The organism is Actinoallomurus spadix, assembly GCF_024055725.1.
Classification (GTDB): domain Bacteria; phylum Actinomycetota; class Actinomycetes; order Streptosporangiales; family Streptosporangiaceae; genus Actinoallomurus; species Actinoallomurus spadix.
In genome coordinates this window covers 171,883-229,171 of sequence record NZ_JAMXMX010000001.1, presented here as the reverse complement: position 1 = coordinate 229,171, position 57,289 = coordinate 171,883, and the positions used below count along the sequence as shown (strand labels likewise).

The 57,289-nt window shown below is 73.1% G+C and carries 51 protein-coding genes and 1 riboswitch (2 of these 52 running past the window's edge); of the genes, 27 read left to right on the top strand and 24 right to left on the bottom strand.

Going from position 1 to position 57,289, the window contains the following annotated elements; translation table 11 throughout:
• Positions 1–680: the 5' portion of a WD40/YVTN/BNR-like repeat-containing protein gene (locus NE235_RS00960; protein ID WP_252798713.1), read on the bottom strand. Its footprint begins 436 nt before the window's first position; only the first 680 of its 1,116 coding nucleotides appear in the window; the start codon lies at positions 678–680; its stop codon lies beyond the left edge, outside the window.
• A 214-nt stretch (positions 681–894) separates the two neighbouring features.
• Between NE235_RS00960 and NE235_RS00955 the strand changes: the two genes are divergently transcribed.
• Positions 895–1,971, top strand: a complete 1,077-nt coding sequence (locus NE235_RS00955) for a glutamate--cysteine ligase 2 (protein WP_252798712.1) — start codon at positions 895–897, stop codon at positions 1,969–1,971.
• A 78-nt stretch (positions 1,972–2,049) separates the two neighbouring features.
• Here NE235_RS00955 and gcvP read toward each other — a convergent pair whose 3' ends face one another.
• Positions 2,050–4,887: an aminomethyl-transferring glycine dehydrogenase gene (gene gcvP / locus NE235_RS00950; RefSeq protein WP_252798711.1), complete on the bottom strand. Its 2,838-nt coding sequence runs from the start codon at positions 4,885–4,887 to the stop codon at positions 2,050–2,052.
• Positions 4,888–5,049: 162 nt separating this feature from the next.
• A riboswitch (glycine riboswitch) is annotated at positions 5,050–5,147 on the bottom strand.
• A 118-nt stretch (positions 5,148–5,265) separates the two neighbouring features.
• On the opposite strand from gcvP, the gene NE235_RS00945 reads away from it, so the two are divergent.
• Together NE235_RS00945 and NE235_RS00940 are read left to right on the top strand one after the other, a co-directional pair.
• Entirely contained in the window at positions 5,266–6,117 is an 852-nt protein-coding gene (locus NE235_RS00945) for an SCO6745 family protein (RefSeq protein WP_252798710.1), read from the top strand.
• Positions 6,118–6,192: 75 nt separating this feature from the next.
• Complete coding sequence (locus tag NE235_RS00940; RefSeq protein ID WP_252798709.1) at positions 6,193–8,754, top strand: lysylphosphatidylglycerol synthase transmembrane domain-containing protein; 2,562 nt, start codon at positions 6,193–6,195, stop codon at positions 8,752–8,754.
• 52 nt (positions 8,755–8,806) lie between these two features.
• Here NE235_RS00940 and NE235_RS00935 read toward each other — a convergent pair whose 3' ends face one another.
• The 8 genes from NE235_RS00935 to NE235_RS00900 form a co-directional block, all read right to left on the bottom strand.
• Entirely contained in the window at positions 8,807–9,808 is a 1,002-nt protein-coding gene (locus tag NE235_RS00935) for a glutathione S-transferase family protein (RefSeq protein ID WP_252798708.1), read from the bottom strand.
• A gap of 59 nt (positions 9,809–9,867) precedes the next feature.
• Positions 9,868–10,461, bottom strand: coding sequence for a MerR family transcriptional regulator (locus NE235_RS00930; RefSeq protein ID WP_252798707.1), 594 nt, complete (start codon positions 10,459–10,461; stop codon positions 9,868–9,870).
• Between the two features lie 390 nt (positions 10,462–10,851).
• Positions 10,852–11,322 (bottom strand): bifunctional nuclease family protein, encoded by a 471-nt coding sequence (locus NE235_RS00925; RefSeq protein ID WP_252781406.1) that lies wholly within the window; start codon positions 11,320–11,322, stop codon positions 10,852–10,854.
• 99 nt (positions 11,323–11,421) lie between these two features.
• The gene (gene ftsR / locus NE235_RS00920) at positions 11,422–12,132 is read right to left on the bottom strand and encodes a transcriptional regulator FtsR (RefSeq protein WP_252798706.1); all 711 of its coding nucleotides are present in this window, start codon (positions 12,130–12,132) and stop codon (positions 11,422–11,424) included.
• Positions 12,133–12,352: 220 nt separating this feature from the next.
• Complete coding sequence (locus NE235_RS00915) at positions 12,353–12,916, bottom strand: FHA domain-containing protein (protein WP_252798705.1); 564 nt, start codon at positions 12,914–12,916, stop codon at positions 12,353–12,355.
• A gap of 319 nt (positions 12,917–13,235) precedes the next feature.
• Positions 13,236–13,934 (bottom strand): DUF881 domain-containing protein, encoded by a 699-nt coding sequence (locus NE235_RS00910; RefSeq protein WP_252798704.1) that lies wholly within the window; start codon positions 13,932–13,934, stop codon positions 13,236–13,238.
• On the bottom strand, positions 13,931–14,263 hold the full coding sequence (locus NE235_RS00905) for a small basic family protein (protein ID WP_252798703.1): 333 nt from the start codon (positions 14,261–14,263) through the stop codon (positions 13,931–13,933). Before NE235_RS00905 ends, NE235_RS00910 begins: the two co-directional genes overlap by 4 nt.
• The gene (locus NE235_RS00900; RefSeq protein WP_252798702.1) at positions 14,260–15,102 is read right to left on the bottom strand and encodes a DUF881 domain-containing protein; all 843 of its coding nucleotides are present in this window, start codon (positions 15,100–15,102) and stop codon (positions 14,260–14,262) included. The genes NE235_RS00905 and NE235_RS00900 overlap by 4 nt, the downstream gene beginning before the upstream one ends.
• Positions 15,103–15,228: 126 nt before the next feature.
• Here NE235_RS00900 and NE235_RS00895 point away from each other — a divergent pair, with 126 nt between their 5' ends.
• The gene (locus tag NE235_RS00895) at positions 15,229–15,663 is read left to right on the top strand and encodes a hypothetical protein (protein WP_252798701.1); all 435 of its coding nucleotides are present in this window, start codon (positions 15,229–15,231) and stop codon (positions 15,661–15,663) included.
• A gap of 160 nt (positions 15,664–15,823) precedes the next feature.
• Here NE235_RS00895 and NE235_RS00890 read toward each other — a convergent pair whose 3' ends face one another.
• The 6 genes from NE235_RS00890 to NE235_RS00865 form a co-directional block, all read right to left on the bottom strand.
• The gene (locus NE235_RS00890) at positions 15,824–16,852 is read right to left on the bottom strand and encodes an alpha/beta fold hydrolase (RefSeq protein ID WP_252798700.1); all 1,029 of its coding nucleotides are present in this window, start codon (positions 16,850–16,852) and stop codon (positions 15,824–15,826) included.
• Positions 16,849–19,347: a sugar phosphate nucleotidyltransferase gene (locus tag NE235_RS00885; protein WP_252798699.1), complete on the bottom strand. Its 2,499-nt coding sequence runs from the start codon at positions 19,345–19,347 to the stop codon at positions 16,849–16,851. Before NE235_RS00885 ends, NE235_RS00890 begins: the two co-directional genes overlap by 4 nt.
• 28 nt (positions 19,348–19,375) lie before the next feature.
• Positions 19,376–19,969: a CDP-alcohol phosphatidyltransferase family protein gene (locus tag NE235_RS00880; RefSeq protein WP_308206000.1), complete on the bottom strand. Its 594-nt coding sequence runs from the start codon at positions 19,967–19,969 to the stop codon at positions 19,376–19,378.
• Positions 19,970–20,244: 275 nt separating this feature from the next.
• Positions 20,245–20,424: a DUF397 domain-containing protein gene (locus tag NE235_RS00875; RefSeq protein ID WP_252798697.1), complete on the bottom strand. Its 180-nt coding sequence runs from the start codon at positions 20,422–20,424 to the stop codon at positions 20,245–20,247.
• A 181-nt stretch (positions 20,425–20,605) separates the two neighbouring features.
• Positions 20,606–21,583: an aldo/keto reductase gene (locus NE235_RS00870; protein WP_252798696.1), complete on the bottom strand. Its 978-nt coding sequence runs from the start codon at positions 21,581–21,583 to the stop codon at positions 20,606–20,608.
• Between the two features lie 389 nt (positions 21,584–21,972).
• On the bottom strand, positions 21,973–22,860 hold the full coding sequence (locus NE235_RS00865; RefSeq protein WP_252798695.1) for an aminoglycoside phosphotransferase family protein: 888 nt from the start codon (positions 22,858–22,860) through the stop codon (positions 21,973–21,975).
• A 136-nt stretch (positions 22,861–22,996) separates the two neighbouring features.
• Between NE235_RS00865 and NE235_RS00860 the strand changes: the two genes are divergently transcribed.
• The 4 genes from NE235_RS00860 to NE235_RS00845 all read left to right on the top strand — a co-directional run bounded on the left by NE235_RS00860 (position 22,997) and on the right by NE235_RS00845 (position 29,101).
• Positions 22,997–25,657, top strand: coding sequence for a methyltransferase domain-containing protein (locus tag NE235_RS00860; protein ID WP_252798694.1), 2,661 nt, complete (start codon positions 22,997–22,999; stop codon positions 25,655–25,657).
• The gene (locus NE235_RS00855) at positions 25,657–27,237 is read left to right on the top strand and encodes an ArnT family glycosyltransferase (protein ID WP_252798693.1); all 1,581 of its coding nucleotides are present in this window, start codon (positions 25,657–25,659) and stop codon (positions 27,235–27,237) included. Before NE235_RS00860 ends, NE235_RS00855 begins: the two co-directional genes overlap by 1 nt.
• A gap of 124 nt (positions 27,238–27,361) precedes the next feature.
• A complete protein-coding gene (locus tag NE235_RS00850; protein ID WP_252798692.1) occupies positions 27,362–27,796 on the top strand; it encodes a hypothetical protein in 435 nt (144 codons plus the stop codon).
• Positions 27,797–27,880: 84 nt separating this feature from the next.
• The gene (locus NE235_RS00845; protein WP_252798691.1) at positions 27,881–29,101 is read left to right on the top strand and encodes a dipeptidase; all 1,221 of its coding nucleotides are present in this window, start codon (positions 27,881–27,883) and stop codon (positions 29,099–29,101) included.
• A 13-nt stretch (positions 29,102–29,114) separates the two neighbouring features.
• Here NE235_RS00845 and NE235_RS00840 read toward each other — a convergent pair whose 3' ends face one another.
• Complete coding sequence (locus NE235_RS00840; RefSeq protein WP_252798690.1) at positions 29,115–29,993, bottom strand: PaaX family transcriptional regulator; 879 nt, start codon at positions 29,991–29,993, stop codon at positions 29,115–29,117.
• A gap of 135 nt (positions 29,994–30,128) precedes the next feature.
• Here NE235_RS00840 and NE235_RS00835 point away from each other — a divergent pair, with 135 nt between their 5' ends.
• The 8 genes from NE235_RS00835 to NE235_RS38020 all read left to right on the top strand — a co-directional run bounded on the left by NE235_RS00835 (position 30,129) and on the right by NE235_RS38020 (position 37,245).
• On the top strand, positions 30,129–31,031 hold the full coding sequence (locus NE235_RS00835) for an SDR family oxidoreductase (RefSeq protein ID WP_289847993.1): 903 nt from the start codon (positions 30,129–30,131) through the stop codon (positions 31,029–31,031).
• A gap of 17 nt (positions 31,032–31,048) precedes the next feature.
• Positions 31,049–31,921, top strand: a complete 873-nt coding sequence (locus NE235_RS00830) for an amidohydrolase family protein (protein WP_252798689.1) — start codon at positions 31,049–31,051, stop codon at positions 31,919–31,921.
• 56 nt (positions 31,922–31,977) lie between these two features.
• Positions 31,978–33,522, top strand: coding sequence for an acyl-CoA synthetase (locus NE235_RS00825; RefSeq protein WP_252798688.1), 1,545 nt, complete (start codon positions 31,978–31,980; stop codon positions 33,520–33,522).
• Between the two features lie 34 nt (positions 33,523–33,556).
• Positions 33,557–34,015 carry a MaoC family dehydratase gene (locus NE235_RS00820; RefSeq protein WP_252798687.1) on the top strand — a complete coding sequence of 153 codons (459 nt, stop codon included), beginning with the start codon at positions 33,557–33,559 and terminating at the stop codon, positions 34,013–34,015.
• 13 nt (positions 34,016–34,028) lie between these two features.
• Positions 34,029–34,901, top strand: a complete 873-nt coding sequence (locus NE235_RS00815) for an IclR family transcriptional regulator (protein ID WP_252798686.1) — start codon at positions 34,029–34,031, stop codon at positions 34,899–34,901.
• Between the two features lie 71 nt (positions 34,902–34,972).
• Positions 34,973–36,028, top strand: coding sequence for an aromatic ring-hydroxylating dioxygenase subunit alpha (locus tag NE235_RS00810; protein ID WP_252798685.1), 1,056 nt, complete (start codon positions 34,973–34,975; stop codon positions 36,026–36,028).
• Complete coding sequence (locus tag NE235_RS00805) at positions 36,025–36,219, top strand: hypothetical protein (protein ID WP_252798684.1); 195 nt, start codon at positions 36,025–36,027, stop codon at positions 36,217–36,219. The genes NE235_RS00810 and NE235_RS00805 overlap by 4 nt, the downstream gene beginning before the upstream one ends.
• A 78-nt stretch (positions 36,220–36,297) precedes the next feature.
• Positions 36,298–37,245 (top strand): PDR/VanB family oxidoreductase, encoded by a 948-nt coding sequence (locus NE235_RS38020; RefSeq protein WP_252798683.1) that lies wholly within the window; start codon positions 36,298–36,300, stop codon positions 37,243–37,245.
• 3 nt (positions 37,246–37,248) lie between these two features.
• Here the strand turns inward: NE235_RS38020 and NE235_RS00795 are convergent, their stop codons facing one another.
• The gene (locus tag NE235_RS00795) at positions 37,249–38,535 is read right to left on the bottom strand and encodes an MFS transporter (RefSeq protein ID WP_252798682.1); all 1,287 of its coding nucleotides are present in this window, start codon (positions 38,533–38,535) and stop codon (positions 37,249–37,251) included.
• Between the two features lie 239 nt (positions 38,536–38,774).
• On the opposite strand from NE235_RS00795, the gene NE235_RS00790 reads away from it, so the two are divergent.
• The 5 genes from NE235_RS00790 to NE235_RS00770 all read left to right on the top strand — a co-directional run bounded on the left by NE235_RS00790 (position 38,775) and on the right by NE235_RS00770 (position 45,338).
• Complete coding sequence (locus tag NE235_RS00790; protein ID WP_252798681.1) at positions 38,775–40,139, top strand: hypothetical protein; 1,365 nt, start codon at positions 38,775–38,777, stop codon at positions 40,137–40,139.
• A gap of 34 nt (positions 40,140–40,173) precedes the next feature.
• On the top strand, positions 40,174–41,757 hold the full coding sequence (locus tag NE235_RS00785) for an MFS transporter (protein ID WP_252798680.1): 1,584 nt from the start codon (positions 40,174–40,176) through the stop codon (positions 41,755–41,757).
• A gap of 285 nt (positions 41,758–42,042) precedes the next feature.
• Positions 42,043–42,885 (top strand): nitrilase-related carbon-nitrogen hydrolase, encoded by an 843-nt coding sequence (locus tag NE235_RS00780; RefSeq protein WP_252798679.1) that lies wholly within the window; start codon positions 42,043–42,045, stop codon positions 42,883–42,885.
• A 12-nt stretch (positions 42,886–42,897) separates the two neighbouring features.
• A complete protein-coding gene (hydA, locus tag NE235_RS00775) occupies positions 42,898–44,304 on the top strand; it encodes a dihydropyrimidinase (protein ID WP_252798678.1) in 1,407 nt (468 codons plus the stop codon).
• Positions 44,305–44,318: 14 nt separating this feature from the next.
• On the top strand, positions 44,319–45,338 hold the full coding sequence (locus NE235_RS00770; protein WP_252798677.1) for a TIGR03842 family LLM class F420-dependent oxidoreductase: 1,020 nt from the start codon (positions 44,319–44,321) through the stop codon (positions 45,336–45,338).
• On the opposite strand, the gene NE235_RS00765 is transcribed toward NE235_RS00770, so the two are convergent.
• Positions 45,316–47,007 (bottom strand): PucR family transcriptional regulator, encoded by a 1,692-nt coding sequence (locus NE235_RS00765; protein WP_252798676.1) that lies wholly within the window; start codon positions 47,005–47,007, stop codon positions 45,316–45,318. The genes NE235_RS00770 and NE235_RS00765 overlap by 23 nt on opposite strands.
• A 116-nt stretch (positions 47,008–47,123) precedes the next feature.
• On the opposite strand from NE235_RS00765, the gene NE235_RS00760 reads away from it, so the two are divergent.
• The gene (locus NE235_RS00760; RefSeq protein WP_252798675.1) at positions 47,124–47,981 is read left to right on the top strand and encodes an alpha/beta hydrolase; all 858 of its coding nucleotides are present in this window, start codon (positions 47,124–47,126) and stop codon (positions 47,979–47,981) included.
• 90 nt (positions 47,982–48,071) lie between these two features.
• Entirely contained in the window at positions 48,072–49,538 is a 1,467-nt protein-coding gene (locus NE235_RS00755) for a serine/threonine-protein kinase (RefSeq protein WP_252798674.1), read from the top strand.
• A gap of 50 nt (positions 49,539–49,588) precedes the next feature.
• On the opposite strand, the gene NE235_RS00750 is transcribed toward NE235_RS00755, so the two are convergent.
• Positions 49,589–49,765, bottom strand: a complete 177-nt coding sequence (locus NE235_RS00750; RefSeq protein WP_252798673.1) for a hypothetical protein — start codon at positions 49,763–49,765, stop codon at positions 49,589–49,591.
• A gap of 124 nt (positions 49,766–49,889) precedes the next feature.
• Here NE235_RS00750 and NE235_RS00745 point away from each other — a divergent pair, with 124 nt between their 5' ends.
• Positions 49,890–50,279 (top strand): phage holin family protein, encoded by a 390-nt coding sequence (locus NE235_RS00745; protein WP_252798672.1) that lies wholly within the window; start codon positions 49,890–49,892, stop codon positions 50,277–50,279.
• 121 nt (positions 50,280–50,400) lie between these two features.
• Here the strand turns inward: NE235_RS00745 and NE235_RS00740 are convergent, their stop codons facing one another.
• From NE235_RS00740 to NE235_RS00725, 4 genes are all read right to left on the bottom strand, one after another.
• A complete protein-coding gene (locus tag NE235_RS00740; protein ID WP_252798671.1) occupies positions 50,401–50,895 on the bottom strand; it encodes a beta-class carbonic anhydrase in 495 nt (164 codons plus the stop codon).
• A gap of 131 nt (positions 50,896–51,026) precedes the next feature.
• A complete protein-coding gene (locus tag NE235_RS00735) occupies positions 51,027–51,536 on the bottom strand; it encodes a lytic polysaccharide monooxygenase auxiliary activity family 9 protein (RefSeq protein ID WP_252798670.1) in 510 nt (169 codons plus the stop codon).
• 527 nt (positions 51,537–52,063) lie between these two features.
• Positions 52,064–53,836 carry a serine/threonine-protein kinase gene (locus tag NE235_RS00730; RefSeq protein ID WP_252798669.1) on the bottom strand — a complete coding sequence of 591 codons (1,773 nt, stop codon included), beginning with the start codon at positions 53,834–53,836 and terminating at the stop codon, positions 52,064–52,066.
• 246 nt (positions 53,837–54,082) lie between these two features.
• Positions 54,083–54,442 (bottom strand): TraR/DksA family transcriptional regulator, encoded by a 360-nt coding sequence (locus NE235_RS00725; protein WP_252798668.1) that lies wholly within the window; start codon positions 54,440–54,442, stop codon positions 54,083–54,085.
• Positions 54,443–54,512: 70 nt separating this feature from the next.
• On the opposite strand from NE235_RS00725, the gene NE235_RS00720 reads away from it, so the two are divergent.
• The 3 genes from NE235_RS00720 to NE235_RS00710 all read left to right on the top strand — a co-directional run.
• Positions 54,513–55,544 (top strand): LacI family DNA-binding transcriptional regulator, encoded by a 1,032-nt coding sequence (locus tag NE235_RS00720; protein WP_425542400.1) that lies wholly within the window; start codon positions 54,513–54,515, stop codon positions 55,542–55,544.
• Positions 55,545–55,740: 196 nt separating this feature from the next.
• Positions 55,741–57,087 carry an ABC transporter substrate-binding protein gene (locus NE235_RS00715; RefSeq protein WP_252798666.1) on the top strand — a complete coding sequence of 449 codons (1,347 nt, stop codon included), beginning with the start codon at positions 55,741–55,743 and terminating at the stop codon, positions 57,085–57,087.
• A gap of 37 nt (positions 57,088–57,124) precedes the next feature.
• Positions 57,125–57,289: the start of a carbohydrate ABC transporter permease gene (locus NE235_RS00710; RefSeq protein WP_252798665.1), read on the top strand. Its footprint extends 780 nt past the window's final position; the window shows 165 of its 945 coding nt (coding positions 1–165); its start codon is at positions 57,125–57,127; its stop codon lies off the right edge, out of view.

The following is a 57,289-nucleotide window of genomic DNA, read 5'->3' as shown; positions in this document are numbered from 1 at the left end:
TGGGGGCGGGACGGGTGCATCGCGAGGCGGTGGACGCAGTGGCCGACCTCGGCGTCGGGGTCGGGGATGCCGTTGGTGAGGAGACCGCGGTTGATGGGCCGCCAGGTGTCGCCGCCGTCGTCGGTGCGGAAGGCGCCCGCGGCGGAGATCGCGACGTATATCCGCCGCGCGTCGGACGGGTCGAGGAGGATCGTGTGCAGGCACATGCCGCCCGCTCCGGGCTGCCAGGACGAGGCGGAGGCGTGGCGGCGCAGCCCGGGCAGCTCCTCCCAGGTCGCCCCGCCGTCCGTTGACCGGAACAGCGCGGCGTCCTCGACGCCGGCGTAGACGGTGTCCGGGTCGGCCGGCGAGGGCTCCAGGTGCCAGACGCGCGCGAACTCCCAGGGATGCGGCGTCCCGTCGTACCACTGGTGGGTGCCGGTGACGCCGTCATACTCGAACCGGTTGCCGACCGGCTCCCAGGTCCGGCCGCCGTCGTCGGACCGCTGGATCAGCTGGCCGAACCACCCCGTGGACTGGGCGGCGTACAGCCGGGACGGGTCGGCCGGGGAACCGGCCAGATGGTAGATCTCCCAGCCGCCGAAGAAGGGACCGCTGACGTCCCACTCCTCCCGGTGGCCGTCCGAGGCGAGGACGAACGCGCCCTTGCGCGTCCCGACCAGTACCCGCACTCCACTCATGCGCCCTCCTCCGTCGGGGGGTGTGATGTGCTGCTCGACCTGCGGGTTCGCAGGCCGCTCACGGTAGACCACCGGTACGACGAAAACTCATCGTTCACGCGCATCGGCGGGTTGCAATCGCGGAACCGATGGGGCCCGCGGGGCTCGCCGGGTGCCCGGTTCTTCCGCCCCTGGCGGGGTAGAGACGGGTTCTCTGCTAACGAGGAGGCCGTGGTTGCGAAGTTTCGGAGTGGAAGAGGAGCTGCTGCTGGTCGCACCGAGCAGCGGCATCCCGGTCGCGCTCGCCGAGTCCGTCACGCGGGGCGGGGACGACGACGGGCCAGAGCGTGAGCTGCAGCGGCAGCAGGTCGAGACGGGCACCGACCCGTGCACGACGCTCGACGAGCTGTCGCGCCAGCTGCGGGACCGCCGCGACGCCGCGTCCGAGGCCGCCCGGCGGGCCGGCTCGGAGGTGGCCGCGCTGGCGACCTCGCCGCGGGCCGTCACCCCGTCGACCACTCCGGCGGAGCGCTACCTGCGGATGGCCGAGGAGTACGCCCTCACCGCCCAGGAGCAGCTGACCTGCGGCTGCCACGTCCACGTGAGCATCGAGTCGGAGGACGAGGGCGTGGGCGTGCTGGACCGCCTCCGCCCGTGGCTGGCGCCGCTGCTGGCGATGACCGGGAACTCCCCCTTCTGGCAGGAGCGCGACAGCGGCTACGACAGCTATCGGTACCAGGTGTGGGGGCGCTGGCCGTCGGCCGGGCCAACCGAGGCGTTCGGCACGCCCAAGGTGTACCACGAGACCGTACGGTCGATGGTGGAGTCCGGGACGCTCCTGGACGAGGGGATGATCTACTTCGACGCCCGGCTGTCCCGGCACTATCCGACCGTGGAGGTCCGCGTCGCGGACGTGTGCCTGCTGGCGGACGACGCCGTCCTGCTCGCCGCGCTCGTACGGGGGCTCGTTGAGACCGCCGCGCGGGAGTGGCGGTCCGGGCAGCCGCCGGTGCCCGTCCGCACGGAGCTGCTGCGCCTCGCGTCGTGGCGGGCGAGCCGGTCCGGGCTCTCCGGCGACCTGATCCATCCGGTGACGCAGCGCCCGGCCCCGGCGGGCGTGGTCGTGCGGGCGCTGATCGAGCACGTCGCCCCGGCCCTCGTCGACGCGGGCGACCTGCGTGCCGTGACCGAGCTGGCCGAGCGGCTGCTGGAGCGGGGCAACGGCGCGGCGCTGCAGCGCCGGGTGTACGAGGAGACCCGTGACCTGTCCGCCGTGGTCAACGCCGCCGTGGCCCGCACCCTCGGCGCGTAGCGACAGGTACGCCCCGGTGCGCGACGCGGGTCACGCACCGGGGCGTGCCGGGCTCGGAAGAGCCGGGGCGTACCGGGCTCAGGACTCGAAGGCCTCCGGCGGCGGGCAGGAGCAGACCAGGTTGCGGTCGCCGTACGCCTGGTCGATGCGGCGCACCGGCGGCCAGTACTTGTTCTCCCGCAGGGACCGCAGCGGGTAGGCGGCGTCCTCCCGGCCGTAGGAGTGCTTCCAGTCCTCGGTGAGCAGGGACGCGGCGGTGTGCGGGGCGTTCTTCAGCGGGTTGTCGTCCGCGTCGTACTCCCCCGCCGTCACCCGCTCGATCTCCCGGCGGATCTGGATCATGGCGTCGCAGAAGCGGTCCAGCTCGGCGAGGTCCTCGCTCTCCGTGGGCTCGATCATCAGGGTGCCCGCGACGGGGAAGGCGAGGGTCGGCGCGTGCAGGCCGTAGTCGATGAGCCGCTTGGCGACGTCCTCCGCCGTGATCTTCGTGTCCTTGGTGATCTTGCGGAGGTCGATGATGCACTCGTGGGCGACCAGGCCGCCCCGGCCGGTGTAGAGGACCGGGTAGTGGTCCGACAGGCGCTTGGCCACATAGTTGGCGGCCAGCACCGCCGACTCCGTCGCGGCGCGCAGCCCGTCCGCGCCCATCATCGCGATGTACGTCCAGGAGATCGGCAGGATGCCCGCCGAGCCCCAGGGCGCGGCCGCGATCGGGCCGCTGCCCGTCTCCGGGCCGGCCTCGGGCCGCAGCGGGTGGTTGGGCAGGAACGGCACCAGGTGCTCGCGCACGCCCACCGGGCCGACGCCCGGGCCCCCGCCGCCGTGCGGAATGCAGAAGGTCTTGTGCAGGTTCAGGTGGGACACGTCCGCGCCGAACTCCCCAAGCCGGGCCAGGCCGACGAGGGCGTTGAGGTTGGCGCCGTCGACGTACACCTGGCCGCCGGCGTCGTGCACGCTCTTGCAGACCTCGGTGATCGTCTCCTCGTAGATGCCGTGGGTCGAGGGGTACGTCACCATGATCGCCGCGAGCCGGTCACGGTGCTTGTCGATCTTGGCGTGCAGGTCGTCGAGGTCGATGTCGCCGTGGTCGGTGCTCTTGACGACGACCACGCGCATCCCGGCCATCACCGCGCTCGCGGCGTTCGTGCCGTGCGCGGAGGACGGGATCAGGCAGACGTCGCGGTGGCTCTCGCCGCGGGACGCGTGGTAGCCGTGCACGGCGAGGAGACCGGCCAGCTCACCCTGGGAGCCGGCGTTCGGCTGCACCGATACCTTCGCGTACCCGGTGATCTCGGCCAGCCACGCCTCCAGCTCCCCGATCAGCCGCACGTAGCCGCGCGCCTGCTCCAGCGGCGCGAACGGGTGGATCTGCGCGAACTCCGGCCAGGTGATCGGCTCCATCTCGGTGGTGGCGTTGAGCTTCATCGTGCAGGAGCCCAGCGGGATCATCGAGCGGTCCAGCGCGATGTCCTTGTCCTGGAGGCGGCGCAGGTAGCGCAGCATCGCCGTCTCCGAGCGGTGCGCGTGGAAGACCGGGTGGTCCAGGTAGCCGCTCTCCCGGCGGACCGCCGCGGGCAGCGCGTCCTCCGCGCCGGCGGACGGCGCCTCCTCCCCCGTCAGGCCGAACGCCCGCCACACCGCGGTCACGTGCCCGTCGGTCGTCGTCTCGTCGCAGGCGATCCCGACGTGGTCGGCATCCACGAGGCGCAGGTTCACGCCGAGCTCGCGCGCCCGGCGTACGGTCTCCTCCGCCCGGCCCGGCACCCGGGCGAGCACGGTGTCGAAGAAAGTCTCGTGCACGATCTCGGCGCCCAGCGCCGCCAGCCCGCCCGCGAGCCGGACGGCGTGCGCGTGCACCCGCTCGGCGATGCCGCGCAGCCCCTCCGGGCCGTGGTAGACGGCGTACATGCTCGACATGACGGCCAGCAGCACCTGGGCGGTGCAGATGTTGCTCGTGGCCTTCTCGCGGCGGATGTGCTGCTCACGCGTCTGCAGCGCCAGGCGGTACGCCGGATCGCCGTCGATGTCGACGGACACGCCGACGAGGCGGCCGGGCAGCTGCCGCTGCAGCCCGTCTCGTACGGCCATGTAGCCGGCGTGCGGGCCGCCGAAGCCGTACGGCACGCCGAACCGCTGGGACGTGCCCACCGCGATGTCCGCGCCGAACTCCCCGGGCGCCTTCAGCAGGGTCAGGGCCAGCAGGTCCGCGGCCACGACCACCTGCGCGCCGCGCTCGTGCGCGGCCCCGGTCAGCGGCGCCAGGTCGCGTACGGCGCCGCTCGCCCCCGGGTACTGCAGCAGCACGCCGAAGAACTCCCCGTCCGGCAGCCCTTCGGACAGGTCGGCGACGACGACCTCGATGCCCAGCGGCACCGCGCGGGTGCGGATCACCTCGATCGTCTGCGGCAGCACGTCGGCGTCGACCAGGAAGGTGTCCCCGGCCCTGGCGGCCCGGCGCGCGAGCGTCATCGCCTCGGCCGCGGCGGTTCCCTCGTCCAAGAGGGACGCGTTCGCGACGGGCAGCCCGGTCAGGTCGCTCACGACGGTCTGGAAGTTCAGCAGCGCCTCGAGACGCCCCTGGGAGATCTCCGGCTGGTACGGCGTATAGGCGGTGTACCAGCCCGGGTTCTCCAGGACGTTGCGCAGGATCACCCCCGGGGTCACCGTGCCGTAGTAGCCGAGGCCGATCATCGAGGTCAGAACCTGGTTCTCCGCGGCCATCTCGCGCAGCCGGGCCAGCGCCTCCACCTCGCTCAGGGCCGGAGGCAGGTCGAGGGGCCGTTCGGTGCGGATCGCCGTGGGCACGGCGGCGTCGACGAGGGCCTCGACACTCGGGAAGCCGACGGTCTCGGCCATCTCGGCGCGTTCGGTGCTCGACGGCCCGATGTGCCGATCGGCGAAGCGAACCTCGGTCATTGGGGAGCCTCCTGGTGCGATGCGTGCGCAGCCACCACCGGGCAGGCCGGTGGCCGGTCTCCCCCTCTGTCAGAGGAACCTGAGAGGTTCACCGCGCCGGGGCGCGGTTTGCACCTTCGGTGAGGTCCGGCGTGGCGCGCCGGCCCTGCTTTCCAGAGGCGCCTCGTTCGTACGGTCCTTTGTGCCTGAGAGGTTCCGGGGAGGGTTGCTCCTTCGGCGCCCCGCACCACGGTGGGCGAGGTCTCTCCCGTACGAGGTCGACGGCCATTCCAGCCTACCGGAGGACAAGTCCCCGCGTTCCAGCATGATCACGTACTTCCCCCTCGCGCGGGTCACCATGCGACGATGAGCCCGCCCGGCCCGCACGGAGGAGACCCGATGGACGAGACCTGGCGGCTGATCGAGTGTTGTCACGCCTTCGTCTACTTCGTTCCCGAGACGCGGGACGCCTACGCCGAGGCCGGCCTGACCGGGTTCTGGCGGGGCTACTTCGCCTCCCGGGCCGCCGCCCTCGGCACCGCCCCGGCCGAGGTGGTGACCGCCGCGTTCCACAACTTCGCGCCGCGCATGGTGGCCCGCGCGTTCCCGGACGTCTGGCGCCGGTCCTCCCCCGAGGCGGTCCTGGCCGCCCGGACGGCCGTCGCCGACCGGGCCCTCCGCCGCCTGGCGGGCGACCTGATAGACGGGCCCGCCGTCGCCGAGGCCGCCGCCCTGGCGGGACGGGCGGTCGAGGCGTCACCCGTCGCGGGCCGCGTCCTGTTCGCGGCGCACGCGGCGCTCCCCCTGCCGGCCGAGCCGCACCTGGCGCTGTGGCACGCCGTGACCGCGCTCCGGGAGTTCCGCGGGGATGGGCACGTCGCGGCCCTGCTCACCGCGGGCGTGGACGGCTGCGAGGCGAACGTCCTGGCGGGCGCGCTCGGCCTCACCCCGCCCGAGCAGCGCGATCACCGGGGCTGGACGGAGGAGGAGTGGGCGGCCGCCGCCGGGCGGCTGCGCGCCCGCGGCCTCCTCGGCGACGACGGCGCCCCGGCCCCTGAGGGGCGCGCGGCACGGAAGGCGATCGAGGACCTCACCGACCGGCTCGCCCGCCCACCCCTCGACGCCCTCGGCCCGGACGGCGCCGCCCGGCTGACCGGCCTGCTCCGGCCGCTCGCCCAGGCGATCGTCGAGGGCGGCGGCATCCCCTTCCCCAACGCGATGGCCATGCCGCGGCCCGCCGCGCCCGCCTAGCCAGGGGGTGTCGATCGGGCGACACATCGGACACCTCCCGCGCGTCCCAGCCGATGAACTGGGAGGATGCACTCCGTGTCCGTGAACGAATCCCCCGGCGCCGACCACACGGCACCCGGAGAGTCGCCCCCGTCCCCCGCGACCGAGCCCGTGGACGCGGCGGCCCGGCCGCAGGAGGACGCCGACGGCACCCGGCCGGCCGAGGAGGCCACGTCCGGCGCCGCCCCATCCGGCGCCGCCGCGGGCGGTGGAGACGCGGGCGGCGGGGTGCGGGTCGAGGAGCCGTCGCTGCCGCGGCGGATCCGGCGTCCGTCCGACGCCATCCGCTTCCTGCTGACCGTGGGCGTGATCGGGCTCATCCTGGTGCTGGCCCACATCGCGCGGCACACGACCAGCGGGCTGGCCTCCGACATCGCCAGCGGCACCGAGCGGGCACCCCACCTCCTCCTCACCCTCGCCAACCTGGCGTCCGGCATCGGCGTCCTGGCCGTTCCGGTCGCGTTCGGGGTGACCCGCGTCATCGGCCGCGAGGGACTGCGGGTGGTCATCGGCGTCGTCGCCGCGGTGGCCGCGCTCGGCATCTCCCTCGGCCTGGACTCGTGGATGACCGCGGCGGGCATGCGCGACCTCGCCTGGTACCTGACGTGGAAGCGGCACGGCGGGTGGTTCCCCGGCCCCGCCCACATCGACCTCACCCCCGTCATCGCCTACGTCACCGCCGTCGGCCTGGGCGGCCGGACCCGCTGGCAGCTCGTCACCTGGGGCGTGATCGGCCTGGACGCCATCGCGTCGCTCACGACCGGCGCGATCACGCCGCTGGCCGTGCTGACGACCTACCTCATCGGCCGCGCCGTCGGCTACGGCACGCTGTACGCGGTCGGCGCGCCGAGCATCCGCCCGCCCGGGGACGCCGTCGTCGCCGCGCTGCGGCGCGTCGGGCTCGCGCCCGTCCATGCCGTGCGCGTCGCCGACGGCCCCGAGGACACCCGCCGCTACACGGCGGCGCTGGCGGACGGGCGGACGGTCGACGTCACGGTGCTGGACCGCGACCAGCAGACGGCCGGCCTGCTGTACCGCCTCTGGCGGCGGGCGCGGCTGCGCGGCGAGATGCCGCGCCGTACGATCCGGTCACTGCGCCGCTCGCTGGAGCAGGAGTCGCTGATGTCCTACGCCACGACGGCGGCGGGCGCGTCGACCCCCCGGCTGCTGGCCACGTCGGAGGTGGGCAGCGAGGCCGCCCTGCTCGCCTACGAGCACGTGCCCGGCCGGCTCCTCGCCGACCTGCCCGACGAGGAACTGACCGACGAGCTGCTCCGCGCCATCTGGACCGAGCTGAAACTCCTGCAGGACCGGCGCCTCGCGCACCGCCGCCTGGTGAGCGAGAGCATCCTCGTCGGCGAGGACGGCCGGCCCCACTTCATCGACCTGCGCGGTGGGGAGATCGCGGCCGGCGATCTGGTCCTTCGTGTCGACCTGGCGCAGCTGCTGACCGAACTGGCGCTGCGCGTCGGCGCCGAGCGGACCGTCCGCACGGCCGCCGCCGTGCTCGGCCCGGACACCCTCGGCGCGACCGTGCCGCTGCTGCAGAAGGTCGTCCTCGCCCGGTCGACGCGGAACGCCCTGCGCCGGGACAAGAAACTGCTGAGCCGGATCCGGGAACAGATCCGCGTGCTGCGCCCGGAGCTGGTGACGGCGGCCCAGCCGCTGCGGCTGGACCGGTTCCGGCCGCGCACGCTGGTGAGCGTGGTCGCCGGGATGGTCGGCGCGTACCTCCTGCTGTCCCAGCTCGGCAACGTGAATCTTCCGCACCTCGTGGCCCACGCCGACTGGCGGTGGTTCGCCGTCGGCGCGCTCGCCTCGGCGGCCAGCTACCTGGCCGCGGCCCTGATGCTGATGGGCTTCGTGCCGGAGCGGCTGCCGCTGGGCCGGACGATCCTGGTTCAGCTCGTCGCCTCGTTCATCAAGCTGGTCGCGCCGGCCGCGGTCGGCGGCATCGCGGTGAACACGCGCTACCTCCAGCGGGCGGGCGTGCCGGCCGGCCAGGCGGCCGCGAGCGTCGGCGCCTCCCAGTTGACGGGCATGGCCTCCCACGTCCTCATGCTGGTGCTCTTCGGCTACATCACGGGCAGCAACTACGGTCCGTCGCTGCCGCCGTCGAGGATCATCATCGTGTCGCTGCTCGGGGCTGCCGTGCTGGCGATCATCGTGCTGTCGGTCGGTCCGCTGCGGCGGCTCGTCGCCGCGCGGACGCGCTCGATGTTCTCCGGGGTGCTCCCCCGCCTGCTCGACGTGCTGCAGTCGCCGAAGAAGCTCGCGACCGGCATGGGCGGCACACTCCTGCTCACGGCCGCGTTCGTCGCCTGCCTGGACGCGTCGATCCGGGCGTTCGGCGGCTCGATGAGCCTGACGACCGTCGCGGTGGTGTTCCTGACCGGCAACGCCCTCGGCTCGGCCGCTCCCACGCCGGGCGGCCTCGGCGCCGTGGAGGGCGCGCTGTCGCTGGGCCTGACCCTCGCGGGGCTGCCGGCCGGGACCGCGACCTCGGCGGTGCTGCTGTTCCGGCTGCACACCTTCTGGCTGCCCGTCCTGCCCGGCTGGGCGTCGATGTCCTACCTGCAGCGCAAAGACGTGATCTGACCCGCGCCGGCCGGTCCTCGAAGCAGGCGCCGGCCGGCGCAGTGGGCGGGGGTCAGGACAGGCCGGGCACGCGTTCGGCGGCGGGCACCGGGCCGGGCGGGGTGCCGTCGCCGAAGGGCCGGCCGCCCAGCTCCTCCCGGCCGTGCGGCGTCAGCCAGCCGCGCGGATCCGGGCCGACCGCGACGATCCTCGTCGGGTTGATCTCGTGGTGGACGTAGTAGTAGTGGCGCTTGATGTGGTCGAAGTCCACCGTGTCGCCGAAGCCCGGGGTCTGGAAGAGGTCACGGGCGTACGCCCACAGGACCGGCAGCTCGGTCAGCTTGCTGCGGTTGCACTTAAAGTGGCCGTGATAGACGGCGTCGAAGCGGACCAGCGTGACGAAGAGCCGGATGTCGGCCTCGGTGATCGTGTCGCCGACGAGGTAACGGCGGGTCGCCAGCCGCTCGGACAGGGCGTCGAGCCGCTCGAACAGCCGCCGGACGTGCCCCTCGTACCCCTCCTGGTCCCGGGAGAAGCCGGCCATGTAGACGCCGTTGTTGACGTCCCGGAAGACCTCGGCGTTGACGGCGTCGATCTCGTCCCGCAGGCGCTCGGGGTACAGGTCCGGCGCGCCGGGCCGGTGGTGGGCGGTCCACTCGGTGGACAGGTCCAGCGTGATCCGCTGGTAGTCGTTGGTGACGAGCCGCCCGCTGGGCACGTCGACGATCGCCGGGACGCTCACGCCGCCGTCGTAGCCCGGCTCGGCCTTCTCGTACGCCTCGGACAGGAAGCGGATGCCGAGCACCGGGTCACGGTCGCCGGGGTCCAGCGTGAACCGCCAGCTGCGCTCGTCCTGGATCGGGTCGACGATGCCGACGGAGATCGCGTCCTCCAGGCCCAGGAGCCGGCGGACGATCAGCCCGCGGCTGGCCCAGGGGCAGGCGCGGCTGACCACCAGGCGGTACCGGCCGGGCTCCACCGGCCACGGCGAGGAGCCGTCGGCGGTGATGCGGTCGGTGAAGTGGCTCGGCGACCGGGTGAACTCCTCGTCGTCCTGCTGCCGGATGGGGCTCAACGCACTCGCTCTCGTGAAGTCGGGGGATCAAAGGGTCCGGCGCGACGAGGCCGGAGATCTCAGCCGGTCTTGCGCACCCGCCGGCGGCGGGCCAGCTCGTCGTGGGGGCTGTCACCGCCCGGGTGCGCGCGTTCGGCCGGCATCTCCGCGAGGCTGCCCTCGACCTCCTGCCACACCCGGCCCAGCGCGATCCCGAACACGCCCTGGCCGCCCTGCACGAGATCGACGACCTCGTCGGGAGACGTGCACTCATAGACGCTCACGCCGTCGCTCATCAAGGTGATCTGCGCCAGGTCGTGCACTCCGCGGTCGCGCAGGTGCTCCACGGCGGTGCGTATCTGCTGCAGGGAGACACCGGTGTCCAGCAACCGCTTCACGACCTTCAGCACCAGGATGTCACGGAAGCTGTACAGACGCTGGGAGCCCGAGCCATGGGCGGAGCGCACACTGGGCACCACCAGCTCCGTGCGCGCCCAGTAGTCGAGCTGGCGGTAGCTGATGCCCGCCGCGGCGCATGCCGTTGGCCCGCGGAACCCGACGTCGTCGGGCAGGGGCGACACGCTCCCGCCGAACAGGAGACCTTGCTCCCCGGCGCGTTGAGACGCATCGTGCCTTTCGCGGGCCGCCTTGCCCTCGCCGCTGCTTGCCGCCACGCGGACCTCCGGCTCTATCATCCCGCAGCGATCCACCAAGGGGGTTTGACGGAATTACGCCGCAGGTGTTCAAGCAGCACGGTAGGTCGCGGCCCCTGCAGGGTCAACGTTCGCGGTCGGCGCGTCGCAGCCAACGCAAAACGCTACGACGTCGTCTAAACCCCTTATTCATCGCTATCGGCGGCACCTACCCACGTAGTGACGCTCTTCGCGCCGTGAAGGTTCCCCGCAAGCCGTACGGAACTTTTCCCCCGGGATTACGATCCTGCTACCGGCAGCCGCCGGTGCGTACGCAGAGTGAGCGGAGACGGGCACGGCTCACCCGTGAGGGGCGCAAGAGGACTCCTCGGCACGGCGAGGAGCGGTCTCAGGGGCGAGGGGCTCCGCCGCTCAGGTGGCGCGGCCGAAGTCCTCCGGCGAGATCGTGTCGAGGAACTCGCGGAACTTCTCGACCTCGTCCTCCTGCTCGTCGGGGATCGCCACCCCCGCCTCGTCGAGGACGTCCTCACTCGCGAAGATCGACGCGCCGGTGCGCAGCGCCAGGGCGATGGAGTCCGAAGGACGGGCGCTGACCTCGGCGCCGTTGGAGAAGACCAGGTCGGCGAAGAAGATGCCCTCGCGGAGGGCGGTGATGTTCACCGTCCGCAACTGGACGTCGAACGCCTCCAGCACGTCACGGAACAGGTCGTGGGTGAGCGGCCGGGCCGGCAGCACCCCCTGCTGGGCGAAGGCGATCGCGGTGGCCTCCACCGCGCCGATCCAGATCGGCAGGTAACGGTCGCCGTCCGTCTCCTTCAGCAGCACGATGGGCTGGTTGGAGGGCATCTCGACCCGTACGCCGACGACCTCCATCTGCTTCACAGCGGCTCCCTGCTGAAGACGGCTACCCGAAACCCTTGTAGCCAACGTACACCCCAGGCGCGCCGAGCCGGGGAGCGGTGACGGGTCAGAGAGTGATCTCTAAGGATCGAGTCCTTCCCGCAATCCGGTCGAGACCAGGGCGGCGTGCAGCTTCAGCGACAGGGCCGCGATCTCACGCGCCGTCTCGGCCGCCCGGTCCCGTGCGCCCGGGCTGCGCTGCCGCATGGCCGGCGCCACCGCCGCCTCGATCAGGCCGACCTCGCGGTCCGCCGCCGCCTTGACCGCGCGCAGATGCCGGGCCTCGAACCCGAAGGCCCGCAGCGCCGCCGCCGCACGGGCGATCGTGAGCGCGTCCCGGTCGTAGTGGCCGCCGGTGCGGCGGATGAGACCGAACTCCTCCAGGTCGGTCAGCGCGTCCGCGTCGATGCCGGCCGCGTCGGCCAGCTGGCGGCGTGTCAGGCGTACCTCGGCGTTCTCCTCGGCCGTGGTGTCGGCCGCGACGAGGCCCCGCGGCGCCCGCCGGCGTCCGGCCAGCGGAGGCGGCTCCAGCCCGCGATCAGCGGCGTCGAGGTACTCCTTGATGACCCGCAGCGGCAGGTAGTGATCGCGCTGGGCGGCCAGGATGAACCTGAGCCGCTCGGTATCCGCCGGGGCGAACTTGCGGTACCCGGACGGGGTTCGCTCCGGCTCGATCAGCCCCTCCGCCTCGAGGAACCGGATCTTGGAGACCGTGATGTCCGGGAACTCGGGGGACAGCAGGCCGAGCACCTCGCCGATCGTCATGTACGCGCGGGCGGCGGACGGGCTCATCGCCACCTCCGATCCGGCGGCGCGGCGTCGGCCGGCGTCCGGGCGCCCCTCCGGTACTCGTCACCCACGGTGTGCTCCGGTGGCCGGACATCCCTCCGGCACTCGTTCCTCACGGTGGGGCCCGGCGGCCGGGCGCCCGCCCGGCGCCCGCCGCGCGCGGCGGTCACGGGCGCGCTCGCCGCGCGCCCTTCCCGTCCCGGCCCCAGCGTCTCCGGCTTCGTCACGGCCCTCCCGCCGGCCGGCCGTCGCCCCTTCCCTCGGCGGCGTACTGCGGGTTGGTGAGGAACACCAGCCGGAACTTGCCGATCTGGACCTCGTCGCCGCCGGACAGGCCGGCCTCGTCGATCCGCTCCCGGTTGACGTAGGTGCCGTTCAGGCTTCCGACGTCGCGTACGGAGAACTGCGCGCCTCTGCGGTAGAACTCGGCGTGGCGGCGGGACACGGTGACATCGTCGAGGAAGATGTCGCTCTCGGGGTGACGGCCCGCCGTGGTCCGGTCGCTGTCGAGCAGGAATCTGCTTCCGGCGTTGGGCCCGCGCTTCACCACCAGCAGCGCCGTGTCGGGCGGCAGCGCCTCGACCGCCATCTGGTCCGGGGACAGCTCCTCGCCCGGTTCGACGTCCGGGATCGCGCCGAGTGAGATCGTCGACGTCGACGTCGCGTCACCCGGGTCGCCCGGAACCGGCGGCGCCGCGCTACGGGAGAGCGGGGTTCCGCACTGCGAGCAGAAGTTGGCGTTCTCCGGATTGGCGTGACCACACTGCGTGCAGTAGACGCTCGGCATTTATCGGCTCGGCCTCCTACCTATGGCCTCGGTGTGCCTCTGGCACCGTACGGCACGGACGTCGAGCACTGATGGCACCGTCGGCACCGTACCTCCGGTCAGCCTCAGCACACGAACCCCCCTCCAAGCACCGCCGGTCATGACGCTTTCACGCCCCTCGCCCGCCACGTCGGCGGTTGCCGCAACTTACGCGGCAATGACCGAGGGGTCAACCAAGACAAGAGTTCTGTCTCATCAAGCTACCTTCGACAGTGATCGTCGGTCCACGCCGCCGCGCTGTGAAGCTCCGGCACGCGCCGGCACGGTCCGCCGCCACGGTCTACGGCGACCGTATCGCACGGATCACGATCCTCTGTTCCTGAACCACCTTCCCCCGCGCACCGTCATTGCGCAGCGTCTGCAGAACGCCGCCCGGAATGTTCAGCGCGGTGGCGAGCGTGTGCGGATCGCCGATCACGAGGAAGACGTAGGGCCGGGTCAGGAGCCGCCCGTCCGCGACGGCTCCGCCGGACGCCGCGTCGGCGAAGTAGGTGCTGACGCCGACGCGCACGTCACCGACCTGGATCACCTCGGCGCCCGCGTCGCGCAGCTCCTCCAGCGCGTCGAGGAGGTCCTCCGCCCGCAGCCGGCCGCGCGGGTCGTCGATCGTCAGCCGGATGCCGGGACCGGCCGCCGGGAGGGTTCCGGCGAGCATCCCGTACGTCGCCGCGCGCCTGCGGGCGTCCTCGACCGCGGTCTGGCCCTGGGTGTCGCGTTCGAGGCCGGCCTTGGTGCTCTCCAGGTCCCGGATGTCACCGCGCAGCCGCTCCGACCGCTGCGAGAGGTCGCCCAGGATGCCGACCAGTTCGTCCTGCCGGGCGGTCGCGAACTTCGTGCTCCGGTCGTTGGACCGGACCTCGGCGGTGACGGCGAACCCGAGCACCGCGCACAGCAGCCCGATGAGGAGCCGCCCGCCCGGACGACGCCGCCCGCTCCCCCGGCGCGCCTCGCGGCCGCCCTTCCCCTCCGGCGTGCTCATGCCTGGAAGAGCTTGCGGCGGATGGCGGCGACGTTGGAGAAGATCCGGATGCCGAGGACGACGACCACCCCCGTGGACAGCTGTGACCCCACGCCGAGCTGGTCGCCGAAGAAGACGATCAGCACGGCGATGATGGTGTTACTGAGGAACGAGACGACGAACACCTTCTCGTCGAAGACGCCGTCGAGGCGGGCGCGCAGGCCGCCGAACATGGCGTCCAGCGCCGCGACGATCGCGATGGGAAGGTACGGCTGCAGCCACAGCGGCACGTCGGGGTGGAAGAACAGGCCGAGGGCGATCCCCGCGACCAGGCCGACCAGAGCGATCACTTCGACGCCACCTCCCCCGCGTAGCGGAGCGTGGGGGCCGGTGCGGCGGGGAGTCGCACGCTGTCCTCCTGGTGGATGTCGAAGCGGATGCCGAACGCGGCTTTGAGGGTACGGAACGATCGGGCGGCCGGGGAACCGGCGAACGCCCCGTCCAGGCCGCCCGGGTCGCCGAGGGCGGTGACGGTGTACGGCCGGGACAGCGGCCGGTAGTCGACGAGGATGGCGTCGCCGGCGAAGCGGATCGCGGTCGTGGCGGCGATCCGCTGCCCGTTCACGGCGACGGCGGTCGCGCCGGCCGCCCAGAGCGCGTTGACGAGCCGTTGCATGTCCTGGTCCGTGATCCTGCCGCTCCGCAGGTCCCCGCGGGTACGCGAGTCGTCCAGGACGACGGTCAGGCCGGCGCCGTGGACGGGACCGGCCCCCGCGGCCGCGGCCAGCCGGTCCAGGTCACGGCGCGCGGCGCGGCCGGCGTCGCTGCGGGCCAGGGCGGCCCGGCGGAGGCCGTCGGTCTGAGCGCGGAGCCGGTCGGCCTGCCGTTGCAGCCCGTCGTCCTCCTCCGTCCGCTGCGTGATCTGGCCGAGGAGGGCGCGGCGCTGACGCTGGGCGACCGGCTCACCGCGGCGTACCTGCACGACGGCGACGGCTCCGAGCAGGCCGATGATGAGGGTGCCGGCGAGCAGGCGCGCCCATCGGGCGGAGCGGCGGGGCCGGGCACCGGTCGCGGCGCGGCGGGCCGCGGCCTCCTCGTAGCCGGGATCGAGGTCCTTGCCGGCCAGCAGGTCGGCGAGCAGGGACATCGAGGCGTCCGGCCGGTTCCAGCGCGCTCCCCGTTCGGTCATCCGGTCATTCTCCCAAGAGCGCGGCAGCGGCCGGACCCGGGCATCGCGCCTGATCGACGGCGTTTCACAGCGAACTCTTAGGAAACGTGCACAGCCCTCGCAGAAACGGGCGGTGAACTGGTCCTCATGCGCAGGGCAGCGGGAGCGACGGGGGAACAGGCGGCCGCGGTGCCGCTCATGCGGTTGCCGATCAGCGGGTGGGCGGTGCGGATCGGCCGCGCCGCCGCCGATCGCGCCGCGCTCGAAATGTACGAGGGCCTGCGGCTGGCCGACGTCTGCGTGGCGACCCCGGTCTCGCTGTCGGTCCTGCGCGGCGCCTGGCGCAATCCGCGCGGGGCCGCCGGATGGGCGCTGGCGTGGGGGCAACTGCCCGCGGGAGTGTCCGTGGTGACCGCGGAGTTCACGGGGTCGGGCCGCACTCCGGTCGTCAGCCGCGTGCCCGCGGTGATCATCGAGCGGACGTACTGGGTGGCGGAGGTCGCCGGGGTGTTCTCGGGCATCACCGTGCACGCCGGGCCGGCGCTGGTCTCCGGCCGGCTGCGCCGCTCGCGCGGCCGCTGACCGAGGCCCGCCGCTCCGGCCCCGGACGCGCTCCGGCGCGCGGCCACGGGCCCGGTGTCAGGGCGTACGGCGGGCGGCCCGGCCCCCGGCCACCAGGGCGTACGGCGGGCGGCCTCCCCCTCGGCATCAGGGCGTACGGCGGGCGAGCCGGTCCTCGAGGTCAGGGCGTACGGCGGGCGGCGAGGTCCTCGACGGCGCGGGCGACCTGCCGCGGCGCGGAGATCAGCGTCAGATGACGGGCCCCGGGGATCAGCGTCGGGTCCGGGGCGCCGATCCGGCGGGCGGTCTGCGCCGCGGAGTCCTTGGCGAACACGTGGTCCTCGGCGCCGTACACCACGGCCTTGGGCACACCGGCCGATCGGAGGCCGGTCAGCCGGTCGGGAGGCAGGCCGGGTACGCCGTACCGCAGCATGCCCCAGATTCCGGACTCCGCGCCGGCCACCTGGAAGGGCCGTCGCCATTCCTCGATCCCGGCGGCGTCCAGGCGGGGACAGCCCGGGCCGCACTGCGCGGAGTAGATGGTGCGGATGACCCAGTCGGAGCGCACGGCCAGCCGCAGGAGCGTCGTCCGGTACGGCGGGATGACCAGGTGGCGGACGGCGGGCGGCGGTCCGGCCCCGGTGCTGAGGGCGTCGCCGTCGAGGAACATGAGGCCGCCGACGCGGTCCGGGGAGCGCAGCGCGGCGTCCGCGACGGTCGCCGCGCCCGAGGAGTGCCCGACCAGCACGGGCCGGCGCAGGCCGAGCGCGTCGATGAAGGCGAGCAGCTGCCGGGTCTGGTGGTCCAGGTCGTACGGCGCGCGCCGCGAGGTGTACCCGGCCCCGTTGAGGTCCAGGGCGTAGACCCGGTGGTCGCGGGCGAGGACCTGGGCGACCCGCTGCCAGGTGTCGGCCGACTCGGCCGCGCCGTGGACGAGGACGATCGGTGAGCCGCCGCCGCCCCACGCGCGGTACCGGGTCAGCAGGTCGCCGGTCCGTACGTAGGTGAGCCCGGCGGGCACGCGGGCGCGGCCGGCCGTGGCCGCGTTGTAGAGGAAGGAGAAGAGCGTCGCCGCGGCGGCGAGGGCGAGCACCGTCAGGCCGAGTCGTCGCGCCCATCGCCGCCACCACGGCCGCCGTGGCCGTCCGGCGGAGAGGTCTCCGGCTTCTTCCAGCCCGTCCGGGGCCGCGCCGTCCTGCTGGTCGATCATGAACCGGCGGCCTCCACGACGCCGGCCCACGTCTCCAGGAGCGCCTGCGCGGAGTCCCGGTCGGTGCCCTCGGCCCACAGGTGGGTGACCGCCTCGGCCGGGTCCGGGAGGATGAGCACCCAGCTGGCGTCGTCCTCGATCACGCGAACGCCGTCGGTCGTGTCGATCGGGTGGTCGCCCGCCGCCTCGACGACGTGCCGCATGACGCTGCCCTTCGCCGCCCACGGGGTGGGCACCGAGCGTTTCAGCAGGTGCGCCTCGGGGATCCGCTGGTCGATCTGGGAGAGCGTCAGGCGGGTGCGCGCGACCAGGCCGAGCAGCCGGAGGAACGCCGCGACCCCGTCCACCGTGGGACTGAACTCGGGGATCACGAACCCGCCCCTGCCGTCCCCGGCGAAGATGATGTCGTCGGCCGTCGTCGCCTTGGTCAGGACGTCCTGGGAGGTGGAGGTCCACTCGACCTGCACGCCGTGGAACCGGCAGACCTGCTCGGCCACCCGCGTGGTGGTGACCGGCAGCGCGACCCGGCCGCCGCGCCGCTCGGCGGCGACGAGGTCCAGGACGACGAGCAGGCCGCGGTCGTCGCTGATCAGCTCGCCGTTCTCGTTGACGAGGCTGATGCGCTCGGCGACGGTGTCGAAGCGCACGCCGAACGCCGCCCGCGAGGAGGACACCAGGTCGCTCAGCCGCTGCAGGTCGCGCATGCGCTCGGCCAGCGTCTCGGTCGGCGACACCTCGTCGAGGCGGTTGTTGACGGTGAGGACCTCGACCCCGATGCGGCCGAGCAGCTGCGGCAGGACCAGCGAGCCGGTGCCGCCGGCGCAGTCGATGACGATCTTCAGCTCGGCCTCGCGGACCCCGCGCAGGTCGATGCGGCGCTCCAGGTCGCGAGCGTAACTCTCGAACACGCGGGCCGGGTAGGTCAGCTCGGCGATCTCGCCGGGGAACGCCCGGCGGTACTCCTGCCGGCTGAACACCCGCTCCAGCTTCCGCTGTGCCGCCTGGGACAGGTCGGCGCCGTTCTCGTCGAGGAACAGAATGTCGACGCCCTGCGGGTCGCCCGGGGTCGTACGGATGACGATGCCGCCCGAGCAGTCCTCCCGAGCGGTCTCGTAGCGCGCGACCGGGACCGGGCAGGCCTCCAGGTCGCGGACGTTGATGGCGCTGGCGGTGAGCGCGCTCTGCACCGCGCGCTTGAGCGTGCGGGCCGCCCGGGAGGCGTCGCGGGAGGCGGTCACGCCCGCGCCCTTCTTCAGCGTGGTGGCGTACGCGCTGGCCAGCCGCACCGCGAGCTCGGGGGTGATCTCGACGTTGACCAGGCCGGACACCCCGCGCGGTCCGAACAGGGTGCGCTGGCCGCGGGACTCCCAGATGACGCTGGTGTTGACGACCGCCCCGGCCTCGATCGTCTTGAACGGGTAGACCTTGACGCCGCTGGAGATGTACGCCTCGGCCTCGATCACGCACTCGTCGCCGATGATCGCGCCCTCTTCGACGCGCGCGGCGGACATGATGTCGGTGTTCTTGCCCACGACGCAGCCGCGCAGGTTGGTCAGCGGGCCGACGAAGACGTTGTCGTGGACGATGGCGCGGTGCAGGAACGCGCCCTCCTTGACGACGACGTTGCTGCCGAGCACGGTGAACTCCCGCAGCTCCGCGCCGGACTCGACCTTGGCGTAGTCGCCGATGTAGAGCGGGCCCTTGAGGATCGCCTCGGGATCGACCTCCGCGCCCTCGCCGACCCAGACGCCCGGCGACATCTCGAAGCCGTCCAGGTCCGCCTGGATCTTGCCGGACAGCATGTCGGCCTGCGCCTTGAGGTAGCTCTCGTGGGTGCCGACGTCCTCCCAGTACCCCTCGGCGACGTAGCCATACAGCGGGGCGCCCTCGGCGAGCAGCTTGGGGAAGACGTCGCCGGACCAGTCGACCGACTCGCCCGCCGCGACGTGGTCCAGCACCTCCGGCTCCATCACGTAGATGCCGGTGTTGACGGTGTCGGAGAACACCTGGCCCCAGGTGGGCTTCTCCAGGAACCGCTGGATGCGGCCGTCGTCGTCCACGATGATGATGCCGAACTCCAGGGGGTTCGGCACCCGCTTGAGGCCGATGGTGACGAGCGCGCCGTTCTCGCGGTGGAAGCGCACCATGTCGGTCAGGTCGATGTCGGTGAGGGCGTCGCCGGAGATGACCAGGAACCGGTCGTCGCGCAGCGCGTCCTGGGCGTTCTTGACGCTGCCGGCGGTGCCGAGGGGCATCTCCTCGGTCGCGTAGCTGAGCGCCATGCCGATCTCTTCACCGTCGCCGAAGTAGTTACGGACCAGCGCCGCGAGGAACTGGACGGTGACGACCGTCTCGGTGAACCCGTGCCGCTTGAGCAGGCGCAGCACGTGCTCCATGATCGGTTTGTTGACCACCGGTAGGAGCGGCTTCGGCTGGTTGGCGGTCATCGGACGCAGGCGGGTGCCCTCCCCGCCCGCCATCACCACGGCCTTCACTGGAGCCACTCCTTCGCGGATGCGCCGATCATGGTAGGGGTTCCGCTCCCTTCAGCTCGCCGGAGCCGCGGTCGGCCAGCACGAGCCGGCGGACCTGGACGGTGTAGAGGACGGCGGCCCACCAGTACAGACCCGTTCCCCAGATCGCGAACGCCCAGCCGACCACTTTCGCAACGGTCGCATAGGTCCCCGAGTGCACCCCCAGGAACAGCAACGGGAAGGCATAGAGCAGGCAGAGCGTCGCCGTCTTGCCGACGAAGTGCACCGGAAGGGCGGCGTAGTCGTGCCGCCGCAGCACGGAGAGGGGCACGGCCATGTACACCTCGCGGGCGACCAGGATCAGTGCCATCCAGAGGGGGACGACGCCCCGGACGACGAGCCCGATGAGGGTCGCGAAGATGTACAGCCGGTCGGCCGCGGGGTCGAGGAGCGTGCCGAGCTCACTTGTCTGGTCCAGCATCCGCGCGAGCTTGCCGTCGAGCCAGTCGGACAGCCCCGCGAACACCAGGATGCCCAGCGCCCACCAGTCCTCCTTGACGAGGACCAGCCACAGAAAGACGGGAACGCCGATCAGACGGGCGAAACTCAATACGTTAGGCCACGTCCACAGACGGTCGTTCAACGCCCACCTCCCGCTCCCCCACGCTGGTCATGACCTTACCTGTCGGTACCGCCGTGTGCCGTGGCCGGGCCGCGCACGCGACGCACGGCCGCCTCCGACGTGCCGCGCGGGCCGGGCACGTGATCGGCGGATTCACCCGCGACCAGGCGCGCCGGGGCCCGCGGACCCGCTCGTCCGGGTCCGGCCATCGGCCCGGTGAGGGCTGGCCCGGAGCCGGACGGCATGTTATTCCGCTTATTCCACGCCGCGTCCGCTTCGCCCGGCTGCTCCTCCGGTCAGGCCCGGCCGGTCGTCTCGCCCTCCGGGCGTTCCGGCTCGGCCCTGCGCCGGCCCGCGCCGGCGGCCGCGGGCGGCGTCGCCCGCGCGACCTCCACACAGCAGCCGCTGGGATTGCTGTACCTGCTCTTGCGCCAGCCTCGATCCGGCGACGGAACACCCGGGCCTGTCCGCAGCACTGTGACCCCCTCCACGACGCCGCCCGCGCGGATCGGCCTTCGGCGGCCCGTGGATCGGCGGAGTGATCCGCTCGAGTCTGAGGGGTGCGCGACCGGCGCCCGATGTAGGCGCATCATAACCCGGCATGTGCACGATGCACATGCCGTGAGGTCACCGGGATCGGCGGACGGAGCGGATGCCCTACCAGCGGTGGTGCACCTGCGGGCGGATCCGGCGATCGTAGAGATCGCGCACGGCGTCGAGGGTCGTCTCCGGAAGCGGCGCCAGGTCGGCCGCGGCGGCGTTGGCGCGGACCTGTTCGGGATTGCGCGCGCCCGGAATGACCGTGGTGACGCCGGGCTGCTGCGTGATCCACCGGAGCGCCGTCTGCGCGGCGGTGGCTCCCGGCGCCGCCAGTGCCGAGAACTCCGCCGCCGCCTCGACGCCGGTGTCGTAGTCCACGCCCGAGAACGTCTCGCCGACGTCGAACGCCTCGCCGTGCCGGTTGAACGTCCGGTGGTCCGCGGGACCGAACTCCGTGTCGTGGCGGTAGCGGCCCGACAGCAGGCCCGAGGCCAGCGGCACGCGCGCGATGATCCCGACGCCCGCCTCGGCGGCGGCCGGCAGCACCCGTTCGAGGGGCTTCTGCCGGAAGGCGTTCAGGATGATCTGGACGCTGGCCGTGCCCGGCCGGGCGATCGCGGTGAGCGCCTCGTCGCACGTCTCGACGCTGACGCCGTACGCGGCGATCCTGCCCTCGTCGACGAGGGTGTCCAGGGCGTCGAACACCGCGTCGCTGGAGTAGACCGGCGTCGGCGGGCAGTGCAGCTGGACGAGGTCGAGGGTGTCGACCCCGAGGTTGGCGCGTGACCGGTCGGTCCACGCGCGGAAGTTCTCCAGGGTGTACTCGGCGGGGTCGAGCGGGGCCCGGCGCCCCATCTTCGTCGCGACGAACAGACCGGGATGGTCGCGCAGGAAGCGGCCGATGATCTGCTCGCTCCGCCCGTCGCCGTAGACGTCGGCCGTGTCGAGGAACGTGACCCCGGACTCGACCGCGGCCTCGAGGACGGCGACGGCGTCCTTCTCCTCCACCTGCCCCCAGTCGGCCCCCAGCTGCCAGGTGCCGAGCCCGATGACCGACGCGTGCCGGCCGATCCTGTCGATGCGACGTTCCTCCATGACAGGCCATTATCGGGTCCGCTCCGCCACGCCCCGCGACCGGGTCCGGGCAACCGATGGGGCGCTGGACGCCGGGTCTCGTCACCCGCGGCGTCCAGCGCCCTTGTCACCGGCCCCGGATGCGCGAGAGGCCGGGCTGCGGAGAGGCTGGATCTACTGGGGCGGATCGACGTGCCTCTCCATCTCAGGCTCCGGGAACGGCGGGCTGGGCGGTGCGATTCATTTGGGAAGATCCACTAAGGATCGGCACACCCGCCTGTCACCGGAACACTTCGACGGTAACTCCGCAGGTCAGCCCAGGGGAAGACGCCCCACCTTCACAGAAAATGACAACAGATGTCCGATTCGATGGAGCGGGGAATCACGGACGCCGCCGCCACGGGCCCGCGTCATACGCTCGCCAGCGCGATGGCCGTCCAGTGCTCGAACCGGGAGTACCCGTCGGCGGCCTCCTGGGTCTCCGGAACGGGCATGTCCAGGATCATGTCGGCCGCGTCCAGGAGGTCCCAGTAGGGGTGCCGGCCGCCCGGTCCGGCGATCCGCTCGTAGACGGTGAGGAACCGCTCGGCGACCTCGACGCCGTACTCGACGGCGAGGCTGATCCCCATCCGGGCCAGGTCGACGCCGTACGGTCCCCCGCATCCGGTGGTCCAGTCGACGATCCCGGTCGGCCGGTCCCCGGTCCACAGGATCTGTCCCAGGTGGAAGTCGCGGTGGATGAACCCGGTGGGCGTCTCCGGAGCGGGGCCGGAGATCACCTCGAACACCCGCTGCCACAGCTCGGGACTGCCCGACCAGACGGGCGGGCGCCGCTCCCCGTGGACGGCGGGGTCGTGGTACGGCGCGTACGAGCGCAGGTCCGCCTCCGGTTGCACCTCGTGGATGCGCGCGAGGGCCTGGGCGATGCCGGTCAGATAGGCGTCCATGTCCCAGGGCCGGGCCGCGGGCCGGCCGGGCACTCGTGTCACGAGCAGCGCGGGGACGTCACAGAGCCGGCCGTACGGGTCGGCGGCGAGCAGGCGCGGCGCCGGCACCTCGGTGTCGTCGAGGAGTTCGAGGACGGCCGCCTCGACGGCGGGGACGTACCAGGGATCGGCCCGCAGGCGCGCGAGGTCGTGGAAGCGGCGGACCACCAGACGGCGTACCGGATCGGTCCCGGCGTCGATCGCGTGCAGGGTCGTCGCGCCGACCCCCATCGAGCGGATCGAGGTGATCCGGCCGCCCACGACGTCACGGACCCACCCCAGGACCGTCTCCGGCGGATGCGGAGATGCCATCTAGCGGGCGGAGCCGATCTGAGCCACGGTGACCACCTTAATTCCCCGTCGATTACCCCGGTGTCGCCTGCCCGACACCGTCCGTTCGCCGGGCGCGGCTAGCGTCGCTGCGCCACTTCCGACGACATGAGGCTCAATGGCTAATTCCGATCGCATCTCCGAGGTCTACAAAGGCGAGATCTGGGCCGAAAGCACGCAGCGGGTCGCACGTGATCGTATCCACTGGCTCGTCGGCCAGGCCACCGGAGACGTGCTCGACATCGGGTGCTCGCAGGGCATCGCCTCGATCCTGTGCGCGCGGCGCGGGCTGACCGTACTCGGTGTGGACGTCCAGGCCGACCGTATCGAGTACGCGAACAGAGAGCGCGACGCCGAGCCGGAGGAGGTGCGGGCGCGCCTGGAGTTCCGGCTCGCGGACGCGAGCGCCCTGGACCTGCCCGACGCCTCGTTCGACACCGTCATCATGGGCGAGATCGTCGAGCACATCCCGGACGCCTCCCCGTTCCTCAAGGAGGCCGCGCGGGTGCTGCGCCCGGACGGGGTGCTCGCGCTGACGACGCCGTTCGGCCTGAGCCGGCACCACGACCACTACGCCACCTTCTACGTGGACTCCCTGGTCCGGCTGCTCGCCCCGTACGTGTCGATCGAGAGCCTGGACATCGTCGACCGGTACCTCCGCGTCCGGGCGCATCCCGGGCCGATGGCCGACCCGGACCGGCTGATCCTCGAGTCCCAGCCGATGCTGGAACGCGCGTTCGTCGCGATCCAGGAGACGATGCAGGACGAGAAGGAGCGGATGCGGCGCTACGACATCGCGATCGCCCGCTACGAGCAGGTCAACGCCCGGATGAAGAACCTCGAGGCGCGCCTGGCCCACCAGTCGTACCGCACCGAGTACGTCACCTGGCAGCTCAAGTCCGCCAAGAACCGCAAGTGGTGGCGGCTGGGCGAGGCGCTGTGGAGCGCCAAGCGGCCCGCCGACGCGCTGAAGCTGCCCAAGACCGTCGCGAGCGCGCTGAAGACGCCGCCGCGCCTGGCCGAGCCGAAGCCCGACACGACGACGGGCTCGCCGGACCAGACCGGCCACTACTCGGCGATCGCGATCCCGGACGTCGTCGTCCCGGACGGCCCGGTCGCGCGGGACCTGAAGGTCGCGGTGATCCTCGACGTGTTCTCCGCGACCGCGTTCCGGTACGAGTGGCAGCAGATCAGGTTCGGGCCGGATGACTGGCGCGAGGTCCTGGAGCGCGAGCGGCCCGCGCTGCTGTTCGTCGAGTCGGCCTGGCACGGCAACGACGGCCGCTGGGCGACGATGATGAGCGCGGCGGGCGCGCCGAAGCAGCCCGTGCGCGACCTCGTCGCCTGGTGCCGCGCCCAGGGCATCCCGACGGTGTTCTGGAACAAGGAGGACCCGCCGAACTTCGACCGGTTCATCGAGACGGCGAAGCTCTTCGACCACGTCTTCACCGTCGACGCCGACTGCATCCCGCGCTACGTCGAGGCGCTGGGCCACGACCGGGTCGCGCTGCTGCCGTTCGGCGCGCAGCCGCGCATCCACAACCCGGTGGCCGTGCCGGGCGGTCGGAAGTACGAGGTGGCGTTCGCCGGGACGTACCACTCCAAGAAGTACCCCGAGCGCGCGGCGCAGATGGACACGATCCTCGCGCCGGCCCGCGAGTTCGACCTGCACATCTACAGCCGCATCTCCGACGACCCGGACTTCCGGTTCCCGCCGGAGTACGCCGACCACATCGTCGGGTCGCTGCCGTACGAGAAGATGCTCGCCGCGTACAAGGCGTACAAGATCTTCCTCAACGTCAACTCGGTGACGAAGTCGCCGACGATGTGCGCACGCCGTGTGTTCGAGCTGTCGGCCTGCGGCACGCCGGTCGTCTCCGGGCACTCGCGGGCCCTGGAGGAGGTCTTCGGCGACCTCGTACGCCTCTCGACCACGCCGCAGCAGACCACCGAGGCGCTGGTCGAGCTGATGAAGAGCGAGGACCTGCGGGACCGGATCGGCCACCTGGCCATGCGCGAGGTGTTCGGCAGGCACCTGTACGGGCACCGGGCGGAGACGATCCTGTCGGCGGCGGGCGTGTCCGCGCCCCGCCGGGAGCGCTCGATCTCGGTGATCCTGCCGACGAACCGGCCCGAGCAGATCGACCACGCCATCGAGCAGGTCGCCCGGCAGGTCCACCGGCCGCTGCAGCTCGTCCTCGTCACGCACGGCTTCACCTCCGACCGCGCCGCCGCCAAGGCGCGGGCCGCCGGACTGGAGAACGTCGTCGTGCTGTCCGCCGACGCCGGCCTGACGCTCGGCGCCGTGCTGAACCTCGGCATCGACGCGGCCGACGGCGCGTACCTCGCCAAGATGGACGACGACAACCTGTACGGGCCGCACTACCTGAGCGACCTGGCCTACGCCTTCGACTACACGACGGCCGGCCTCGTCGGGAAGGGCGCGCACTACTGCGAGATGCGCACGCACGGGGTCACCCTGCTGCGCTTCCCGCACCTGGAGCACACCGAGGCCGAGCTCATCCAGGGCGGCACGATCCTCGCCGACGGCGACGTCCTGCGGCGGCTGCGGTTCTCCGACCTGCCCCGTGCCGTGGACAGCGACCTGCTGCGCCGCGCTCAGGCGGAGGGCGTCGGGATCCACTCCGCGGACCGCTTCAACTTCGTCTCCGTACGCGGCGACCGTGAGGCGCACACGTGGAAGGTCAGCGACGAGGAGCTGATGCGGCACGGCCGGGTCGCGTTCCACGGACCCGCCGAGGAGCACGTCGTCTTCTGATGCTCGACACCGCCTCCGAGCCGTCCGTCGCGGCGGCGGCCCCGCGCCGCCGCCGCGGCGAGCTGCTCCTGCCCGCCGCGCTGCTGGCGGCGTACACCGTGCTGCTGCTCCTCGACCTGTCGGTACCGCAGCCGGTGGACCACAGCCGGTACATGGACGCCGCGCGGTCGTTCCCGTCCCGGCCACCGGACCCGATCTTCGAGCACCAGTACCTGCGGATCGGGCTGACCGCGCCGACCGCGCTGGCGATGAAGGTGTTCGGCTACTCCGAGGCGACGTACCACGCGTTCCCGGTCGCGGCGGCGCTGCTGCTGTTCGCCTCGGTGTACGCGATCGGGCGCCTGCTGTTCGGCCGGTTCGTCGGCGCCGTGTCGGCGGTGGTCCTCGGCTGCGTCGGAATCGTGGTCGTCGCCGGCACCGAGCTGCTGCCCGACCTGCCCGCCACCGCCCTGTTCACCGCGGCGGCCGCGCTGGCCGTCGCGCTCCGCCGGGGGCTGCTCCGCCACCGCCGGGTCTGGCTCGCCGTGATCGGCGTGCTGCTCGGGTGGAGCTACCTGGTCCGCGAGTTCATCGTCTTCGTCTGGCCGCTGATCCCCGTGCTGTTGTGGCGGCGGATCGGCCGGTGGGACGCGCTGTGGGCGCTGACACCGGTGGCGCTGGCCGGCATCGGCGAGACGGTGTTCAACGCCTGGCTCTACAACGACCCGCTGGCCCGCCTGCACGCCGGATCCGGCCTGGGCGACCTGCCCTCCCGCCCGGAGGTCGCCCGGACCTTCCACGACCTGCCGTTGTGGGTGTACCTGTGGCGGCTGCCGCAGCAGCTCGCACGTCTTCCCGAGGGCCCGGGGCTGCTGCTCCTCCTCGCCCTGACGCTCGGCGCGGGCGCGGTCTGCGCCGCCGGTCTCCTGCGGGCGTGGCGCGGCGGCGCTCCGGCGGGTCCGCCGATACGGCGCGCCGGGGTGTTCGCGCTGTGGATCGCGCTGCTGTGGGTGCCGCTCACGCTGCTCGGCGGCGTCCTGAACCCGGCCCACCCGAAGCTGCGCCTGCAGCTCCTGCGCTACTGGTACCCGGTGTTCCCGGCCTTCGCACTGGGCGGCGTCGCGGCCCTGTGGCTGCTCGGCCGCGCGGTACGGCCACGGGCGCGGGCGGCCGCTCCGGCACTCGTCTGCTGCGTCGCGCTCCTCACGACGGGACTCGCCGCGCTCGGCCGTCCCGGCGCGCCCGGCTGGGCGGGCTCGCCGCGCGTGTCGTCGGACGCGCTGCCGGAGTTCCGATCCTGGCTGGCCCGCTCGGGCGCCCGTACGGTCTGGGCGGACCCCAAGCTGTACCGCGTCCTGCCGATCTACTTCGTGACCCGGACCGGCCACCGCGTGTGGCGCGGCCACCTGCGGCCGCTGGCGAACGCGGGACAGCCGGCGGCGGGCGACTACGTCGTGGCCTACAGCGCCGGCAGCGACGCCTGCCCGCGCTGCGGCGACGCCGCGAAGGCCGCCCTGCCCGCTCTGCCCGCCGTTCCGCCGGCCTGGCACGCGGTCTTCACCAGCCACGACCACCTGCTGCACGTCTGGCGGACCGGCTGAGAGCCACCCCGCACGCCACCGGAAGCGGTCCGGCGGCCGGCCGGTCCCCCGGGCGTACACGGCGCGGCCGACTTGAGTACTTCTACTCTCCCCGCCCGGGCGGCGGCGCCGGGAGGCTGGTCGCATGAGCGGCACAGGCGTCACACCCGGCACGACGGCGCGGACGGTCACCGGGGTGGTGCTGCTCCTGCTCACCCTCGGGTGGATCGGCGGCACGATCGCACTCCTCCTCGCCGCGTACGATCCGTACTTCTGCTTCGCCAACTGCCGGATCAGCGAGCGGCAGAGCCTTCACTCGGATCGTCTCCTGATCGCCTCGGCCGGCTGCGCGATCGTGCTGCCGCTCGCGGCGGCCGTCCTCTGCGCGGCGACGCGGCGATGGGTCGCGGCCGTCGTCCTCCTCGTCGCCGGGGTGGTGCCGGGGATCGTCTTCGGTCTCACGGTCGGCGTGGGCGCCGCGCGCGACGTCCACCGCATCCAGCTCCGCCAGCCCGCGTCCCTGCCGTCGGGCCGCTGCCCGTGCCACAGTGGTGGCGGATGCGACTGCCCGGGCGGCTGAGGGCGCGCACGCGACCCGGGCGGCGTGGCCCCCGAGGCGTGCTCGTTAGGCTGGGGAGCGGCAGGAGACGATCATCCGAGCACAGTGGGGACGCAGGCAGCGATGGGATATGTCGCCGATCCGGCTCTGGTGGAGCGCGCCCGCGCGCTGCTGGCCGAGCACCCGGTGGTGGACGGGCACAACGACCTTCCGTGGGCGCTGCGCGAGCAGGTCGGCTACGACCTGGACCGCCGTGACGTCGCGGCCGACCAGACGGAGTTCCTCCACACCGACCTGCCGCGGCTGCGCGCCGGCGGGGTCGGGGCGCAGTTCTGGTCCGTGTACGTGCCGCCGAGCCTGGCGGGCGACGCGGCGGTCAGCGCCACGCTGGAGCAGATCGACTGCGTACGGGCGCTGGCCGAGCGCTACCCCGACCAGCTGCGGCTCGCCCGTACCGCCGACGAGGTGGAGGCCGCCCGTGCCGATGGGCGCATCGCCTCGCTGCTCGGGGCGGAGGGCGGGCACTCGATCGCGTGCTCGCTGGCTACGCTGCGCGCGCTGTACGAACTCGGCGTCCGGTACATGACGCTGACGCACAACGACAACGTGCCGTGGGCCGACTCGGCCACCGACGAGCCGGTCGCGCACGGTCTCACCGCCTTCGGCGAGGAGGTCGTGCGGGAGATGAACCGCCTCGGCATGCTGGTCGACCTGTCCCACGTGGCCGCCGACACGATGCGGGACGCGCTGCGGGTGAGCCGCGCGCCGGTGATCTTCTCGCACTCCTCCTCGCGGGCGATGTGCGACCACCCGCGCAACATCCCCGACGACGTCCTGGAGCGGCTCCCCGGCAACGGCGGGGTCGCGATGGCCACGTTCGTGCCGAAGTTCGTGCTGCCCGAGGCCATCGCGTGGACGCAGGCGGCCGACGCGTTCGTACGCGCCCGGGGCCTCGACCCGCTGGCCTCGACGCCGGAGGTCAAGGAGGCGCAGCAGGCGTACGAGGCCGCCCACCCGCGGCCGGTCGCGACGGCCGCCACGGTGGCCGACCACCTGGACCACATGCGCGAGGTGGCGGGGGTCGACCACCTCGGCCTCGGCGGGGACTACGACGGCTGCCCGTTCCTGCCCGCCGGGCTGGAGGACGTGTCCGGCTACCCGAACCTGATCGCCGAGCTGCTCGGCCGTGGCTGGAGCGAGGCCGATCTCGCCAAGCTGACCTGGCAGAACGCCCTGCGCGTGCTGCGCGACGCCGAGGCGGTGGCCCGTGACCTGCGCGCCACCGAGCGGCCGTCGATCACGCGGATCGAGGACACCGCGGGCTGAGGCTCCCGGTTGCTCAGCCGTCGGACGGCGCGATGCCGTCGAGGATCTCGGCGGCGCGGGCGCGGGCCGGCTCGGCGTAGCGGCGGGCGAGGGAGTGGAAGACCTGCTCGGCGCGGACGGCGGGCCAGTCGGCGGGCAGGTGCTCGGCCGGCAGGTGGGGGTCGCGGCGTACGAGGTCGAGCCAGTCGGTGTGCAGCAGCAACTGCCGGGCGAGGACGTCGCTCTCGGCGGCGGGTTCCGGCCCGTCCCAGCGGGACAGGAACTCCTGGTACCGGCGGGCGATGCCCGGCACGTCGAAGGCCGCCTCGATCAGCCGGGCGGCGTCGGTGGGCTCGACGGCGACGCCCTGGAACGCCTTGAGGTGCGCGCCGAGGCCGAGCCCGTCGACCAGCGCGGCGACGTCGATCCGGCCGGGCGCCGCCCACATGCCGCTCTGCAGCGGCCCGAACCCGCCCCACAACAGGCGGGAGCGCAGGTCGTGCCGCTCACGCCGCCAGGAGTCGGGCAGCGAGAAGCCGACGACGGTCCAGGTGCCGTCCCATCCGCGGTTGACCGCACCGGTCTGCCAGACGCGGCGGTGCCCGTCCCGCAGCACCTCGACGGCGCGGGTCGTGAGGCCGAAGTACATCTTGCGCCCGCGCCGGTGACGCTCAAGGAGGTCGCGGCGGACCATCCGGGTGAGGGTCGAGCGGACGGCGTCCTCCCCCACCCCCACGCGTGCCAGGACGTGGATGATGCTGGCGGACGACAGCGCGACCGGCCGGTCCAGGACGTGGATGCCGAAGAAGCTCAGCATCAGCGACTGGGGGCGGGGGGCGCTCTCCGCCGCGTCGCCGCCGTCGAGGGCGGCGGTGGGGGACGCGTCGGGCTCGACCTGATCGATTCGGGTCACCAGGACAGCGTAGGCGCTCGGCACCCTGGTAGTGGGCCGTTCCGAGCAATCATTGGGCAAGTTATTGACGACAGTCGAATATCTGCCTAGTTTTGGCTCTGCCAGACACCCTGGATCCGCGCGGAAAGGAACCCCATGGATCTCACCGGCAAGGTCGCCGTCGTCACCGGCGCCGGCCGCGGCCTCGGCCTCGCCTACGCCTCCGCCCTCGCCGCCGCCGGCGCGGCCGTCGTGGTCAACGACGTCGACGGCGAGGCCGCCGAGGCGGCGGTCAAGGAGATCACCGAGGCCGGCGGCCGCGCGGTCGCCGAGGTACGCCCGGTCGGCACCACGGAGACCGCCGAGGCGCTGGTCGCCCGCGCGGTGGAGGAGTTCGGCCGCCTGGACGCGATGGTCACCAACGCCGGCGTGCTGCGCGACCGGGTGCTGTGGAAGATGTCGGACGAGGACTTCGACACCGTGATCCAGGTACACCTGCGTGGGACTTTCACCTGCGTCCGCGCGGCGGCGATCCGCATGCGGGAGCAGGGCGAGGGCGGCCGCATCATCGTAGCGGGCTCCCCCGCCGGGCAGCGCGGCAACTTCGGGCAGACCAACTACGCCGCCGCCAAGGCCGGCATCGCCGCGATGGTGCGCACCTGGGCGATGGAGCTGGCCAGGGCCGGGATCACCGCGAACGCCGTCATCCCGAACGCCGCCACCGCGATGACCCGGACCATCCCGGCGTTCGCCCCCCACGTCGAGGCGTACGAGAACGACGGCACGCCCCTGCCGGACGCGCTGCGCAAGGGGTACGCCTTCGGTACGCCGGAGGACTGCGCCGGGCTGGTCGTCTACCTCGCCTCGGACGCGGCCAAGGACGTCACCGGCCAGTGCGTCGGCATCGGCGGCGACAAGCTCTCGCTGTGGTCCCACCCGCAGGAGATCAGCGCCGCGTACACCGACGGCGGGTGGAGCGGCGACGCCATCGCCGCCGCCTGGCCGGTGTCGGTCGGGCAGCACCCGGAGACGTACGGCATCCCGGCGCCGAAGCTGTGACCGGGAAGGAAGAGACCATGATCGACCTGGACGCCGTCACCGCGATCGACATGCACACCCACGCGGAGGTGTCCGAGCGCGGCGACCACTCGCTGTCCGCCGAGCTGGACGCCGCCGCCGGGGCGTACTTCAAGACCGAGCACCGGCACCCGACGCTGTCCCAGATCGCCGCGTACTACCGCGAGCGGCGGATGGCCGCCGTGGTGTTCACCGTCGACGCGGAGTCGGCCACCGGCCACCCGCCGGTCCCGAACGAGGAGGTCGCCGAGGCGGCCCGCGCCAACCCGGACGTCCTCATCCCCTTCGCCAGCGTGGACCCGGCCCGCGGCAAGGCCGGCGCGCGGCAGGTACGGCGGCTGGTCGAGGAGCACGGCGTGCGGGGGTTCAAGTTCCACCCCAACGTGCAGGCGTTCCACCCGAACGACCGGCGGGCGTACGTCCTGTACGAGGTGATGGAGGAACTCGGCGTGCCCGCGGTCTTCCACACCGGCCAGACCGGCATCGGCGCCGGCGCGCCCGGCGGCGGTGGGATCCGGCTGAAGTACTCCAACCCGATGGACGTGGACGACGTCGCCGCCGACTTCCCCGGCCTGACCATCATCCTCGCGCACCCGTCCTTCCCCTGGCAGGACGAGGCGCTGGCGGTCGCCACCCACAAGCCGAAGGTGTACATCGACCTGTCCGGCTGGTCGCCGAAGTACTTCCCGCCGCAGCTCGTGCAGTACGCCAACTCGCTGCTGAAGGACAAGGTCCTCTTCGGCTCGGACTACCCGATGATCAGCCCGGACCGCTGGCTCGCGGACTTCGCCAAGCTGCCGATCAAGGACGAGGTCCGGCCGAAGATCCTCAAGGAGAACGCCGCCCGGCTGCTCGGCCTCACCCGGGACTGACCGGGCCGGTCGTTCCCCGTTCCACCGCGCACCCGCCGGGCGAGAGGAGCCCTCCCATGCGCAACCAAGGCATCGGCTCGTGGACCGCGCGCCGGGCCCGCAAGACCCCGAAGCGCACGGCCCTGGTCTTCGGCGACCACCGCCTGAGCTACGCGGCGCTGCACGACCGCGCCACGCGCCTGGCCCACGTCCTGCGCGACCGCGGCGTACGGCCCGGGGACCGGGTCGCCTACCTGGGCCCCAACCATCCGGCCTACCTGGAGACGCTGTTCGCCACGGGCGTCCTCGGGGCGGTGTTCGTCCCGCTGAACAGCCGGCTGACCGGCCCGGAACTCGTCTACCAGCTCCGCGACTCCGGCAGCGCGGTCCTGGTGCACGCCGATCGTGACGCGGAGACGCTCCAGGCCGTCCACGACGGGGCCGCGCCCCGGGCGGCCCTCGCGGTCGGCGACCCCGTCCACCCGGCGGACCTGCCGTACGACGCGCTGATCGAGGCGGCCTCCGCCGAGCCGATCGACGAGGAGGTCGGGCCCGGCGACCCATGCCTGATCATGTACACCTCGGGCACGACCGGCCGGCCCAAGGGCGCCGTGCTCACCCACGGCAACATCACCTGGAACAGCGTCAACGTCCTCGTCGACGTCGACCTGTCCGGCGACGAGGTCATGCTGGTCAGCGCGCCGCTCTTCCACACCGCCGCGCTGAACATGACCTGCCTGCCGACCCTGCTCAAGGGCGGCACGGTGGTCCTGGAGCAGGCGTTCGACCCGGCACGGACCCTGGAGCTGATCGCGCGGTACCACGTCACGTGCCTGTTCGGGGTGCCCGCGATGTACGACCGGATCGCCGCCGATCCCGGCTTCACCGGAGCGGACCTGTCCAGCGTGCGGTCGCTGCTGTGCGGGGGCGCGCCGGTGCCGGCCCGGACCATCCGGACCTACCTCGACCGGGGGCTCGCCTTCGTCCAGGGGTACGGCATGACCGAGGCGTCCCCCGGCGTGCTGCTGCTGGACCGGGCCGACTCCCTCGACAAGGCGGGCTCCGCCGGCGTCCCGCACTTCTTCACCGACGTACGCCTCGTCGACCCGCTCGGCGACGACGTCCCGCCCGGCCGGCGCGGCGAAGTGCTGGTCCAGGGACCCAACGTCACGGCGGGGTACTGGGGTCTGCCCCAGGCCACCGCCGAGTCGATCAGCGACGGGTGGTTCCACACCGGCGACGTCGCCGTGGCCGACGAGGACGGGTACGTCACGATCGTCGACCGGCTCAAGGACGTGATCATCTCCGGCGGGGAGAACATCTACCCCGCCGAGGTCGAGGACGCCCTGCTCGAGCACCCCGCCGTGCGGGACTGCGCGGTCATCGGCGTGCCGGACCCCCACTGGGGCGAGGTCGGCCGGGCCGTCGTCGTACCGGAGCCGGGCGCCGCCCCCGCCGAGGCGGACCTGCTCGCCCACCTGGAGGGCCGGCTCGCCCGCTACAAGATCCCCAAGTCGGTCGTGTTCGCCGGCAGCCTGCCGCGCACGCCCAGCGGCAAGCTGCTCAAGCCCGCCATCCGCTCCGCGCACGGGAGCACCGGCGAGCGGGACGGCGGCCGATGACGACACCATCCCCACGGACAGCGAAGGAGACCACGTGAGCACCACCGTCAACGGCCTGGAGGAGATCAAGGCCCAGGCCGGCGCCGACCTGGGTTACAGCCGGTGGATGGAGATCACCCAGGAGCGGGTGAACACCTTCGCCGACGCGACCGACGACCACCAGTGGATCCACGTCGACGAGGAGCGCGCCAAGGACGGCCCGTTCGGCGGCACGATCGCCCACGGCTACCTCACGCTGTCCCTGCTCATCCCCCTGTGGAGCGAACTGCTCGAGGTCACCGGCGTACGGATGGCCGTGAACCTCGGTCTTAACCGGGTGCGCTTCCCCTCCCCCGTCCGCGTCGGCTCGAAGATCCGGGCCCACGGCGCGGTCGCCTCGGTCACCGAGGTGAAGGGCGACGGCGTCGAGGTGGTCGTCGACCTCACGGTCGAGATCGACGGCGTCGACCGTCCCGCCTGCGTCGCCCAGGCGGTCTACCGCTTCTACGCCTGACTCGGATCCCGGCGTGGAACCGGACCCCGGCCGGCCGGCCACCACGGATCCCGGCCGGCCGGATGACCCGAGCGCCCGCCGGCCGGGTGGCCCGAGCGCGGACCGGCCGGGCACGTCGGTCGCCGACCGGCTGCTCGCCGTCCTCGGCGCGTTCACGGCCGACCGGCCGGCGCTGTCGCTCAGCGACATCGCCCGCCGGGCCGGCCTGCCGCTGCCCACCGCGCACCGGCTCGTGGCCCGGCTCGTCGCCTGGGGCGCCCTGGAGCGCGACGCCGACGGCTGCTACCACGTCGGGTTGCGGCTGCTGGAGGTCGCCTCGCTGGCGCCGCGCGGCCTCGCCCTGCGCGGGACCGCCCTGCCGTACCTCGAGGACCTGTACGAGGCGACCCACGAGAACGTGCACCTCGCGGTCCGCGACGGCCTGGAGGCCGTCTACGTCGAGCGGATCTCGGCGCGCTCGGCGGTCCCCGTGCTCAGCCGCGTCGGGGCGCGCTGGCCGCTGCACGCCACGGCGGTGGGCCTCGTGCTGCTGGCGTACGGCGATCCCGCCCTGCAGGCCGAGGTGTGCTCCCGGCCGCTGCGGGCCTTCACCCCGTACACCGTCACCGATCCGGCCGTGCTGCGCCGGATGCTGGCCGAGGTCCGGCGCCGGGGCTGCGCGGTGAGCGACCGGCAGATCACCGACGACGCCATCTCCCTGGCGGCGCCCGTACGCGGCGCGAACGGCGGCGTGGTCGCCGCCGTGTCCGTCGTCGTCGGCGTGCGCGACGCCCGCGTTCCGGCGCTGACGGCCACCGTCCAGGTGGCCGCCGGCGGGATCTCCCGCGCGCTCGGCTGGCGGCCGGGCCGGAACCGGTCTCTCCCGAGTACGGCTTCCAATGAGTGAAAGGGACGTGGCGGCGACGTCTTCCGGAACGCGAGCCTGACGCCATCCGCGCCTACGGAAGAGAGGGCCCGATGACGTCTTTCGCGAGGAATCAGTGGTACGTCGCCGCGTACGGCCGGGAGGTCGGCCGTGACCTGCTGGCCAGGACGGTGCTCGGCGAGCCGCTCGTGCTCTACCGCACCGAGGCCGGCGAGGTCGTGGCGCTCGCCGACCGGTGCGTGCACCGGCGGTTCCCGCTGTCGGAGAGCCGCCTGGACGGCGACCGGATCGTCTGCGGCTACCACGGCTTCACCTACGCCCCGGACGGCGGCTGCGTGTACGTCCCGGGCCAGCAGCGGATCCCGCGCACCGCCAGGGTCGCCTCCTACCCCGTCGTCGAGCAGGATTCGTTCGTGTGGGTGTGGATCGGCGACCAGGGGCTCGCCGACGCCGCGGCGATCCCCCGGGCGCCCTGGCTCGCCGATCCGGAGTGGACGACGGTCAGCGGCATGGAGCCCCTGGACGCCCGCTACGGCCTGCTGGTCGACAACCTCCTCGACCTGTCGCACGAGACGTACCTGCACGGCGGCTACATCGGCACGCCGGAGGTGGCCGAGACGCCGATCACCACCGAGGCCGACGAGGAGGCCGGGATCGTCCGGGTCAGCCGTCACATGCACGGCGCCGAGTGCCCGCCGTTCTACGCGAAGTCCACCGGCATCGAGGGACGGATCGACCGGTGGCAGGACATCGAGTACCACGCGCCGTGCCTGTACCTCCTGCACAGCCGGATCGCGCCCGAGGGCGTGGCCCCCGGCCCGGACGGCGATGACGGCGGCGCCTTCCACGTCGAGATCGTCTACGCCATCACCCCGTCGACGGAGAACACGACGTACGACTTCTGGGCCGTCGCGCGGGACTTCGCCCGCGACGACGAGGACGTCAGCTCCTTCCTGCACGATTCGAACCGCGCGGTCATCATGCAGGACGTCGAGGCGCTGAACGTCCTGGAGAAGGTCATCGCCACCGAGCCCGACGGCTACCAGGAGCTGAGCATCAACATCGACACCGGCGGCCTGGCGGCCCGCCGCATCCTGGCGCGCCTCGCCGCCGGCGAGCAGGTCCGGGCCGGGGCCGACGCCCGATGACCGCCTCGGAGAGGCCGGTCTACCGGGTGCGCTGGCTGCCGGGCGCCGACACGCTCCTGGGCACCTGCCACTGCGGAGCCGAGCGGACGGCCGAGGACCCGGTGTCGCTGTGGGAGTGGCTGCTCGCCCACCCGGCCGGCCATCGGGCGCCGGAGGAGAGGACCGCGCCGCTCGCCACGGCCACCGTCTGAACGCACGTGACCGCACGTACCGGGGCGCCGCCCGTCATCGCGGCGTCCCCCCTTCACCGAAGAGAGGCGACACCGATCGTGAACGACGAGACCGAAGTCGTCGTCGCCGGGCGGGAGCGGGCCGCCGACGGCGTGGTCCGCCTGACGCTGCGCCGCCCGGGCGGCGGGCCGCTGCCCGCCTGGGAGCCCGGCGCGCACGTCGACCTGCTGCTCGACGGCGGCCTCGTCCGGCAGTACTCGCTGTGCGGATCACCGCGGGAGCGGACGGCCTGGCGGATCGCCGTCCTGCGCGAGCCGGACGGCCGGGGAGGCTCGGCGTACGTCCACGACCGGCTCACCGTGGGCACGCGGCTGCGGGTACGCGGGCCGCGCAACAACTTCCCCCTCCGGCCCGCGGAACGCTACCTGTTCATCGCGGGCGGCATCGGCATCACGCCGCTGCTGCCGATGATCGCCGCCGCCGAGCGGGCCGGCGCCCGCTGGCGGCTGCTGTACGGCGGCCGGACCCGCGCGTCAATGGCCTTCCTCGGCGAACTCGCCGGCTACGGCGACGCGGTGAGCGTACGGCCGCAGGACGAGACGGGGATCCTTGACCTGGACGCGTTCCTGGCCGAACCGGACGTCCGCACCCTCGTGTACTGCTGCGGTCCGGAGCCCCTGCTGGCGGCGGTCGAGGAGCGCTGCGGTTCCGGGTGGCCGGCGGGCGCCCTCCAGGTCGAGCGCTTCCATCCCCGGGAGGCCACCGGGACGACGGAGGACGCGGCGTTCGAGGTGGTGCTGGCAAGGTCCGGGCGGGCTCTGACCGTGCCGGCCGGCGGCAGCGTCCTGGAGGCGATCCGGTCCGCCGGGGTCGAGGTGCTCTACTCCTGCACGGAGGGCACATGCGGCACGTGTGAGACCGATGTCCTGGAGGGCGAGCCCGACCACCGCGACTCGGTCCTCACCGACGAGGAGCGGGCGGGCGGCGAGACGATGATGATCTGTGTGTCCCGGTCGCGCGGTCCACGCCTGGTCCTCGACCTGTGAGGGTCAGCCCGACGCGCGCCGCGCCCTGATCGGCGGGTCCGCCGGCTCGCACGCCGGGTCCCGCGCTGCCGGGTTCCCGCGCTGCCGCCGGTCGCAGGCCAGGCGGTCCGCGCCGGCGGACAGGAGGGCGGCGACACCGACTCCGGAGCACAGCAGGAGCAGCGTACGGCCGCCCAGGCCGGCCATCGCGCCGGCCGCCGCGGATCCGGCCGAGGACACCGCGACCTTCAGCCCGGCGCTGGTCACGAACACCTGCGCGCGGGCCGTGACCGGCGCGTACGCCGTGCGGGCGGTCAGCGTCGCGGTGAAGGAGAGCGCGTTGGCGACCCCGACGAGCGCGAAGGCGACGAGGGTCAGGGCGAACCCCGGCGCCAGCGCGCCGAGGACGAAGGTCACGGCCACGGCGGCGAACAGGCGGAGCGCGAGCCGTTCGGGCTCCCCGCGCAGCGGGAAGATCGTGGCGAGCAGGGAGCCGCCGAGGTTGCCGAGCCCGTACGCGACGGTCAGGGTGGCGCCCGCGCCGGGCCGGCCGGTCAGGTGCGGGCCGAGCACGGCGGCGATGACCGGCAGCGCGCCCATGCCGAGCGCGCCCAGCAGGGTCAGTGTGGTCACCCGCCGCAGAGGCGCGGCCCCGACGAGCACTCCGATGCCCGCGAGGACGCCCGGCGCGGGGTCCGCGGACGCGTTGTTGGAGCGCTCCAAGGACAGGGTCGGCGCGAGCCCGGCGGCGAGGGCGGCCGCGCCGCTCAGCGCGAGCATCGCGGTCAGGGGCCCGAACAGCCCCGCCAGCCCGGCGACCGCGGCCGGGCCGGCCGTGCCGCCGATGCCGTACGTCAGGGCGTCCCAGCCCTGGGCGCGGCGCCGGGCCTTGCCGTCGGCCCCGGACGTGCCGGGCAGCCGGCTGCTCAACCCTCCGGTGAGGAGCGGGCCGCAGCAGCCGGCGGCGGCCACCGCCGCGACCGCCGTCCAGACGGGGGCCCGGCCCAGCAGCAGCGACCCGGCCGCCAGCGCCGCCGCGTAGACCAGGAAGGCCGCCGCGAGGACCCACCGGGCGTCGCGGGCGTGGTCCAGCCGGCGGGCCGTCCAGGGCCCGAGCAGGTGCGGCGCGCTCAGCGCGCCCGCCAGGAGGCCGCCGGTCGCGGCGGCCCCGGGCAGCCGGAGGCCCGGGTCCATGGCGAGCAGGACGAGACCCACCGCCGCCCCGCCGTCCGCGCCCCGCGCGAGGACGGCCGCCGGAACGTACCGGACCAGTCCCCTGGTGATCTGCCCGTCGGTGCGCCCGGCGCTCACGGCCTCATCTCCCTACGTCACCGCACGATGCGGTGACGCTACCGTGGCACGCGCGCGTCACCGGCCGGCCGCCCGCCTCCGGCGGTCCCCCTTCCCGACCGGCGGCACCGTGGCGAACGGGGCGAACACGCCATGAGAACATTCGGCACACTCTTGACGACCGAAAAAATACAGCCCTACATTCGAGCCGTGCCCCCGTGTGTCCCAGAACACACGTCCCCCGAGAACGGAGCGCTTCCGTGCCTCGACGCCTCCTACGCTTCTCCGCGGCCATCGCCGCCGCCGTGACCGCCGGCGCGACCGCCCTGTCCGGAGCCGCCTCCGCCGCGGCCGATCCCGCCCCGTCCCACCTGACCGGCACACTCGCCGACGGCGCCACCTGGATCGCCGACGTGCCGGCCCGGTGGAACGGGACGCTCCTGCTGTTCAGCCACGGGTACGGGCCGACCGTGGCGCAGGACGCCCCGTCCGACGACGCGCGCACCGCCCTGCTCGGCGAGGGCTACGCGCTCGCCGGCTCGTCGTACGACCCGCACGGCTCCTGGTGGGCGCTGAACAGCGCCGAACGCGACCAGTTCGCCACCCTCGACGCCTTCACGCACGCGGTCGCCCGGCCGGCCCGGACCCTCTCCGTCGGCGAGTCCATGGGCGGACTGGTCAACGCCCAGATCGCCCGCGACGGGAAGGGCCGCGTGGCCGGCGCCCTCGGCCTCTGCGGCCTGGTGGCCGGCGGGGTCGACCTGGACGACTACCAGCTGGACGCCGAGTACACGATCGCCTCCCTCCTCCTGCCCGGCCAGGACGTGAAACTCACCGGCTTCGGCAGCGCGGACGAGGCGGCGGCGACGGCTCAGCGGCTGACCGGCGCGGTCACCGCCGCCCAGGCCACACCCGAGGGGCGGGCCCGGATCGCGCTCGCCGCCGCGTACCTCAACCAGAGCGACTGGGCCCCCGGCCAGAACCCGCCCGCCGCCGGCGACGCCGACGGGCAGGAGGCCCAGCAGTACGCCTGGCTGAGCCAGGGAGTGCTCGGGTTCATCGAAAACGGCCGCTGGTCCGTCGAGCAGTCGGCGGGCGGCAACACCTCCGGGAACGCCGGCGTCGACTACGCGGCGCTGCTGCGCGCCTCCGAGCACGCTCCCGAGGTCCGCGCCCTCTACCGCGAGGCCGGCCTGGACCTGCGCGCCGACCTGACCACGCTGACCAGGGGCGCGCACCTGACGGCCGATCCGAAGGCGCGCCGCACGCTGCGGCGGACCTCCACGGCCGGACAGGGCCTGTCCGTCCCGCTCCTGGACCTGCACACCACCTCCGACCAGCTCGTCCCCGTCGAGCAGGAGTCGGCGTTCGCCGCCCGGGTCCGGGCGGCCGGTGACGGCGCGCTGCTCCGGCAGGCGTACGTCGCCCGGCAGGGTCACTGCGCGTTCACCGCCGCCGAGATGGTCGCGGGCGTCCACGCGATCGACCACCGCGTCGCGACCGGCCGCTGGGACCGGGTCGCCGAACCCGCCTCCCTGCAGCGGGCCGCGCAGTCGCTGAACCTCGGCGGCGCCGCCTTCGTCACCTACCGGCCCGGCCTGCTCACCGGCGTCCGCGCCTCCTGACCCCCGTCCCTCCCTCACACTTCCGGGAACACCCATGTCGCATCGCGAACCCGCGGACCCGGGGCCGGCCCGGCTCCCCCTCGGCACGCTCATCGCCGGCTGCCTCGCCGTCTGCCTCGCCCAGATCGCCCTCGCCATCCCAGCCACCCTCAACGGCCTGTTCCAGGAGGACCTGCACCCGATCGGCTCGCAGCTCACCTGGATCTCCGACGCCTTCCTGCTGCCCGTCACCGTGCTGGAGCTGACCTTCGGCGTCCTCGGCGACCTCTTCGGCCGCAAGCAACTGCTGGTCGGCGGCTCGCTCTTGATCGTCGTCGGTGAGATCGTCGCCGCCGCGAGCTCCGGCGTCCATCTGCTGTGGGCCGGGCAGGCCATCGCCGGGCTCGGCGCCGCCGCGCTCTTCCCGACCTCCCTCGCCATGGTCGCCGCCGGGACCCGCACCCACCAGGCGCGGTCCCGCGCCATCGCCATCTGGGCGGCGTCGCTGTCCACCGGCGGCTTCATCGCCCCGGTGCTCGGCGGCATCACCGGCAACTACGGGTCCTGGCGGTGGGCCTTCGTCGTCGTGACCCTCATCGCCGCCGTCAGCACCCTGGTCAGCCTGCTGCTGGCCGCGAACTCCAGCGCGCCCGCGGGCCGCTCCCTGGACCTGGGCGGCCAGGTCACGATCGGCATCGGCCTGTTCGCGCTGCTGTACGCGGTCATCCAGGGCCCCACCGACGGCTGGGGCTCCGGCCCGGTCGTCACGGCGTTCGTGATCGCGGCGGTCTTCGTGGTGCTGTTCATCGTCGCCGAGCGCCGGGCCCGCTCTCCGCTGCTGCGGCTGGACCTGTTCACGAACCGGGCGTTCGCGATCGCGTCGTTCGTGGCCGTGGTCGGCATGTTCAGCTTCCTCGGCACGGCGTACGCGGCGAGCATCCGGCTGGGCCCGATCCAGCACCAGAGCCCGATGCGCTCCTCCGTGGCCTTCCTGCTCCTCAACGGCCTGGCGCTCGTGATGCTCCCCATCACCTCCCGGCTGCTCGACCGGCTGGCCGGCCGCTGGATCCTCACGATCGGCCTGGCGCTCATGGCGGCCGGCGACTTCATCGCCGCGACCCTGCCCGTCTCCGACCGGGCGCTGACCTCGCTGATCCTGCCGCTGGGCCTGGTGGGTGTCGGCTTCGCGCTGACCGTCTCCTCCATCACCGCGACCGCCGTGAACACGGTGCCGATCCACTACGCCGGCATGGCCAGCGCCGCGACGAGCCTGCTGCGCGACTTCGGGTTCACGCTGGGCCCCGCGGTCATCGGCGCGGTCGCGCTGAGCCGGGCCGCGTCGCAGTTCACCGCGGACCTGGCCCATTCGACGCTCAGCCCGGCGGTCAAGGCCGCCGCCGGGCACGTCGCCGCCGAGGGCGGGCCGCTCGCCGTGAACTCCGTTCCGCCCTCCTCCCCGCCCGGCGGCGCGGCGCCCCTCGCGCTCGACGCCCTCGGGCACGGCTACACGATCGGCTTCGCCGTCTGCGGGGTGGCCGCGCTGGTGTCCTGTGTGCTGGCCCTCGTCGCCCTGCGGGGCGGAGTGCGGGAGGAGGTCGCCGAGCAGCCGCCGGCCCAGGAGGCCACCGCCACCGCCTGACCGGCGGAGGACGTCCGGCGGGGCCGGACCGCGGGGCCGTCGCCACCCGTTCGGGTGGCGGCGGCCCCGCGGCGTCCGCGGGCGCCGACACGGGGTCCGCCCATCGCCACCGCGATCCCCGTGAGCCGGCGTCGGCGCAGGTGACGAGGTGCAACGGGGGCGCCGGATCCCGTTACACGGTGGCACTGTACGACGCGCCGGGCGGCTCGTAGCGTCAGCCGACATGAGGGCAGGGAGTCCGTTCCTCCCCTGCGCCGCTCACGCTTCCGCCGAGAGGACGATCCGATGAGCCCGATCGTGCGCGCGGCCCTGGTCCAGGCGACCTGGACGGGTGACACCGAGACGATGATCGCCAAACACGCGGAGCACGCTCGCGCGGCCGCCGCGCAGGGGGCGAAGGTCATCGGTTTCCAGGAGGTCTTCAACGCTCCGTACTTCTGCCAGGTGCAGGACGCCGAGCACTACCGGTGGGCCGAGCCGGTGCCGGACGGCCCGACCGTGCGGCGCATGCGGGACCTCGCCCGCGAGCTGGGCATGGTGATGGTCGTCCCCGTCTACGAGATCGAGCAGCCGGGCGTCTACTACAACACCGCCGCCGTTATCGACGCCGACGGCGCCTTCCTCGGCAGGTACCGCAAGCATCACATCCCGCAGGTCGAGGGGTTCTGGGAGAAGTTCTACTTCCGGCCCGGCAACCTCGGCTGGCCGGTGTTCGACACGGCCGTCGGCCGCGTCGGCGTCTACATCTGCTACGACCGGCACTTCCCGGAGGGCTGGCGCGCCCTCGGCCTGGCCGGCGCCCAGCTCGTCTACAACCCGTCGGCCACGCACCGGGGCCTGTCGTCGTACCTGTGGAAGCTGGAGCAGCCGGCCGCGGCCGTCGCCAACGAGTACTTCGTCGCCGCGATCAACCGGGTCGGCGTGGAGGAGTACGGCGACAACGACTTCTACGGCACCAGCTACTTCGTGGACCCGCGCGGCCGGTTCGTCGGCGACGTGGCCTCCGGCAAGGAGGAGGAGCTGGTCGTCCGCGACCTCGACTTCGGCCTGATCGATGAGGTCCGGCGGCAGTGGGCGTTCTACCGGGACCGCCGCCCGGACGCCTACGGCCCGCTCGTCGAGGACTGAGAGGAGCCGGCCATGGGGACCACCGTGATCCGCGGCGGCCTGGTGATCACCGCCGCCGACGAGGCGAACACCGACGTTCTCATCGAGGGGGGCCGGGTCGCCGCGCTCGCCGCGCACGACAGCGAGGTCGCGCGTGCCTGGGCCGGGTCCGCCGACCGCGTGCTCGACGCCACCGGCAGGTACGTCATCCCGGGCGGCGTGGACGCGCACACGCACATGGAGATGCCGTTCGGCGGGACGTTCGCCGCCGACACCTTCGAGACCGGCACCCGCGCCGCCGCGTGGGGCGGCACCACCACGATCGTGGACTTCGCCGTGCAGACCGTAGGGGAGTCGCTGCGGGCCGGCCTCGACGCCTGGCACGCCAAGGCCGAGGGGAACTGCGCGATCGACTACGCCTTCCACATGATCCTCTCCGACGTGAACCCGGACACCCTGAAGGAGATGGACGGCCTGGTCGACGAGGGCGTCACCAGCTTCAAGCTCTTCATGGCCTACCCCGGCGTCTTCTACAGCGACGACGGCAGGATCCTGCGCGCGATGCAGCGCGCCGCCGGGAACGGCGGGCTGGTCATGATGCACGCCGAGAACGGCATCGCGATCGACGTGCTGGTCGAGCAGGCCCTGGCCGCCGGCCGTACCGACCCGCGTCACCACGGCGAGGTCCGCCACGCGCTGCTGGAGGCCGAGGCGACGCACCGCGCGATCCAGCTCGCGCGGGTGGCCGGGGCGCCGCTGTACGTCGTGCACGTGTCCGCGACGGAGGCCGTCGCCGAGCTCGCCCAGGCCCGTGACCTCGGGCTGCCCGTCTTCGGGGAGACCTGCCCGCAGTACCTCTTCCTGTCCGCCGACGACCTCGCCGCACCGGACTTCGAGGGCGCGAAGTACGTCTGCTCCACGCCGCTGCGCCCGAGGGAGCACCAGGCCCACCTCTGGCGGGCCCTGCGGACCGACGACCTGCAGGTCGTCTCCACCGACCACTGTCCCTTCTGCTTCAAGGGCCAGAAGGAGCTCGGCCGGGGTGACTTCTCCAAGATCCCCAACGGGCTGCCGGGCGTCGAGAACCGCATGGACCTGCTGCACCAGGCGGTGGTCGACGGCCGGATCTCGCGGCGCCGCTGGATCGAGCTCGCCTGCGCGGCCCCGGCGCGCATGTTCGGCCTGTATCCCCGCAAGGGCACGATCGCGCCCGGCGCGGACGCCGACATCGTCATCTACGACCCCGCCGCGATCCAGGTCATGTCCGCCGAGACCCACCACATGAACGTCGACTACTCGGCGTACGAGGGGCGGACCGTTACGGGCCGGGTCCGGACCGTCCTGTCCCGCGGTGAGGTCGTCATCGACGACCGCTCCTACACCGGCCGGGCCGGTCACGGCCGCTTCGTCGCCCGCGAGACCTGCCGGTACCCCGGCTGAGGAAGGCGCGCCTCATGGACTTCGGACTCGTCCTGCAGACCGATCCGCCCGCCTCGGCCGTCGTCGAACTGATGCGCCGCGCCGAGGAACGCGGATTCACCCACGGCTGGACGTTCGACTCCGCGGTGCTGTGGCAGGAACCGTTCGTGATCTACAGCCAGATCCTCGCGCGGACCGAGCACCTGATCGTCGGCCCGATGGTCACGAACCCGGCCACCCGCACCTGGGAGGTCACCGCCTCGACGTTCGCCACCCTCAACTCGATGTTCGGCGGCCGCACGATCTGCGGCATCGGCCGGGGCGACTCCGCGATGCGCGTGGCCGGCCGCCGGCCGAACACCCTCGCCGTGCTCGGGGAGGCCGTGCACGCCATCCGGGAGCTCGCCGAGGGACGTACGGCGGTGATCGGCGGCACGCCCATCCGCATCCCGTGGATCGAGGAGGGCGCCCGGCTGCCGGTCTGGACGGCGGCGTACGGGCCGAAGGCCCTCGCCCTCGCCGGCGCGAAGGCCGACGGCTTCATCCTCCAGCTCGCCGACGTCTACCTCACCGAGTGGATGGTCAAGGCCGTCCGGGACGCCGCGGTGGCCGCCGGCCGTGACCCCGCCGACGTCACGATCTGCGTCGCCGCCCCGGCGTACGTCACCGGCGACGACGCGCCCGGGACCCTGGCGCACGCCCGCGACCAGTGCCGGTGGTTCGGCGGCATGGTCGGCAACCACGTCGCCGACCTCGTGAGCAGGTACGGCGAGTCGTCCTCCGTGGTGCCCGCGGAGCTGACCGACTACATCAAGGCCCGGCAGGGCTACGACTACGCCCACCACGGCCGGGCCGGCAACCCGGACACCGCGTTCGTCCCGGACGAGATCGTCGACCGGTTCTGCCTGATCGGCCCGGCCGAGGCCCACGTCGACCGGCTCCGGCGGCTGCGGGCCCTCGGTGTGGACCAGTTCGCCGTCTACGACATGCACGACGCCAAGGAGACGACGATCGACGCCTACGGCGAGACCGTCATCCCCGCTCTGACCGCCTGACCTCCGCGCGCGGGGCCGTCTGGCCGTCGTGGGCGAGGAGCGCGACGTACAGGGAGGTGAGGCGCTCCCAGTCCTCCAGGTCGATGCCGAGCAACGCCTCGATGCGCTGCAGCCGGCGGTACAGGGTCGGGCGGCTGACATGGAGCGCCCGGGCGGCCAGGGACTTGTTGCGGCCCGTCTCCAGGTACGTGCGGAGCACGCCGAGGAGCGAGGGATCCCGCAGCAGCGGGCCGAGTTCGCGCTCGATGAACGCCTGCAGTTCCGGGTCGTCCCGCAGGAGCCGTACGAGGCCCCGCAGCCGCACGTCTCCCAGCCGGGCGACCGGTCCGTCGGGCGGCGCGGCCACCGCCGCGTCCGCGACGTGGACCGCCTCGGCGAACGACCGGCGCACCTCGTCCAGCACCGAGCACGCGAACCCGGCGCCCAGCACGGCCCGCCGCCCACGCAGGGCCAGCGACTCCCGGACGCGCACCGCGACCCTGCGCAGGACGGCGTCGGAGTCCGTGCCGTAGGGGATGCTCAGCAGCGCGGCCGTGCCCTCCGGCTCGATCCGGGCGACCAGCCCCGCCACCTCCGGCGTCTCCGCCACCGCCCGGCCGACGAGTTCCGGCGTGTCGCCGTGGTCCCCGCCGGCGCGGCCGTCGCCGAGGACACGGACGATCACGGGCACGAAGGTCCGGCGGTCGACGGGCAGCCCGGCGGCGCGGGCCCTGGTGAAGAGCCGGCCGGGCCGGGCGGCCCCGGAGGCCAGGTCGAGGAGCAGCGCCTCCGCGGCCTGTTCCTCCCAGCCGTGGTCCCGGTCGCCCAGTAAGCGGTGCATGGCCAGCGCCTCGGCGGCCCGGGCGCCGAGGATCAGCCCGGACTCCTCCGACCCGGCGTACCCGAACAGGACCAGCCGGCCCCACCGCCGGCCGCGCGCCTCCAGGTCCACGACGATCCACCCGTCGGGCTCGGCGGTCACCGGTCCGCTGCCCGCGCGCTCGGCGACCTGCCGCGAGACGCGGTCCCAGTCGCGCAGCAGCTCGCTCAGCGACGCCCGGTCGCCGGCCGAGGCGAGCACCCGCTGGGCGAGGTTGACCAACACGACCGGGCAGCCGCTGTAGCACGCGATCTCGTCGAGCAGCTGCTGCAGCGTGGCCCCGGCCAGGTTGAGGGCGGTGAGCGAGGACCGGATGTCGTCGGACAGGCTGAGGGCCGCGAACCTGCCGTACAGGAGCCGTGAGTGGACCTCCTCGGTCATCCGGACGAACGGCGCCGGCCGGTGCAGCACGATCAGCGGGATCCCGCACCGCTCCGCCGCCCGGCGCATGGGCTCGGGCGTCGTACGGAACGCGCGGCCGAGGCCGAGCACGACCGCCGCGACGTCCGCGCGCCGCATCGACTCGATGTAGTCCCCCTGGGCCCGGTCGTCGCCGGCCAGGAGCAGGCCCGTGGTCAGCACCATCTCGCCGCCGGTGAGCATGACGGCGACGTCCGTGGCCTCGGCGACGTGCAGCCAGCGCACCGGGCGGTCCAGGTGCGCGGCACCGGCCGCGACCTCGGGCCCCCAGGTCGCCACCAGGTCCAGGTCCAGGACGTCGCGGACCGTGAGCCGGACGGCCGGGGACCGCGGCCCCCGCGCGGCGGGCGTGGGCGCGTGCTCGCTCACGCCGCCGGCCTGCTCCTTCACCACTCAGAGACTATGCCGGGTGCCCCGGGATGCCCACCCTCGCGGGCGGTCCGGAGTGGCGCGCCGCATGATCGTTCCGCTTGCGGCGACGGCGGCGACCTCGGTAAACGTTGGTGGTGAACGAGATTCGAGGCGACCGGCGCACGGACGCGGCGGAGCCCTCCGACGTGCTCACCCGCCGCGCCTCCGTGCCGGACGCGACGGTGGCGTACGGCGACCTGCCGGACCAGGTCGCCGACGTGCGGTTCCCCCGGCACGGCGCGGGCACGGCGGCCCCGCTGGTCCTCATCGTGCACGGCGGGTTCTGGCGTGCCCGGTACGACCGGGCGCACACCGGGCCCATGGCCGACGACCTCGCCGCTCGCGGCTTCGCCACCGCCTCGGTCGAGTACCGCCGCGTCGGGCAGGACGGCGGCGGCTGGCCGGGCACCTTCGACGACGTCGCCCGGGCCGTCGACGCCGTTCCCGGGCTCGCGGCCGGGGTCGTGCCCGGCGGGATCGGCGACGTCGTGCTGCTGGGCCACTCGGCGGGCGGTCACCTGGCGCTCTGGGCCGCGTCGCGGGCGCGCCTGCCCGCCTCCGCGCCCTGGCGGCTCCCGGCGCCGCCGCCGCTGCGCGGGGTGCTCGCCCTCGCGCCGGTGGCCGCGCTGGCCCTCGCGTCGCGCCAGGGCCTGAGCGACGGTGCCGCCGACGCCCTGCTGGGCGGGCCCGCCGGTGACCTGCCCGAGCGCACCGCGCTCGCCGATCCGCTGGCGCTGCTCCCCTCTTCGGTCCCGTCCGTGCTGGTGCACGGAACGGCGGACGAGGACGTTCCGGTCGAGCAGTCCCGCCGGTACTCCCCTGCGGCGCGGGCGGCGGGAGACGACTGCGCCCGGATCGAGCTGCCGGGAACCGGCCATCTCGCGCTGATCGACCCGCTGTCCGGCGCCTGGCCCGCCGTCCTCGACGCGCTGGCCGGCCTGCTCGGACGCTGATTCCACGCCCCGAATCGGGCGTTACCGAGTGTTGCTGCTGTTACCGGTGTTTTCCGGACAAAGACGGGTAGGCGGAGTCCCATGCCTACCGTGGTGCCGAGAGTCGTCGGGGAGCGTTACCGGTTGCGTGAGCGGTTGGCGGCCGGGGGTGTCGGTGAGGTCTGGCGGGCCGAGGACACCGTGCTCGGCCGCACCGTGGCGGTCAAGCTGCTGCGCCCGGAGCACGCCGACAGCGGGGAGTACAGGGAGCGGCTCCGGCTCGAGGGCCGGCACCTGGCCGCCCTGTCCCACCCGCACCTCGCGGAGGTCTACGACCACGGGGACGGGGAGAACGGGCGACCGTTCATCGCCATGGAGCTCATCGACGGCGAGCCGCTGTCGGCCCTGCTCGCCCGGGTACGCACACTGCCGCCCCGGCGCGTCGCCGACATCGTGGCGCAGGCGGCCGACGGCCTGGCCTGCGTGCACGCGGCGGCGCTCGTCCACCGCGACATGAAGCCGGCGAACCTGCTCATCCGCCCGGACGGCAGCGTGAAGATCACCGACTTCGGCATCGCGCGCGGGCCCGAGACGCTCCGGCTGACCCGCACCGGCCAGGTGATCGGCACGCCGCTCTACCTAGCGCCCGAGCAGGCGGCCGGATACGGCGTGACACCCGCCGGCGACCTCTACAGCCTCGGCGTGATCGCCTGGGAGTGCCTGGCCGGACGGCCGCCGTTCCAGGGCGACGACGTGCTGGCGGTCGCCCTCGCCCACCGTGACCGCCCCGTTCCGCCGCTCCCGGCCGGCGTGCCCGAGCCCGTGCGCACCCTGGTCGAGGCCCTCACCGCCAAAGACCCGGCGGCCCGCCCGGACGCCGTGACCGTCGCGGAGCAGGCCCGGCGGCTGCGGGACGACCCGGCCGTGGCCGCCGCACCGGCCGGCCCGGTCGTCGCCGCCGAGGAGGAGCCACGCTTCGACACGCGAACAGGCGCCGTCCCGAGCTCGGCGAACACGTCGTCCAGGATCGACACCGGGTCCGCGTCGCCGCACCGGCGGTCCCTTCTCCTCGGCGTCGGCGTGGTGGCCGTCGCCGCCCTCACCGGGGCGAGCGGGTGGGCGCTGCGCACCCCCTCCGACGCGCGAGCGGTACGCGCCCAGACCGGCGGCCCGGCGCCGGCTCCGTCCCGCCGCACGGTCACCGTCGACCCCGCCGACTACTACGGGCACCGCCTGGCCTCCGTCGTGGAGGCGCTGCGGCGGCAGGGCCTGCGCGTCAGCGTGCGGCACCAGGTCGTCCCGGGCCGCAGTGCCGGCACCGTCGTCGGGCTCACCCCGTCCGGAGCGGTCCCCGTCGGCGCGACGGTCACCCTGTACGCGGCCCGCGCCCTCGCCTCGCCGGCCCCGGCACCGCGCCGGACCGCCCAGGCCACCTCCCGCACCGGCGGATCCGCCGAGAAGAGCCGCACCGTCGTGGGCCGTCCTCCCAGGAAGGCGCCCGGCAAGCCCGAGAAGGCGGAGGGTCACGGCCGGAAGCACGGAAAGGCCGGCCCGCCCGCGAAGCACGGCAAGGACTGACCCGGCCGCTCCGGTGACGATCTACCCGGCCGTACCGGCGCCGGCCGTGGTCAGCGCGCGGCGCGGGGGCCGCGGCGGCGGAAGCGGCCGAGCAGGATCCCGCCGAGCACCAAGTCGGCGAGGAAGACCGCGATCCCGATGAGCAGCAGGAAGAACAGACCCTTCACCACCCATCCGGCGACACCGAGGGCGATCGCCACGAGGATGATGGCCAGGAACAACGCCATGTCGCACCTCCTTCCGGAGTTCCTGGTCAGGGCCATACCCGCCCGGAGACGTCCGTACGACCCGGGCACGTTACTCCGCACCGGTGCCGGGTAGCGCTCGGGTAAAACCCCTAAGGAGACGTCAATGGGCGACGACGAATCGATGTCCGAGCTGCTGGAGGACGTGACGGCGCAGACGGTCCGCCTGGTCCGCGACGAGATGGCGGTCGTCCGTCAGGAGATGGTGGAGAACGCGGCGCGGGCCAAGAGTGGGATGGTGCTACTCGGCGGCGGCGGCGCGCTGATGGCGTACGGAGCGGGGGCGGTCGTGGCCGGTTCGGTCGCCGCGCTGTCCCGGAGACTCCCGCGGTGGGCCGCCGCCCTGACGGTGGGCGGCGGGCTGATCTCCGCCGGGAGCGCGCTCGCGGTGGTCGGCCGGCGTGAACTGCGGCAGGCGTTCCCGCTGGTCTCGAAGGAGTCGACCACGCGGATCAAGGAGGACGCCCTGGACATCGTCGACCGTGCGCTGCCCTGACGGGGCGCCGCGGGAGTCCGAACGGCCGCCCGCCGAGGCGGGGCCGCGCCCCGACCCGGCGAGCGGCCCCGCCGGCGATCTCGCGGCGAGGGCCGCCCCTCGGACGGCCGCCCGTCGTGTCTCAGTCCTTGACCTCCCGCAACCGGCCGGCCTCGACCTCGTAGACGAACCCGCGCACCTGGTCGGTGTGCGGGATGAACGGGTCGCCCTTGATCCGGCCGATGGACTGCCGGACGTCTTCGTCCAGGTCGGCGAACGCCTCGGCCGACCAGTCGGGCTTCACTCCGGTCTCCGCCTGGATCTCCGCCTTGAAATCGTCGTCGGTGAAGGTCAGCATGCCGCAGTCGGTGTGGTGGATGAGGATGATCTCGCGCGTGCCCAGCAGCCGCTGGCTGATGGCGAGGCTGCGCCGCTCATCCGCGGTGATCACGCCGCCGGCGTTGCGGATGACGTGCGCGTCGCCTTCGGCCAGGCCCAGGAGCCCGTACGGGTTCAGCCGCGCGTCCATGCACGCGACGACGGCGACCCCCTTGGCGGGAGGCAGGGGCAGCCCGCCCTTGTCGAACGTCGCGGCGTAACGCTCGGCGTTGGCGAGTAGTTCGTCCGTCACGCTCATGGCATCTCCTGTCCGGTGTACCGGCTGAACGACGCGGGGTGGCACCCGGTCGTGCCGCCCCGCGTCAGGGCATGCACAAACAGTGATGGATCAAACCCCCTAAAGTCAACTGATTTGCTAGGGATTTGGCATCAGGCGACCTGCAGGTCCACGCAGGAGTAGAACGCGTTCGCGGTGTCGGCGATGTTCCATACCGCCAGCAGCTTCACGCGGCCGGACACGTTGCCGAGGTTGATGGTGTGCGAGACGGTGGCCGGCGGCTGGGCATCGCCCCCGCTGACGACGCCGACGCGCGTGTCGCCGATGTAGTACTGCCAGTCGGTGGTGCGGTGGCGGGCGGTGAACACCCACGTGAAGGTGACCGTGCGCCCGACCTGTGTCGCGCGCCAGCCCTTGGCGTCGTCGTCGAGTTCGGCGAACCGGGCGTTCCCGCCACTGCAGCTGCGCAGGCCCTTGGGGCCTTCGACGCTCTGCGGCTCGTACTTGATGTCGCCGCACTGGACGATGCCCTGGGCGCACTGCGCCTGCCGGCTGGGCGGGGAGTTGATGTACCCGTGGGCACTGGCGGTACCGGCCAGCGCCACGACGAGCGCGGGCGCGAGGGCCACGCCCGCGGCGGTGGTGACGAGTCTTCGGTTCATGGCGAGCTCCTCATGGTCGGCGGCCGCCCGGGCGGCGGCCGTGGCGGGGGCACGCATTCGGGCTCGAGGCAGACGGAGGCGGGGCGCGCGGCCGGGCGCGCGGTGGGACGCGAGCCATCATGACCATCTCCAGCATTTCCTTTTGACAGGAAACCTTCCTTTTGATTCGGAGTCTGACTCTGCCGCGATGACGTGTCAATACGGCGAAAGGCGACGTCGCCCGGAGAGCGGTCAGGGGCGGGGCGGGCGCGTCACCCCGGGGTGTACGGCGAATGTCACCGGTGGATGGATGAATCCCGCGCACGGCCCACGTACCTTTTAGGAGGTACAAGGAATACCAGACGACCACTACGGCCCTCGTCCCCGCTGGATTGGGGGGTTCACCGGGGACACCAAGAGGGCCGGTTTCCATACGCTCGGAGTCACTCCGGGCCGATGATGGTGAACGTCCGCGAGCATGCTCTTCGGGGGAAGGGGCGAGCTCGCGGACGTTCACATCTCCGGCGAGAAGCCCCAGGCGTACGCCATCAGGACGCCGGCCGGAAGCTCGCGGCGAAGACGTCGAAGTACCGGCGGCTCCGGGACCACCGGGAGGCGGGGACCGACCAGTACAGGGCGTACGCCCGATGCCCGTTCACAAGGATGTTCCGGTTCAGCACGCGGGTCTTCTCGCCACCGGAGGAGTGCAGGAACTCCAGGTCGGCGGCCTTCTCGAAGTAGCCCGGCACGGATTCCAGCCTGATCCGGGAGTACCCGTCCTCGCTGCGGCGCCGGTAGGCGTCCTGCCCCCGCCAGTCGGCCAGCGGATCGCTCTTCGGATGGGTCGTCTGGTCGATGAGGAGGTACCGGGACGAGCCGGGATCGCGGACGTAGACGTAACCGCCGTCATGGCTGACCTTCCAGCCGCGCGGGACGCCGATGGAGAATCCGGAGTCGTCCTCGTACCGGCGGAAGTCGGCCGGCAGCGCGGCGCCGCCCGGAGACGGGGACCCGGTCGCCGTGTCCCGGGGCTTCGCGGAACTCGCCGGAGCGCTCGACCGGGCCGACGGCGTCGCCGGCGCCGAGGCGCTCCGGCCCGTCCCCCTGCCACTGCTCGTGCCCGTGAGGCCCGCGTGGTGGTGTGACCGGTTCAGGAGAACGGTGAGAGCCCCCGCCGCCCCGAGCAGGAGGACGATCGAGACGACGGCGACGGCTCGTCCGCGCCGGTGCGCCGGGCGTGCCCCGGTGGACTCGTGCGGCGGCTCCGCCCCGAGCGTGCCGTCCCCGGATCGTTCCCGTACGGGTGCGGCGTTCCGTCCAGGCTCGGCGTCGCCAGATCGTTCCGGTACGGGGGCGGTGTTTCGTGCGGGGGCGGCGTCGCGGGATCGTCCGTCCGCGGCGGGACGGCCGACCGGCATCTTGTACGGCACCGCCGGCGAATCCACCGCGTGGGCGCCGTTCCGCGGGTGCTCCCGAGGCGCGGCGCTCGCCGTCTCCTCCTGGGCCGCCACTTCGGTGAGCGCCCGCGCGAGGGCGACCGCGTCGAGACGGTCGGCCGGATCCTTGCGGAGCAGGCTTTCGATGACGGGCCACAGCGGTCCGGCCCGTCGCGGAGGGTTCGGCGGATCGGTGATGATGGCCGTGAGGGTGGCCATCACGTTGTCGCGGTGGAACGGCGTCTCCCCCTCGACGGCCGTGTAGAGCGTCGCGCCGAGCGACCACAGGTCGGAGGCGGGGGTGAGCGGGCCGCCCCGCGCCTGCTCCGGCGACAGGTAGGCGGGAGAGCCGATCAGCACGCCGGACCGGGTCAGCGTCGGCTCCCCCTCCGCGACCGCGATCCCGAAGTCGCCGAGGACCGCCCGGCGGTCCGGGGAGATCAGGATGTTGCCGGGCTTGACGTCCCGGTGCAGGACGCCCGCGGCGTGCGCCGCCGACAGCGCCGCCAGCACCTCCAGCCCGATCCGGGCCGCGGCCGCCGGGGCGAGCACGCCCTCCTCGTCGAGGATCTCGCTCAGCGAACGGGCCGACGGGATCAACTCCATGACGATCCACGGCCGTTCCTCGGCCTCGACGACGTCGAAGATCCGGACGACCCCCGGATGGCTGAGCCGGGCCGCGGTGCGCGCCTCCCGCATCATGCGGCCGCGCATGGTCTCCTTGTCCCGGGCGCTGAGGTTGGGCGGGAAGACCAGTTCCTTGACGGCGACGTCCCGCCCGAGCAGTTCGTCGCGGGCCCGCCACACCGCGCCCATGCCGCCGCTCCCCAGGGATTCGGCGACCCGGTATCTCTCGCCGAGAAGAGTGCCGCTCGCGGAGGACATGCCGCCGGAGATACCCGCGCGTTTTTCGAGTAATCCCCCGGCAAAGACGGGGTCGCGCACGGTATCGCGATCCTCCCCCGGCCGCCAGGGCTCACCTGCGGCATGGCCACATCGGGCCCCACAGGCCGGTGACACGGCTCAGCGCACGGAGCTCACCAGACGCCGGGGCACCGGGCCTTTGCCAGACGCCAGGGCCGACCAGACACCAGGGCCAACCGGGCGCCAGGGCTAACCGGGCGCCAGGGCTCAGCGGGCGGCGCAGGTGATGCAGGTGCGCGCGGTGGGGCGCGCGAGGAGACGCTCGGGAGCGATCGGGCGGCCGCAGCCCTCGCAGATTCCATAGGTGCCCTCGCCCAGGCGTTCGACCGCGCGGTCCAGGTCGGCGAGGTGACGGCGCGCCTGGTCGAGCAGGGACTCGACCTGGGATCGTTCGAAGGCGATGGTCGCACCTTCGGGATCGTGCTCGTCGTCGACGCCGATCTGGCCGGTGGACTCGACGATGCCCTCCCAGTCGCGGGTCAGCGCCGCGATCTGCTCGAGGGTGCTCGTACGCTCGGCGTGGAGTGCCCGCGCGGGTGAGTGCGCGCCGGAGAACGACTCGGTCACCCTCGGTACAACCTCACGGCACGCGTCCGGATTCCCGGCCCCACTGCTTGCTGCAACACCTGCAAACGGCTTGCGATCTCTGCGCTATTCTTGCGGCATGTCACGACGACTTGCTGATGTGGCCCGGAAGGCCGGCGTGAGCGAGGCCACCGTCAGCCGGGTGCTCAATGGCAAACCCGGCGTCTCGGCCGCCACGCGCGACAACGTGCTGACCGCGCTGGACGTCCTCGGATACGAGCGGCCGACCCAGTTGCGGGGCGACCGGGCGCGGCTGGTGGGCCTGGTGCTGCCGGAGTTGCAGAACCCGATCTTCCCCGCGCTGGCCGAAGTGGTCAGCGGCGCCCTGGTGCAACTCGGTTTCACGCCCGTCCTGTGCACCCGTACGGCGGGCGGCCTGTCCGAGCCGGAGTACGTCAACCTCCTGCTCGACCAGCAGGCCTCCGGGGTGATCTTCGCGGGCGGGATGTTCGCCGAGGCGGACGCCTCCCACGAGCACTACCGCCTGCTCCGTAAGCGCGGCATGCCCGTCGTCCTGGTCAACGCGGCCGTCGCCGACCTCGGGTTCCCCGCGGTGGCGACCGACGACGCCGTCGCGATCGAGCAGGCGTACGGGCACCTGCGGTCGCTCGGCCATGAGCGGATCGGTCTCGTCGTGGGCCCGGCGGACCACATGCCGTCGCGCCGGAAGGTCGCGACCTTCGAGCGGCTCACCGGCCAGGCCGGCCTGCCCTCCGGAGGCGAGTTCGTCGAGCGCACGCTGTTCTCGCTGGAGGGCGGGCAGGCGGCGACGTCCCGCCTGCTGCGCCGGGGGGTCACGGCCGTGATCTGCGGCAGCGACCCGCTGGCGCTCGGCGCGGTCAAGGCGGTCCGCCGGCAGGGCAAGCGCGTGCCCGAGGACGTGTCGGTGGTCGGTTTCGACGACTCGGCGTTCATGAGCTGCGCCGACCCGCCGCTGACCACGGTCCGGCAGCCCATCGACGCGATGGGGCGGGCGGTGGTCACCCTGCTCGGCGCCCAGATCGACGGATCGCAGGCGGCCGACGACGAGTTGCTGTTCGAGCCGGAGCTCGTCGTCCGCGGGTCGACCGGCCCGGTCCGCTGACCGGCGGAGAGTGAGCCTTCGCCGCCCCGGGAGTACCGGGGCGTCGCCATCGGAGGAGCGGCTGTCGACTTTTTTCGATCTTTAGTTCATCTATTGCAGCGCCCTGTAGGTCTCTATATCGTTCTCGCACCGGATCCTGCGTTCCCGGTCCTCGGCCCACGGCCTCGTCCGAGGCCAGTCCAGGAGGGAGTCGACGATGAGACCCCGAAGGCTAGCGGTCCTGCTCGCGGCAGGGCTCACCCTGACCGGTACGGCGTGCGGGGGCGGTGACGGCTCCAAGGACGCCTCAGGCGGCAAGGTGACCATCACGGTCGGCTGCATGCCCGCGAAGAGCCAGCCGATCGAGCGCCGCGAGTGGACGGAGGACGTCGCCGCGTTCGAGCGGCTGCACCCGGACATCACCGTGGTCGGCAAGGACGCCTTCCCCTGCGCCGACCCGAAGACCTTCACGGCCAAGCTCGCGGGCGGCCAGATGGAGGACGTCTTCTACGCCTACTTCACCGACGTCCAGAGCGTCATCAGGTCCGGGCAGGCCGCCGACATCAGCGAGTACGTCGGCGGCGTCAAGCAGTTCTCCGACATCCAGCCTTCCGTCAAGAAGGTGTTCACCGGCCCCGACGGCAAGATCTACGGCCTGCCCCGGCAGAACTACTCGATGGGCCTGCTCTACAACCGTGACCTGTTCAAGCGGGCGGGCCTCGACCCCGACAAGCCGCCCGCGACCTGGGCGGAGCTGCGCGCGGACGCGAAGAAGATCGCCGGCCTGGGCAAGGGCATCGTCGGCTACGCGGACTACAGCGCGGGCAACCAGGGCGGCTGGCACTTCACCACCGAGCTCTACGCCCAGGGCGGCGACGTCGTCACGCCCGACGGGAGGAAGGCCGCCTTCAACAGCCCGCAGGGCCGGGCCGTGCTGCAGAACCTGCAGCAGATGCGTTGGACGGACGACAGCATGGGCTCCAAGCAGCTGCTGCAGCTCGCCGACGTGCAGCAGCTGATGGCGGCCGGCCGGCTCGGCATGTACCTGTCGGCCCCGGACAACGTCACCGCGCTGGTCGACCAGTTCCAGGGCGAGTACAAGGACTACGGCCTGGCGCCGATCCCCGAGGCGAAGGGCACCCTGATCGGCGGCGACGGTTACCTGTTCAACGTGAAGGCATCCCCGGCCAAGATCAGAGCCGGGCTGCTCTGGCTGGAGTACTACGTGCTCACGCCGGGCCAGGGCCAGCTGAACTACCGGCGGGCCGCGAAGTACGGGCGCGCCGTCGGCCTCCCCCAGCCGAACTTCTACACCGGGCAGACCGCGGCCACCGACCACTCGCTGCGCACCGCCGCCGCCAACGTCCCGGTCGCCGACTACCGGCCGTACGAGGACGCCGTGGGCCGCATCCCCGGCAGGCTCGAGCCGGCGAACGCCCAGCAGATCTACGCCGTCCTCGACTCGGTGATGTCGGGAGTCCTCACCGACCGCGCCGTCGACCTCGACCGGCTCCTAGCGACGGCCCAGAAGAAGGTCGACGGCATCCTCGCCCGATCCAACTGAGCAGGCCACCGCCGGGTGACGACGCGAGGAGACAGCGGTGACCACGACCATCCTGAAGAAGGCCACTTCGCGGCGTTCGACGTCTCACCCGGCCGGGCCGCGCCGGGCCGGGTCCCGGCACGCCCTCCGGCGCGGCCTGTCCGCGTACGGGTTCCTGTGCGGAGCGCTGATCTGCTTCGCGGTGTTCTCCTGGTACCCGATC

Bases quoted from the DNA above. Each gene is read 5' to 3' on its own strand.
- NE235_RS00915 (WP_252798705.1), bottom strand. From the start codon at position 12,916: ATGCCGAGCGTCTACTGCACGCAGTGTGGTCACGCCAATCCGGAGAAC.
- NE235_RS00945 (WP_252798710.1), top strand. From the start codon at position 5,266: ATGGACGAGACCTGGCGGCTGATCGAGTGTTGTCACGCCTTCGTCTAC.
- NE235_RS00890 (WP_252798700.1), bottom strand. From the start codon at position 16,852: ATGATCGACCAGCAGGACGGCGCGGCCCCGGACGGGCTGGAAGAAGCC.
- NE235_RS00810 (WP_252798685.1), top strand. From the start codon at position 34,973: ATGACGTCTTTCGCGAGGAATCAGTGGTACGTCGCCGCGTACGGCCGG.
- NE235_RS00850 (WP_252798692.1), top strand. From the start codon at position 27,362: ATGAGCGGCACAGGCGTCACACCCGGCACGACGGCGCGGACGGTCACC.
- NE235_RS00715 (WP_252798666.1), top strand. From the start codon at position 55,741: ATGAGACCCCGAAGGCTAGCGGTCCTGCTCGCGGCAGGGCTCACCCTG.
- NE235_RS00865 (WP_252798695.1), bottom strand. From the start codon at position 22,860: ATGGCATCTCCGCATCCGCCGGAGACGGTCCTGGGGTGGGTCCGTGAC.
- NE235_RS00735 (WP_252798670.1), bottom strand. From the start codon at position 51,536: ATGAACCGAAGACTCGTCACCACCGCCGCGGGCGTGGCCCTCGCGCCC.
- NE235_RS00855 (WP_252798693.1), top strand. From the start codon at position 25,657: ATGCTCGACACCGCCTCCGAGCCGTCCGTCGCGGCGGCGGCCCCGCGC.
- NE235_RS00780 (WP_252798679.1), top strand. From the start codon at position 42,043: ATGAGCCCGATCGTGCGCGCGGCCCTGGTCCAGGCGACCTGGACGGGT.
- NE235_RS00870 (WP_252798696.1), bottom strand. From the start codon at position 21,583: ATGGAGGAACGTCGCATCGACAGGATCGGCCGGCACGCGTCGGTCATC.
- NE235_RS00830 (WP_252798689.1), top strand. From the start codon at position 31,049: ATGATCGACCTGGACGCCGTCACCGCGATCGACATGCACACCCACGCG.
- NE235_RS00860 (WP_252798694.1), top strand. From the start codon at position 22,997: ATGGCTAATTCCGATCGCATCTCCGAGGTCTACAAAGGCGAGATCTGG.
- NE235_RS00750 (WP_252798673.1), bottom strand. From the start codon at position 49,765: ATGGCGTTGTTCCTGGCCATCATCCTCGTGGCGATCGCCCTCGGTGTC.
- NE235_RS00745 (WP_252798672.1), top strand. From the start codon at position 49,890: ATGGGCGACGACGAATCGATGTCCGAGCTGCTGGAGGACGTGACGGCG.
- NE235_RS00825 (WP_252798688.1), top strand. From the start codon at position 31,978: ATGCGCAACCAAGGCATCGGCTCGTGGACCGCGCGCCGGGCCCGCAAG.
- NE235_RS00910 (WP_252798704.1), bottom strand. From the start codon at position 13,934: ATGAGCACGCCGGAGGGGAAGGGCGGCCGCGAGGCGCGCCGGGGGAGC.
- NE235_RS00770 (WP_252798677.1), top strand. From the start codon at position 44,319: ATGGACTTCGGACTCGTCCTGCAGACCGATCCGCCCGCCTCGGCCGTC.
- NE235_RS00740 (WP_252798671.1), bottom strand. From the start codon at position 50,895: ATGAGCGTGACGGACGAACTACTCGCCAACGCCGAGCGTTACGCCGCG.
- NE235_RS00835 (WP_289847993.1), top strand. From the start codon at position 30,129: ATGGATCTCACCGGCAAGGTCGCCGTCGTCACCGGCGCCGGCCGCGGC.
- NE235_RS00730 (WP_252798669.1), bottom strand. From the start codon at position 53,836: ATGTCCTCCGCGAGCGGCACTCTTCTCGGCGAGAGATACCGGGTCGCC.
- NE235_RS00900 (WP_252798702.1), bottom strand. From the start codon at position 15,102: ATGACCGAACGGGGAGCGCGCTGGAACCGGCCGGACGCCTCGATGTCC.
- NE235_RS00785 (WP_252798680.1), top strand. From the start codon at position 40,174: ATGTCGCATCGCGAACCCGCGGACCCGGGGCCGGCCCGGCTCCCCCTC.
- NE235_RS00895 (WP_252798701.1), top strand. From the start codon at position 15,229: ATGCGCAGGGCAGCGGGAGCGACGGGGGAACAGGCGGCCGCGGTGCCG.
- gcvP (WP_252798711.1), bottom strand. From the start codon at position 4,887: ATGACCGAGGTTCGCTTCGCCGATCGGCACATCGGGCCGTCGAGCACC.
- hydA (WP_252798678.1), top strand. From the start codon at position 42,898: ATGGGGACCACCGTGATCCGCGGCGGCCTGGTGATCACCGCCGCCGAC.
- NE235_RS00805 (WP_252798684.1), top strand. From the start codon at position 36,025: ATGACCGCCTCGGAGAGGCCGGTCTACCGGGTGCGCTGGCTGCCGGGC.
- ftsR (WP_252798706.1), bottom strand. From the start codon at position 12,132: ATGAGCCCGTCCGCCGCCCGCGCGTACATGACGATCGGCGAGGTGCTC.